At 67.6% G+C, this 56517-nt stretch carries 51 protein-coding genes, 1 pseudogene and 2 riboswitches (1 of these 54 only partly in view); of the genes and pseudogenes, 25 read left to right on the top strand and 27 right to left on the bottom strand.

The genetic code is table 11. From position 1 onward, the window contains the following. Nucleotides 1–8 precede the first annotated feature (8 nt). Nucleotides 9–635, top strand: a complete 627-nt coding sequence (locus tag SNE35_RS23300) for a MarR family winged helix-turn-helix transcriptional regulator (protein WP_320425422.1) — start codon at nt 9–11, stop codon at nt 633–635. On the opposite strand, the gene SNE35_RS23305 is transcribed toward SNE35_RS23300, so the two are convergent. From SNE35_RS23305 to SNE35_RS23325, 5 genes are all read right to left on the bottom strand, one after another. After that, nucleotides 550–1176 (bottom strand): ATPase, encoded by a 627-nt coding sequence (locus SNE35_RS23305; protein WP_320425423.1) that lies wholly within the window; start codon nt 1174–1176, stop codon nt 550–552. The two genes, SNE35_RS23300 and SNE35_RS23305, sit on opposite strands and share 86 nt — an antisense overlap. Before the next feature lie 34 nt (nt 1177–1210). Beyond that, nucleotides 1211–1561 (bottom strand): type II toxin-antitoxin system prevent-host-death family antitoxin, encoded by a 351-nt coding sequence (locus SNE35_RS23310; RefSeq protein ID WP_320425424.1) that lies wholly within the window; start codon nt 1559–1561, stop codon nt 1211–1213. Nucleotides 1562–1782: 221 nt separating this feature from the next. Then, nucleotides 1783–3303 (bottom strand): DegQ family serine endoprotease, encoded by a 1521-nt coding sequence (locus tag SNE35_RS23315; protein ID WP_320425425.1) that lies wholly within the window; start codon nt 3301–3303, stop codon nt 1783–1785. A 104-nt stretch (nt 3304–3407) separates the two neighbouring features. After that, on the bottom strand, nt 3408–4718 hold the full coding sequence (locus SNE35_RS23320) for an ATP-binding protein (protein ID WP_320425426.1): 1311 nt from the start codon (nt 4716–4718) through the stop codon (nt 3408–3410). Then, a complete protein-coding gene (locus SNE35_RS23325) occupies nt 4715–5374 on the bottom strand; it encodes a response regulator transcription factor (RefSeq protein WP_320425427.1) in 660 nt (219 codons plus the stop codon). The genes SNE35_RS23320 and SNE35_RS23325 overlap by 4 nt, the downstream gene beginning before the upstream one ends. Before the next feature lie 53 nt (nt 5375–5427). After that, nucleotides 5428–5536, top strand: a riboswitch (glycine riboswitch). Between the two features lie 8 nt (nt 5537–5544). Continuing rightward, nucleotides 5545–5655, top strand: a riboswitch (glycine riboswitch). A 26-nt stretch (nt 5656–5681) separates the two neighbouring features. On the opposite strand from SNE35_RS23325, the gene gcvT reads away from it, so the two are divergent. The 16 genes from gcvT to SNE35_RS23405 all read left to right on the top strand — a co-directional run bounded on the left by gcvT (nt 5682) and on the right by SNE35_RS23405 (nt 23103). Next, nucleotides 5682–6800 carry a glycine cleavage system aminomethyltransferase GcvT gene (gcvT, locus tag SNE35_RS23330; protein WP_320425428.1) on the top strand — a complete coding sequence of 373 codons (1119 nt, stop codon included), beginning with the start codon at nt 5682–5684 and terminating at the stop codon, nt 6798–6800. 33 nt (nt 6801–6833) lie between these two features. Further along, a complete protein-coding gene (gene gcvH / locus SNE35_RS23335; RefSeq protein WP_320425429.1) occupies nt 6834–7211 on the top strand; it encodes a glycine cleavage system protein GcvH in 378 nt (125 codons plus the stop codon). A gap of 18 nt (nt 7212–7229) precedes the next feature. Next, nucleotides 7230–10103: an aminomethyl-transferring glycine dehydrogenase gene (gcvP, locus tag SNE35_RS23340; protein WP_320425430.1), complete on the top strand. Its 2874-nt coding sequence runs from the start codon at nt 7230–7232 to the stop codon at nt 10101–10103. A 7-nt stretch (nt 10104–10110) separates the two neighbouring features. Next, entirely contained in the window at nt 10111–11499 is a 1389-nt protein-coding gene (locus SNE35_RS23345; RefSeq protein ID WP_320425431.1) for an L-serine ammonia-lyase, read from the top strand. Nucleotides 11500–11551: 52 nt separating this feature from the next. Further along, on the top strand, nt 11552–12025 hold the full coding sequence (locus SNE35_RS23350; protein ID WP_320425432.1) for a helix-turn-helix domain-containing protein: 474 nt from the start codon (nt 11552–11554) through the stop codon (nt 12023–12025). Then, nucleotides 12018–12728 (top strand): nucleotidyl transferase AbiEii/AbiGii toxin family protein, encoded by a 711-nt coding sequence (locus tag SNE35_RS23355; RefSeq protein WP_320425433.1) that lies wholly within the window; start codon nt 12018–12020, stop codon nt 12726–12728. The genes SNE35_RS23350 and SNE35_RS23355 overlap by 8 nt, the downstream gene beginning before the upstream one ends. A 50-nt stretch (nt 12729–12778) precedes the next feature. Beyond that, entirely contained in the window at nt 12779–13642 is an 864-nt protein-coding gene (locus tag SNE35_RS23360; protein ID WP_320425434.1) for an alpha/beta hydrolase, read from the top strand. A gap of 25 nt (nt 13643–13667) precedes the next feature. Beyond that, nucleotides 13668–13862, top strand: a complete 195-nt coding sequence (locus tag SNE35_RS23365; RefSeq protein WP_320425435.1) for a YqaE/Pmp3 family membrane protein — start codon at nt 13668–13670, stop codon at nt 13860–13862. 169 nt (nt 13863–14031) lie between these two features. Next, complete coding sequence (locus tag SNE35_RS23370) at nt 14032–15306, top strand: ABC transporter substrate-binding protein (RefSeq protein ID WP_320425745.1); 1275 nt, start codon at nt 14032–14034, stop codon at nt 15304–15306. A gap of 7 nt (nt 15307–15313) precedes the next feature. Then, complete coding sequence (locus SNE35_RS23375; protein ID WP_320425436.1) at nt 15314–16231, top strand: carbohydrate ABC transporter permease; 918 nt, start codon at nt 15314–15316, stop codon at nt 16229–16231. Then, on the top strand, nt 16228–17067 hold the full coding sequence (locus tag SNE35_RS23380) for a carbohydrate ABC transporter permease (protein ID WP_320425437.1): 840 nt from the start codon (nt 16228–16230) through the stop codon (nt 17065–17067). Before SNE35_RS23375 ends, SNE35_RS23380 begins: the two co-directional genes overlap by 4 nt. Continuing rightward, complete coding sequence (locus SNE35_RS23385) at nt 17067–18086, top strand: ABC transporter ATP-binding protein (protein WP_320425438.1); 1020 nt, start codon at nt 17067–17069, stop codon at nt 18084–18086. Before SNE35_RS23380 ends, SNE35_RS23385 begins: the two co-directional genes overlap by 1 nt. 57 nt (nt 18087–18143) lie before the next feature. Beyond that, nucleotides 18144–18668, top strand: coding sequence for an ECF-type sigma factor (locus SNE35_RS23390; RefSeq protein ID WP_320425439.1), 525 nt, complete (start codon nt 18144–18146; stop codon nt 18666–18668). Next, nucleotides 18665–21325, top strand: coding sequence for a serine/threonine-protein kinase (locus tag SNE35_RS23395; protein ID WP_320425440.1), 2661 nt, complete (start codon nt 18665–18667; stop codon nt 21323–21325). The genes SNE35_RS23390 and SNE35_RS23395 overlap by 4 nt, the downstream gene beginning before the upstream one ends. Nucleotides 21326–21449: 124 nt before the next feature. Continuing rightward, nucleotides 21450–22130: a hypothetical protein gene (locus SNE35_RS23400; RefSeq protein WP_320425441.1), complete on the top strand. Its 681-nt coding sequence runs from the start codon at nt 21450–21452 to the stop codon at nt 22128–22130. Nucleotide 22131: 1 nt separating this feature from the next. Beyond that, entirely contained in the window at nt 22132–23103 is a 972-nt protein-coding gene (locus SNE35_RS23405) for a hypothetical protein (RefSeq protein ID WP_320425442.1), read from the top strand. A gap of 10 nt (nt 23104–23113) precedes the next feature. On the opposite strand, the gene SNE35_RS23410 is transcribed toward SNE35_RS23405, so the two are convergent. The 5 genes from SNE35_RS23410 to SNE35_RS23430 form a co-directional block, all read right to left on the bottom strand. Then, nucleotides 23114–24055: an exopolyphosphatase gene (locus tag SNE35_RS23410; RefSeq protein ID WP_320425443.1), complete on the bottom strand. Its 942-nt coding sequence runs from the start codon at nt 24053–24055 to the stop codon at nt 23114–23116. 133 nt (nt 24056–24188) lie between these two features. Beyond that, nucleotides 24189–27647, bottom strand: a complete 3459-nt coding sequence (locus SNE35_RS23415) for an efflux RND transporter permease subunit (protein ID WP_320425444.1) — start codon at nt 27645–27647, stop codon at nt 24189–24191. A gap of 22 nt (nt 27648–27669) precedes the next feature. Next, nucleotides 27670–28848 carry an efflux RND transporter periplasmic adaptor subunit gene (locus SNE35_RS23420; RefSeq protein WP_320425445.1) on the bottom strand — a complete coding sequence of 393 codons (1179 nt, stop codon included), beginning with the start codon at nt 28846–28848 and terminating at the stop codon, nt 27670–27672. A 174-nt stretch (nt 28849–29022) separates the two neighbouring features. After that, a complete protein-coding gene (aroC, locus tag SNE35_RS23425) occupies nt 29023–30126 on the bottom strand; it encodes a chorismate synthase (protein ID WP_320425446.1) in 1104 nt (367 codons plus the stop codon). 63 nt (nt 30127–30189) lie between these two features. Then, a complete protein-coding gene (locus SNE35_RS23430) occupies nt 30190–30651 on the bottom strand; it encodes a CBS domain-containing protein (protein WP_320425447.1) in 462 nt (153 codons plus the stop codon). An 83-nt stretch (nt 30652–30734) separates the two neighbouring features. Between SNE35_RS23430 and SNE35_RS23435 the strand changes: the two genes are divergently transcribed. The 3 genes from SNE35_RS23435 to SNE35_RS23445 are packed head-to-tail and all read left to right on the top strand — an operon-like array spanning nt 30735 to nt 33175. Further along, nucleotides 30735–32039 (top strand): O-acetylhomoserine aminocarboxypropyltransferase, encoded by a 1305-nt coding sequence (locus tag SNE35_RS23435; protein ID WP_320425448.1) that lies wholly within the window; start codon nt 30735–30737, stop codon nt 32037–32039. After that, nucleotides 32036–32836: an alpha/beta fold hydrolase gene (locus SNE35_RS23440; protein ID WP_320425449.1), complete on the top strand. Its 801-nt coding sequence runs from the start codon at nt 32036–32038 to the stop codon at nt 32834–32836. Before SNE35_RS23435 ends, SNE35_RS23440 begins: the two co-directional genes overlap by 4 nt. Nucleotides 32837–32845: 9 nt before the next feature. Further along, the gene (locus tag SNE35_RS23445; protein ID WP_320425450.1) at nt 32846–33175 is read left to right on the top strand and encodes an Mpo1-like protein; all 330 of its coding nucleotides are present in this window, start codon (nt 32846–32848) and stop codon (nt 33173–33175) included. Between the two features lie 3 nt (nt 33176–33178). Here the strand turns inward: SNE35_RS23445 and SNE35_RS23450 are convergent, their stop codons facing one another. Then, nucleotides 33179–33994, bottom strand: a complete 816-nt coding sequence (locus SNE35_RS23450) for a MipA/OmpV family protein (RefSeq protein ID WP_320425451.1) — start codon at nt 33992–33994, stop codon at nt 33179–33181. Nucleotides 33995–34076: 82 nt separating this feature from the next. Here SNE35_RS23450 and SNE35_RS23455 point away from each other — a divergent pair, with 82 nt between their 5' ends. Together SNE35_RS23455 and SNE35_RS23460 are read left to right on the top strand one after the other, a co-directional pair. Next, a complete protein-coding gene (locus SNE35_RS23455) occupies nt 34077–34814 on the top strand; it encodes an AzlC family ABC transporter permease (protein ID WP_320425452.1) in 738 nt (245 codons plus the stop codon). Then, complete coding sequence (locus SNE35_RS23460; protein ID WP_320425453.1) at nt 34811–35140, top strand: AzlD domain-containing protein; 330 nt, start codon at nt 34811–34813, stop codon at nt 35138–35140. Before SNE35_RS23455 ends, SNE35_RS23460 begins: the two co-directional genes overlap by 4 nt. Here the strand turns inward: SNE35_RS23460 and SNE35_RS23465 are convergent. Both SNE35_RS23465 and kbl read right to left on the bottom strand, forming a co-directional pair. Continuing rightward, nucleotides 35106–36095: an NAD-dependent epimerase/dehydratase family protein gene (locus SNE35_RS23465; RefSeq protein ID WP_320425454.1), complete on the bottom strand. Its 990-nt coding sequence runs from the start codon at nt 36093–36095 to the stop codon at nt 35106–35108. The two genes, SNE35_RS23460 and SNE35_RS23465, sit on opposite strands and share 35 nt — an antisense overlap. Further along, a complete protein-coding gene (gene kbl / locus SNE35_RS23470) occupies nt 36092–37306 on the bottom strand; it encodes a glycine C-acetyltransferase (RefSeq protein ID WP_320425455.1) in 1215 nt (404 codons plus the stop codon). The genes SNE35_RS23465 and kbl overlap by 4 nt, the downstream gene beginning before the upstream one ends. 93 nt (nt 37307–37399) lie before the next feature. On the opposite strand from kbl, the gene SNE35_RS23475 reads away from it, so the two are divergent. Further along, on the top strand, nt 37400–37978 hold the full coding sequence (locus SNE35_RS23475; RefSeq protein ID WP_320425456.1) for a helix-turn-helix domain-containing protein: 579 nt from the start codon (nt 37400–37402) through the stop codon (nt 37976–37978). On the opposite strand, the gene SNE35_RS23480 is transcribed toward SNE35_RS23475, so the two are convergent. Next, nucleotides 37955–39214, bottom strand: coding sequence for a YihY family inner membrane protein (locus SNE35_RS23480; protein WP_320425457.1), 1260 nt, complete (start codon nt 39212–39214; stop codon nt 37955–37957). The genes SNE35_RS23475 and SNE35_RS23480 overlap by 24 nt on opposite strands. A 17-nt stretch (nt 39215–39231) precedes the next feature. Between SNE35_RS23480 and SNE35_RS23485 the strand changes: the two genes are divergently transcribed. Together SNE35_RS23485 and SNE35_RS23490 are read left to right on the top strand one after the other, a co-directional pair. Beyond that, complete coding sequence (locus SNE35_RS23485; protein ID WP_320425458.1) at nt 39232–39636, top strand: DUF2069 domain-containing protein; 405 nt, start codon at nt 39232–39234, stop codon at nt 39634–39636. Next, a complete protein-coding gene (locus SNE35_RS23490) occupies nt 39633–41033 on the top strand; it encodes an FAD-binding oxidoreductase (protein WP_320425459.1) in 1401 nt (466 codons plus the stop codon). Before SNE35_RS23485 ends, SNE35_RS23490 begins: the two co-directional genes overlap by 4 nt. Before the next feature lie 13 nt (nt 41034–41046). Here the strand turns inward: SNE35_RS23490 and SNE35_RS23495 are convergent, their stop codons facing one another. The 13 genes and pseudogenes from SNE35_RS23495 to nuoG all read right to left on the bottom strand — a co-directional run. Next, nucleotides 41047–44301, bottom strand: coding sequence for an efflux RND transporter permease subunit (locus SNE35_RS23495; protein ID WP_320425460.1), 3255 nt, complete (start codon nt 44299–44301; stop codon nt 41047–41049). A gap of 1 nt (nt 44302) precedes the next feature. Next, the gene (locus SNE35_RS23500; protein ID WP_320425461.1) at nt 44303–45484 is read right to left on the bottom strand and encodes an efflux RND transporter periplasmic adaptor subunit; all 1182 of its coding nucleotides are present in this window, start codon (nt 45482–45484) and stop codon (nt 44303–44305) included. 140 nt (nt 45485–45624) lie between these two features. Further along, nucleotides 45625–46059 (bottom strand): DUF1178 family protein, encoded by a 435-nt coding sequence (locus SNE35_RS23505; protein ID WP_320425462.1) that lies wholly within the window; start codon nt 46057–46059, stop codon nt 45625–45627. A gap of 28 nt (nt 46060–46087) precedes the next feature. After that, nucleotides 46088–46669 carry an NUDIX hydrolase gene (locus SNE35_RS23510; RefSeq protein ID WP_320425463.1) on the bottom strand — a complete coding sequence of 194 codons (582 nt, stop codon included), beginning with the start codon at nt 46667–46669 and terminating at the stop codon, nt 46088–46090. Further along, nucleotides 46659–46964 (bottom strand): DUF2818 family protein, encoded by a 306-nt coding sequence (locus SNE35_RS23515; RefSeq protein ID WP_320425464.1) that lies wholly within the window; start codon nt 46962–46964, stop codon nt 46659–46661. The genes SNE35_RS23510 and SNE35_RS23515 overlap by 11 nt, the downstream gene beginning before the upstream one ends. Beyond that, a complete protein-coding gene (gene nuoN, locus SNE35_RS23520; RefSeq protein ID WP_320425465.1) occupies nt 46964–48454 on the bottom strand; it encodes an NADH-quinone oxidoreductase subunit NuoN in 1491 nt (496 codons plus the stop codon). The genes SNE35_RS23515 and nuoN overlap by 1 nt, the downstream gene beginning before the upstream one ends. A 107-nt stretch (nt 48455–48561) precedes the next feature. After that, nucleotides 48562–50031: pseudogene (locus SNE35_RS23525) on the bottom strand (NADH-quinone oxidoreductase subunit M); the annotation flags it as partial. A 21-nt stretch (nt 50032–50052) separates the two neighbouring features. Beyond that, nucleotides 50053–52110 carry an NADH-quinone oxidoreductase subunit L gene (gene nuoL / locus SNE35_RS23530; RefSeq protein ID WP_320425466.1) on the bottom strand — a complete coding sequence of 686 codons (2058 nt, stop codon included), beginning with the start codon at nt 52108–52110 and terminating at the stop codon, nt 50053–50055. 7 nt (nt 52111–52117) lie between these two features. Then, nucleotides 52118–52432 (bottom strand): NADH-quinone oxidoreductase subunit NuoK, encoded by a 315-nt coding sequence (gene nuoK / locus SNE35_RS23535; RefSeq protein ID WP_320425746.1) that lies wholly within the window; start codon nt 52430–52432, stop codon nt 52118–52120. Further along, on the bottom strand, nt 52432–53082 hold the full coding sequence (locus tag SNE35_RS23540; protein ID WP_320425467.1) for an NADH-quinone oxidoreductase subunit J: 651 nt from the start codon (nt 53080–53082) through the stop codon (nt 52432–52434). Before SNE35_RS23540 ends, nuoK begins: the two co-directional genes overlap by 1 nt. Nucleotides 53083–53151: 69 nt before the next feature. Further along, nucleotides 53152–53649 (bottom strand): NADH-quinone oxidoreductase subunit NuoI, encoded by a 498-nt coding sequence (gene nuoI / locus SNE35_RS23545; protein ID WP_320425468.1) that lies wholly within the window; start codon nt 53647–53649, stop codon nt 53152–53154. 16 nt (nt 53650–53665) lie between these two features. Then, on the bottom strand, nt 53666–54724 hold the full coding sequence (nuoH, locus tag SNE35_RS23550) for an NADH-quinone oxidoreductase subunit NuoH (RefSeq protein WP_320425469.1): 1059 nt from the start codon (nt 54722–54724) through the stop codon (nt 53666–53668). A 13-nt stretch (nt 54725–54737) separates the two neighbouring features. Next, nucleotides 54738–56517, bottom strand: the 3' portion of a protein-coding gene (gene nuoG / locus SNE35_RS23555; RefSeq protein ID WP_320425470.1) for an NADH-quinone oxidoreductase subunit NuoG. Its footprint extends 554 nt past the window's final position; the window shows 1780 of its 2334 coding nt (coding positions 555–2334); its start codon lies off the right edge, out of view; its stop codon occupies nt 54738–54740.

Here is a 56517-nt window from a genome sequence, read left to right on the forward strand (position 1 = left end):
TCCGCCGCATGAAGAGGACGACCGCCCAGGCCATCGCCGCCGACGCCCAGCTGGAAGAGGACGCACGCGCCGTGCGGGTGCTGCTGCAGTTCCGCCAGATCTTCAATGCCGTGAAGACGCATTTCCAGCATGTCGAATCCAGCGTGGGCCTGGGCGGCGCGCAGCTGTGGGCCCTGGGCGTGATCCGCGATACGCCGGGCATCGGCACCAGCGGCGTGGCGGAGCGGCTGAACATCCATCAGTCGACCGCCAGCAACCTGCTGGGCGCGCTGGTCGAGCGCAAGCTGGTCGTGGGCAAGAAGGACGACGGCGACAAGCGCGCCGTGCGCTGGCGCCTGCTGCCGGCCGGCACGGCCGTGCTCAAGCAGAGCCCCGGACCGTTCACCGGCGTGCTGCCGCAGGCTTTGGGCGAGCTGGACGAGAAGGTGCTCGAACGGCTGGAGAAGGATCTGAAGCAGTTGCTGAAGGCGCTCGGCGGCGCGGATGCGCGGGCCGCGAAGACGCCGCTGTCAGGCATGCTGTCCGCGGCGCAGCCCGCGACAAGGGCCGCTACTTTCGCTTCATCAGCCGCAAGGCCTGCATCACCACCGGCTTCGCCCAGGCCGGCACGTCAGCCGGTGCGATCATCTCGGTGATCTCGTAGCCCTTGCGCATGCGCAGCACCAGGCGCGGCCGCGGGGCCAGGCCGCGCTGTGGATCGCTCTCGACGCTGTTGTCGAACACGGCCAGGGTCCACAGGTGGGGCATCAGTTCCACCAGGTTCTGCAGGCTGGACAGGTAGCGCTGCCGGATCTTGGCCTCCGCCACCTGCTGGCCGCCGCTGCGAACGCGCTCCAGGTGCAGCTCCGGCGTCGCCAGCCCGGCGAACCAGACGTTGATTTCGGCCCCGGCCCGGGCGCCGCTCATCAGCAGCGAGGCCAGCGTGTGGGCGGCTAGCGTGGTCTCGAAGAAGAACTGCTCACCGCTTGAAAGCGCCCGCTCCAGCCCGCGGCGCCCCAGTTCACCGGCCTGCGCGCCAGCCTCCTCGTGGCTCAGATCGGGATTGCCCGCCTGCAGCTCGCGGGCCTGCTCATCGGGGTCGTAGAAGCTCACGCCATGCTGCAGCAGGCTGGCGCCGCCGATGCTGCTCTTGCCGGCACCATCGACACCACTCAACACGAAGATGCGGGCAGGCACGGCAGCGGTCTCGATGAGGGCGCCGAGCGGGCGCTCAGGCCTTGGGCCGGCTTTTCTGCGCCGCGAGCTGGGCATTACGGCCCAGCGCCTCGCCGTCCAGGGCGAAGACCGACGAGACGCCGTCCAGCGGCTCACTGCCCTGCATCGCGCGGTACAGCTGCTCGAACTCCTGGCTCAGCCGGCCCAGGCTCGGCCGGCTGGCCTCCTGCAGATGCAGGTAGCGCTCCAGCGTCATCAGCACCATCTCGGGCTTGTTGTGCGAGGTGATGACCACCTCGCCCTGCGCCGCCACCGCACGGCTCACGCGCGGCAGCTCGCTCGCCAGTTCCGTGCGCGTGAACGGCAGCAGACGAGCACTGCGGTGCTCGTCCAGCGCCAGATCCATTGAAGACATCTCCAGGGCCATAAGCCGCTACCCCCGCTGCTGCCGCGGCTTCGCGCCACGATCTCCCTTTCGGATATTAGGCGATCCACATGACGGCAAGGGGTTCGGCGCCAGGCGCGGCGAGAGGTGCGTCCCTGCGGGTGAGGATAAAAAAGGGGCCGGTTTCCCGGCCCCAGGTCACGTCATCGTGAAGAGGAAACATCAATCCATCGGAACCGGCATCAGCCCAGGCGCACCGGCAGGAAGATCTTGTCGCGGCCGCGCAGCACCAGCAGTGCCACCGACTTATCGGCACCGGCGACGACCTTCTGCACCTGCTCGACCGAGTTGACCGGCGTGCCGTTGACGGCCAGCAGCACGTCGCCCGGCTGCACGCCGGCGCGCGCCGCGGCGCCGGCCACGTCCTCGATCACCAGGCCTTCCTTCAGGCCGCTGGCACTCTTCTCCTGGCTCTGCAGTGGGCGCAGCGCCAGGCCCAGCTTGCCGCCGGACGGGCCGCTCTCGTTGCTGGCGACGACGGCCGCCTTGTCGTTGGCATCACCCAGCTTGGCGGTCACCGTCTCGCGCTTGCCCTGGCGCCAGATCTCCAGCGTCGCCTTGTCGCCGGGGGCCGCCTGGCCCAGCAGGGCCGGCAGGTCGGTGGAGGCGACGATCGGTGTGCCGTTGTACTTCAGCACCACGTCGCCGGACTTCAGGCCCGCCTTCGCGGCCGGGCTGCCGTCTTCCACGCTCGCCACCAGCGCGCCGGCCGGGGAATCGAGCTTGAACGAGTCGGCGAAGCTCTGGTTCACGTCCTGGATGGTCACGCCGAGCCGCGCATGCTGCACCTTGCCGGTGGCCACGATCTGGTTCTTGACGCGTTGCGCCAGGTCGATCGGGATCGCGAACGAGATGCCCTGGTAGCCGCCGGTCTGGCTGAAGATCTGCGAGTTGATGCCCACGACCTCGCCGCGTGCATTGAACAGCGGACCACCGGAGTTGCCGGGGTTCACCGCCACGTCGGTCTGGATGAAGGGCACGAAGTTCTCGCCCGGCAGCGGGCGGCCCTTGGCGCTGACGACGCCGGCCGTCACGCTGTTCTCGAAGCCGAAGGGCGAGCCGATCGCCAGCACCCATTCGCCGACGCGCAGGTCCTTGGTGTCTCCGAGCTTGACGACCGGCAGGTTCTTCGCCTCGATCTTGATGACGGCGACGTCGGTCTGCGGATCGGAGCCCAGCACCTTGGCCTTGAACTCGCGGCGGTCGGTCAGCTTGACGATCACCTCAGACGAATCGCGCACCACGTGGGCGTTGGTCAGAATCACGCCGTCGGCGCTGACGATGAAGCCGGAGCCCTGGCCGTGCGTCGGCTGCTGCGAGCCGTCCTGGCCCCCCGGCATGCCCGGCACGCCGCCGAAGCGGCGGAAGAACTGGTAGAACGGATCGTCGGGGTCGACCTGCGGCATGGCCTGCGTGCGGCGCGAGGTCTTGACGTTTCCGGTGACGCTGATGTTGACGACGGCCGGGCCGTACTGCGCGGTCAGCGAGGCGAAGTCGGGCATCGCCACGGTGCCGATCGGCGCGGCCGGGGCCGGGGCGGCGGCGATGACCGCAGGCGTGGCGGCCGGCACCGTGGTGGCCGTGGCTGCAGCGGTCTTGGTCAGCGTGGCCGCGGCAATCGCGCCGCCACCAACGCCGATGGCGCCCGCGGCCGCCAGGGCCCAGACGAGGCGCTTGGCGGGAATCATTGTTTCGATAGCCATCTTGGTCGCTCCTTGCGTTGAATCTGTGGGTTACGGCAACCCGTGAGCCAACTATGGAAGTCGAGACTTAGACCGCTCTTAACGACGACTTAGCGTCGGCTTAATCAGGCCAGCGGCAGCCGCACGTCGACGCGCAGGCCGCCCAGGGTCTGCGAGCGGTCGAGCGTCAAGGTCGCGCCATGCCGGTCGGCGATGGACTTGACGATGGCCAGCCCCAGGCCGCTGCCGGTGACGGCCGTGCCCTGCGTGCTGGCGCTGCGGTAGAAGCGATCGAACACGCGGGCGCGCTCGTCCTCGCGGATGCCGGGCCCGCTGTCCTCGACGACCAGCCGCGCTGCGCCGCCTTCGGCCCGCAGGCTCACGTCGACCCGGCCGCCCGATGGCGTGTACTTGATCGCGTTGTCGAGCAGGTTGCGCACCAGCACGCGCAGCGCATCGGCGCGGCCGCGCACCTGCAGCTCGTCCGCATGCACGAGGCCGATGTCGATCTCGCGCGCCTGCGCCGTGGCGGCCTGCTCGCCCATCACCTGCCGCACCAGCGCCTGCAGGTCGAGCGCCTGCGGCTCGGTGAGCGCGGCCTCCTGGCGCGCCAGCAGCAGCAGCTGCTCGACCAGATGCGTCGCCCGCTCGATGCCGGCGGCCAGCCGCCCCTGCACCAGCGCGCGGGTCGGCTCGTCGGCGGCGCGCTGCAGCGCCTGCACCTGCAGCTTCAGCGCGGTCAGCGGCGAGCGCAACTCGTGGGCCGCATCGGCGACGAAGTTGCGCTGCAGCTCGAAGGACTGCTGGACGCGCCCGAGCAGCGAATTGAGTTCGTGGACCATCGGCCGGATCTCGGCCGGCAGGTCGTCTTCGCCGACCGGCGCCAGGTCGGCCGCCGCGCGGCGCGAGAGCTGCCGCCGCACCCGCTCGACCGGCGCCAGCGAGCGGCTGACCACCCAGCCGATGACCAGCATCAGCACCGGCAGCATCAGCGCGATCGGCGTCACCGTGCGCCAGGCCAGCCGGCTCGCCAGGCGCTGGCGCACCGCCAGGTCCTGCGCCACCTGCAACACCTCGCGCCCGCTCTGCACCGAGAGCACGCGGTACTCGGTGCCGTTGGCCCGCACATTGGTGAAGCCGAGCACCGCCCGCTGCGGCAGCGGCGTGCCTGAGTGGAAGAGCTGGATGCCTTCGCTCGTCCAGGCCTGGATGATCAGCTCCAGCTCGCGCGGCATCACGACCTGGCGGCCCTGGTCGCCCGTCAGCGACAGCGCCATCTGCTGCATCTGGTAGTCGAAGATCTGGTCCGCCTCCTCCAGCGCCGTGCGGTAGGCGCTGATGCCTTGCAGCAGGCCGGCCAGGCAGATCGCGCCGATCAGCAGCAGCATCAGGCGCCGCCGCAGCGAGGGCGCCTGCGCCCAGCGCGCCAGGCTCATTGCTTCGGGACCATATAGCCCAGGCCGCGCACGTTCTGGATCAGCGCCGCGCCGAGCTTCTTGCGCAGGCCGTGCACATAGACCTCCACCGCGTTGGAGCTGATCTCATCCTTCCAGCCGTAGAGCTTCTCTTCCAGTTGCTGGCGCGACAGCACCAGGCCCGGCCGGGCGATCAGCGGCTCCAGCACCGCCCACTCGCGCGCCGACAGGTTGACCGGCTGGCCGTTCACCGTGGCCTCGTGCGTGGCGGGGTTGATGGTGACGCCCATGTGCTCGTAGACCGGCTCGGCGCGGCCCTGGGCGCGGCGCAGCAGCGCGCGGATGCGGGCCAGCAGTTCGTCCAGCTCGAAGGGCTTGAGCACGTAGTCGTCCGCACCGGCGTCCAGGCCCATGACGCGCTGCTCCAGCGCATCGCGCGCGGTGGCGATCAGCACCGGCATGCGCTGCTTGCGGGCGCGCAGCGCCTTGAGCACGGCCATGCCGTCGAGCCGGGGCAGGCCCAGGTCCAGCAGCACGAGGTCGTAGTTCTGGCCCTGCAGCGCGGTGTCGGCCATCTCGCCGTCACGCACCCAGTCGACCGCGTAGCCCTCGGCGCGCAGCAGGTCGAGCAATTGCTCGCCGATCATCGGGTCATCTTCGACGAGGAGGATTCTCATGAGGGAAATTCTGTTCGGAGGGTCTTAGTTTGACCTTAAAAGGCTGGCTACAATCCGCGCCGTCAGGAGAGAGTGTCCCCCAGGGACGCCGCCGAAGGCGCAGTGGATGGGTCGTCGAAAACCCGCCCATGAACGCTCAGGCAAAAGGACTGGCAAGACGCCGGAACACGGCGTTCCTCACTGGAGAGAGGCGGGCCCCGGAGCCCGTCCACCGAAGGGGCAAGCTGCCGGCCTGATCGCCGATGGCCAATCTCTCAGGTAAAGCGGACAGTGGGGGCATCCAAACACGCACACTTGGAGCCCCGTCATGTCCGCCGAAATCCTCCTCAAGACCCCGCTGCACGCACTGCACCTCGAACTCGGCGCCAAGATGGTTCCGTTCGCCGGCTACGACATGCCGGTGCAGTACCCGGCCGGCGTGATGGCCGAACACAAGCACACCCGCGCCGCCGCCGGCCTGTTCGATGTCTCGCACATGGGCCAGGTGCGCCTGGTGGGCGACGCCGCTGCCGCCGCGCTGGAGACGATGGTGCCGGTCGACGTGATCGACCTGGGCGTGTTCAAGCAGCGCTACGCGCTGTTCCTGGACGACAAGGGCGGCATCCTGGATGACCTGATGATCTGCCGCCGGCCGGACGACCTGTTCGTCGTCGTCAACGCCGGTTGCAAGGACCAGGACATCGCGCTGATGCAGAGCAGGATCGGCGACAAGTGCACCGTCCAGCCGCTGCCCGAGCGCGCGCTGCTGGCGCTGCAGGGCCCGCAGGCCGTCACCGCTCTCGCCCGCCTGAATCCCGAAGTCGCCAAGCTGACCTTCATGACCGGCGGCTTCTTCAATCTCGACGGCATCGACGTCTTCCTGACCCGCTCCGGCTACACCGGCGAGGACGGCTACGAGATCTCGGTCCATGCCGACCAGTCCATCGAGCTCGCCCGCAAGCTGCTGGCGCAACCCGAAGTCAAGCCGATCGGCCTGGGCGCGCGCGACTCGCTGCGCCTGGAAGCCGGCCTGTGCCTGTACGGCCATGACATCGACACCGGCACCACGCCGGTCGAGGCCTCGCTGACATGGGCGATCCAGAAGGTGCGCCGCGCCGGTGGTGCGCGGGCCGGTGGCTACCCGGGCGCGGCGGTCGTCGACCAGCAGCTGGCCGAAGGCGCGGCGAAGAAGCGCGTCGGCCTCGTCGGCAGCGAGCGCATGCCGGTGCGCGAAGGCGCGAAGCTGGTCGACGAGAACGGCACCGAGCTGGGTGTCGTCACCAGCGGTACCCTCGGCCCCACCGTCAACAAGCCGGTGGCACTCGCCTACCTGGCCAAGAGCCATGCGGCGGTCGGCACCCAGGTCTGGGCGGTCGTGCGGGACAAGCGCACGCCGATGACCGTCAGCAGCACCCCTTTCACCCCCAACGGCTATTTCCGCGGCTGAGCGGCTAACCCTCAACATCAACGGAGCGACACCATGAGCAACATCAAATACACCGCCGACCACGAATGGGTCCGCATCGAAGGCGACGGCACCGCCACCGTCGGCATCACCGTGCACGCGCAGGACGCGCTGGGCGACGTGGTTTTCGTCGACCTGCCCGAAGTCGGCAAGTCATTTGCCGAGAAGGAAGTGGCCGGTGTCGTCGAATCGGTGAAGGCCGCGGCCGACGTCTACATGCCGGTGGACGGCGAGATCACCGAAGTGAACGAAGCGCTGCGCGACGACCCCTCGCTCGCCAACAGCGACCCGCTGGCCAGCGGCTGGTTCTTCAAGGTCAAGCTGAGCAATGCCGGCCAGCTGGACGCGCTGATGGACGCCACCGCCTACGACGAGCTGGTCAAGAACAGCTGATTTGCCCGGAAGAAGACCATGCTGATGTCTGCCCTGAAGCCGCTCGGCGAGCTTGAGAACGCCGCTGAATTCCACGCCCGCCACATCGGCCCCGATGCCGCCGATGAAGCCGGCATGCTGTCCGTGATCGGCCAGGCCTCGCGCCGCGCGCTGATCGAGGCCATCGTGCCCGCGAGCATCAAGCGCAGCGTCGGCATGACACTGCCCGCTGCCTGCACCGAGGCCGAGGCGCTGGCCGAGTTGCGCGCCGTCGCCGCCGGTAACAAGGTGCTGAAGAGCTGGATCGGCCAGGGCTATCACGGCACGCTGACACCCGGCGTGATCCTGCGCAACATCCTCGAGAACCCCGCCTGGTACACCGCCTACACGCCCTACCAGGCCGAGATCTCGCAGGGCCGCATGGAGGCACTGGTCAACTTCCAGACCATGGTGACCGACCTGACCGGCATGGCCATCGCCAATGCCTCGATGCTGGACGAAGCCACCGCCGCCGCCGAGGCGATGACCTTGGCCCGGCGCGTGGGCAAGAGCAAGTCCAAGGTCTTCTACGTGGCTGACGACGTGCTGCCGCAGACGCTGGAAGTGGTGCGCACCCGCGCCGAGCCGCTGGGCTTGAGCGTGGTCGTCGGCCCCGCCGCCGATGCCGGCAAGAGCGAATGCTTCGCCGCGCTGCTGCAGTACCCCGGCGTCACCGGCGTCGTGCGCGGCCTGAAGGCAATTGCCGATGCCGTCCACGCCCAAGGCGGCCTGCTGGTCGCAGCGGCCGACCTGCTGGCGCTGACCCTGATCCAGTCCCCTGGTGAGCAAGGTGCTGACATCTGCGTGGGCAACACCCAGCGCTTCGGCATGCCGATGGGCGCCGGCGGCCCGCATGCCGCCTACATGGCCTGCAAGGACGAGTACAAACGCAGCCTGCCGGGCCGCCTGGTGGGCGTCAGCGTGGACGTGCACGGCAACCCGGCCTACCGCCTCGCGCTGCAGACGCGCGAGCAGCACATCCGCCGCGAGAAGGCCACGTCGAACATCTGCACGGCGCAGGTGCTGCCGGCCGTGGTCGCCAGCATGTACGCGGTCTATCACGGCCCGCATGGCCTGAAGCGGATCGCGCAGCGCGTGGCCAGCTACACCGCCCTGCTGGCCCAGGCCCTGGGCGACACGCGTGCCAACAGCTTCGACACGCTGGAGGTGCAGACCGGCGACAAGACCGACGCGACGCTGGCCGCCGCCGTGGCCGCCGGCATGAACTTCCGCCGCGCCTCGGCGCAGAGCGTCTCGATCTCGCTGGACGAGACGACGACCCGCGCCGACCTGGCCGCCATCGCTGCGGTGTTCGGCAAGAGCGTCGATTTTGCCGCGGCCGGTAAGGGCATCGCTTCGCTGATCCCGGCCGAGCTGGTTCGCACCTCCGCGTACCTGACGCACCCGGTCTTCAATACGCACCACTCGGAAACCGAGATGCTGCGCTACATCCGCTCGCTGTCGGACAAGGACCTGGCGCTGGACCGCAGCATGATCCCGCTGGGCTCCTGCACGATGAAGCTCAACGCGACCAGCGAGATGATCCCTATCACCTGGCCCGAGTTCGCCGGCGTGCACCCGTTCGCGCCGCAGGATCAGCTGGCCGGCTACACGCTGCTGAACGAACAGCTCACCGCATGGCTGTGCCAGGCCACGGGCTATGCCGGCATCAGCCTGCAGCCCAACGCCGGCTCGCAGGGCGAGTACGCGGGCCTGCTCGCCATCAAGGCCTGGCATGAGTCCCGCGGCGAAGCCCATCGCAAGATCTGCCTGATCCCGGAATCGGCCCACGGCACGAACCCGGCCTCGGCCCAGATGGTGGGCATGAGCGTCGTCGTCACCAAGTGCGACAAGGAAGGCAATATCGACCTCGCCGACCTGGAAGCCAAGTGCAAGCAGCACGCCGCTAACCTGGCCGCCATCATGATCACCTACCCCTCCACCTACGGCGTGTTCGACACGCAGGTGAAGGAGATCTGCGCGATGGTCAAGGCCCACGGCGGCCGCGTCTACGTGGACGGCGCGAACATGAACGCGCTGGTCGGCGTGGCCGCGCCGGGCGAGTTCGGCGGCGACGTGAGCCACCTGAACCTGCACAAGACCTTCTGCATCCCGCACGGCGGTGGCGGCCCGGGCGTCGGCCCGGTCTGCGTGGTGGAGGACCTCGTGCCCTTCCTGCCGGCGCACCGCTCGGCGGGCCTGGGTGCCAAGACGAACATCGGCGCCGTTTCGGCCGCGCCGCTGGGCAATGCGGCCGTGTTGCCGATCAGCTGGATGTACGTCCGCATGATGGGCGCGGACGGCCTGACCGCCGCGACCGAGACCGCGATCCTGTCGGCCAACTACGTGGCCGCGCGCCTGTCGGACGCCTACGACATCCACTTCAGCGGCAACATCGAAGGCGTCAAGGGCGGCGGCGTGGCCCATGAGTGCATCCTGGACCTGCGTCCGCTGAAGGACAGCTCCGGCGTCTCCGCCGAAGACGTCGCCAAGCGCCTGATCGACTACGGCTTCCATGCGCCGACCCTGTCCTTCCCGGTGGCCGGCACCTTGATGGTGGAGCCGACCGAGAGCGAGTCCAAGTACGAGCTGGACCGCTTCTGCGACGCGATGCTGCAGATCCGCGAGGAGATCGCCAAGGTCGAGAGCGGCGAGTGGAGCCGCGAAGACAACCCGCTGCTGAACGCGCCGCACACGGCCGAGTCGCTGCTGAAGACCGAGTGGACCCATGGCTACTCGCGCGAGGATGCTGCCTACCCAGTGGCCTCGCTGCGCCGCGCCAAGTACTGGAGCCCGGTCGGCCGCGTAGACAACGTCTACGGCGATCGCAACCTGTTCTGTTCTTGTGTGCCCCTGAGCGACTACGCGGAGTAACAAGCTCATGGCCGTCTCTGTCTTCGACCTCTTCAAGATCGGCATCGGTCCGTCCAGCTCGCACACCGTCGGGCCGATGCGGGCGGCGCGGCTGTTCGTCCAGAAGCTGAAGCACGACGGCCTGCTGGAAGGGACGACCCGCGTCGTCTCCCAGCTCTACGGCTCACTCGGCGCCACCGGCAAGGGCCACGGCAGCGACAAGGCGGTGCTGCTGGGCCTGGCCGGCCACGAGCCGGACACGGTGGACGTCGAGCAGATCAAGGCCTACCTCGGCGCCATCCGCGCCGGCAAGCTGAGCCTGCTCGGCGAGCACCCGATCGAGTTCAGCGAAGCGAAGGACCTCACCTTCTTCCGCCGCCAGAGCCTGCCGCTGCATGCCAACGGCATGAAGTTCATCGCCTACGACGCAGCCGGCGAGGTGCTGTCCGACAAGACCTTCTACTCGGTGGGAGGCGGCTTCGTCGTCAGCGAGGAAGTGCTGGCCGATGGCTCCAAGCAGAAGGTGATCGCGCCAGATGCGACGGTGCTGCCCTACCCCTTCAAGAGCGGCGACGAACTGCTGGCCCTGACGCAGCGCTACGGCATCAGCATCGCCGAGGTGATGCGCCGCAACGAGGGTCACTGGCGGCCCGATGTCGAGACGCGTGCGGGCCTGCTGAAAATCTGGCGGGTGATGCAGGACTGCGTCGTCCGCGGCTGCGGGACCGAAGGCATCCTGCCCGGCGGCTTCAAGGTCAAGCGCCGCGCACCGCAGTTGCATCGCGACCTGACGGCCAACCCCGAGGCCGCGCTGCGCGATCCGCTGCAGGTGATGGACTGGGTGAACCTCTACGCGCTGGCCGTCAACGAAGAGAACGCCGCCGGCGGCCGCGTCGTCACCGCGCCAACCAACGGCGCCGCCGGCATCATCCCGGCCGTGCTGCACTACTACACCCGCTTCGTGCACGGCTCGAACGAAGACGGCGTGATCGACTTCCTGCTCACCGCCGCCGCCATCGGCATCCTCTACAAGGAAAACGCCAGCATCAGCGGCGCCGAGGTCGGCTGCCAGGGCGAAGTCGGCGTCGCCTGCTCGATGGCCGCCGCCGCGCTGTGCCAGGTGATGGGCGGCTCACCCGCCCAGGTCGAGAACGCCGCCGAGATCGGCATGGAACACCACCTGGGCCTCACCTGCGACCCGGTCGGCGGCCTCGTGCAGATCCCCTGCATCGAGCGCAACGCCATCGCCTCCGTGAAGGCCATCAACGCCGCCCGCATGGCACTGCGCGGCGACGGCACCCACTTCGTCAGCCTCGACAAAGTCATCAAGACGATGCGCGACACCGGCGCGGACATGATGACCAAGTACAAGGAAACGGCGCGCGGGGGCTTGGCCGTCAACATCGTCGAGTGCTGAATTCGTAGCTCATTTTGCGCATTCAACGCCGAATGCCTAGAATGAGCTACATATGCCAGCCCAAGCCCCTCCCCTCGGCGATGCTCTGCTGAAAGCGCTTCAAGCGCTCGGCGCCGAGTTGCGCCTGCGGCGCGAGCGCCTGGGCATCACCGCGATGGCGGCGGCGGAGTCCGCCGGCATGTCCCGCTGGAGCTGGGCGCGGATCGAGGCTGGCGAGCCCTCCGTGACGATGGGCGCCTACCTGGGCGCGGCGCAGGCCTTGGGGCTCGAGTTGCACTGGCTCGATCCGAATGCAGCGGCCCCACAGCCGGTGCCAGAGATCGCCTCGGTGCGGATCGATCGCTATCCGCAGTTGCAGCGCCTGGCGTGGCAACAAGCCGGCACGACGGAGCTGACGGCACAAGAGGCTTTGGCCGTCTACGAACGCAACTGGCGGCACATCGACCAGGCCAAGCTGGAGCCGCGCGAGCGCGAACTGATCGACACGCTGACGAAGGCCGTCGGCGGAGGGCGGCCTCTTGTTTGAACGCCCCCACCATCGCCGCATCGCCAGCGTGCTCGAGCGGCTTGACGGGCAACTGCTGACCGACAGCGAATGCTGGTTCGGCGGCGGCACGGCGATGGCGCTGCGTTACGGCGAATACCGCGAATCGGTGGACATCGATTTCCTGGTCTCGAAGCTTGAAGGCTACCGTCAACTGCGCCAGAGACTGACCGGGCCCGGCGGCATCGCAGCGATCTGCCGCAACGGCGTGCCGGCACTCGAACAGGCCCGCGAGATCCGGGCCGACCAGTACGGCATCCGCACGATGCTGCGCGTCGACGAGGTCAACATCAAGTTCGAGATCGTGCTGGAGGGCCGCATCGAGTTCGAGCCGTCGCAATCCAGCGATGCGATCTGCGGTGTTTCCACGCTGACGCCGCTCGACATGCTCGCCAGCAAGCTGCTCGCCAACTCCGATCGCTGGCTCGACGACGCCGTGCAGAGCCGCGACCTGATCGACATGGCGATGATGGCGCCGGCAAAGCCGTTGCTGCTGCACGCGCTGGCCAAGGCCGAGACCGCCTACGGCGCCAGCGCGAAAGTCGACCTCGGCCGCGCAGTCCAGATGCTGAAAGACCGCCCGCAACGCCTGGACCAATGCATGACGGCGCTGTCGATGGATCGCACGCCGAAGGCATTGCTCTGGTCCCGCATCCGCGACCTGGCCAAGCGCGGCGGGCTCTGATGCGGCGGCGCTGGCCCAGGCTTCTTGCACCCGCAGCACTGGCGCTTGCAGTGCTACTTCTCACTGCGTTGTGGCTGATCGGCAGTCAACTCAGCGCACCGGCTCGCAACACCATCGGGGAAGCACCCGCAGCGCTGCATGCCGAGTCGATCGTGATCCAGACCGACGCTGGCGACGCCGTGCGCGGCTGGTTCAGCGCGGGTCGCGCCGGCCAAGGTGGCGTGCTTCTGCTGCATGGCGTCCGTGGCAATCGACGCGAGATGCTGGGCCGGGCGCTGTGGCTGCACGAAGGCGGCTATGCGGTGATGCTGATCGATCTGCCAGCCCACGGCGAGAGCGGTGGCGAGCAGATCACCTATGGCCTGAACGAAGGGGCCGCCGTGCGCGCCGCACTGGCCGAACTGCGCAGGCGCGCGCCGGGTGAGCGGGTCGGCGTGATCGGTGTGTCGCTCGGCGCCGCTGCGCTGGTACTGGGTCATCCGCAGCCGGCGCCCGACGCTGCGGTGCTCGAATCGATGTTCCCAACGATCGAGGACGCCGTCGCTGATCGCCTGGCCCTGCACGTCGGCGAGTGGGCGCGGCCGGCGGCGCCTGCACTGCTGCTGCAATTGCCCTTGCGACTGCATGTCGAGCCCTCGCAGTTGCGCCCGATCGAACACATCGCGGCGTTGCACTGCCCCTTGCTGCTGATCGCCGGTGATCAGGACCAACACACGCGGCTGGTCGAATCGCAGAAGCTGTTCGCCACCGCCGTGGAGCCGAAGCAGTTGTGGATCGTGCCCGGTGCCGCGCACATCAACCTGCACGACTTCGACACGGCCGGCTATCAAGCAGGCGTGGGCGCCTTCCTCGCGGCGCATCTCCACCGCGCTAGCATCACACCGTCCGGCGCTGCCTCGGCGCCTTCACGATGATGCGCCACACCTGGAGACCGATCCCATGCGCCTGCTGATTGCCCTGATCCTCCCCTGGCTCACCTTCTTCACGATCGGCCGCCCGATCGCCGGTATCGTCTGCCTGGTCCTGCAGATCACCTTGATCGGATGGCTGCCGGCGACGATCTGGGCGGTTTATGCGCTGAGCCAGTACAACACCGACCGCAAGATCGAACAGGCACTGGGGCGCAAGGGCTGAAACGAGGGCTGAAACAAGAGCCCCGGGCCATCGAAGAGTTACCACCGAGTTACCGCCGAGATAACTCGTTATCCCCATGTCGTACGCCGCGGAGGCGGTGTTAACTTGCGCCGGCACGCTGGCGCGGGCTCACTGAATTCTCAGGAGCGCCGGCATGGGAGACAAGCACATGCAGCAGCACAAAAAGAAGCCGATCGTCGCCGTCTTGGCCGCCGTCCTCGCCGGCGCCGCCCTCACTTCGCTCGCCCCGCTCGCCTCGGCCGGCACACTGACAATCGAAAGCTGGCGCACCGACGACAAGGCCCTGTGGGAGGAGGTGCTGATCCCGGCCTTCGCCAAGAGCCACCCCGGCATCACGGTGAAGTTCTCGCCGACCGCGCCGCCCGAATACGACTCCGCGCTCAGCTCGCGGCTGATTGCAGGCACCGCAGGTGATCTCGTCACCTGCCGGCCCTTCGATGTCTCGCTAGACCTGTACAAGAAGGGCCGGCTCGAGAAGCTCAACGACCTGCCCGGCCTGCAGAAGAACTTCAGCGACGCCGCCAAGGTGGCCTGGCAAACCGACGACGGCAAGGACAGCTACTGCGTGCCGATGGCTTCGGTCATCCACGGCTTCTTCTACAACAAGAAGATCTTCGCCGAGCTGGGCCTGAAGCCGCCCAAGACCGAAGCCGAGTTCTTCGGCGCGCTGGACAAGATCAAGGCCGCCGGTAAGGTCGCGCCGCTGGCGCTGGGCACGGCCGACCAGTGGGAAAGCCACCAGATCGTGTTCACCAGCATCGGTGCGAACTACTGGCACGGCGAGGAAGGCCGCAAGGCGCTGATCGCCGGCACGAAGAAGTTCACCGATCCGGAGTTCGTCGACACCTGGGCGACGATGGCCAAGTGGGCGCCTTACCTGCCCAAGGGCTACCAGGCCGAGACCTACGGCGATTCGCAGAACCTGTTCGCCAGCGGCAAGGCGGCGATCTATCCGACGGGCTCGTGGGATATCAGCTACTTCCAGGCCAACGGAGCCGGCCTCGATTTCGGCGCCTTCCCGCCGCCGGTGCGCAAGGCCGGTGACGCCTGCTACATCTCCGACCACACCGACATCGGCATGGGCATCAACGCCGCGAGCAAGAACAAGGCGGATGCCAAGGTCTTCCTCGAATGGCTGGCCTCGCCGGAGTTCGCCGAGCTCTACACCAACAAGGTCACCGGCTTCTTCTCGCTGTCCAACAGCAAGCCCAAGGTGCAGAACGCGGTGGCGGCGGAGATGCTCTCCTGGCGGAACCAGTGCAAGTCCACGATCCGGCTGAACGCGCAGATCATGAACCGCGGCAAGCCGCCGATGGAGAACGAGATGTGGACCGTCGACTCCCAGGTGCTCAACGGCAAGATGACGCCGAAGGACGCTGCGGAGCGGATCCAGAGCGGCTTCGCCAAGTGGTACAAGAAGTAAACGCCCGGTGAAAACGCGCGCTGCCGGCTGGCAGCTTTTCGTCTTCCTCGCGCCGGCCGTGCTGATCTACGGCGCGTTCAGTGCCTGGCCGCTGATCGACACGCTGCGGCTGGGCCTCTACACCGCCGACGAGGCCGGCCACACCAGCTTCGCCGGCCTGGCCAACTTCCGCGCGCTGCTGACCGATCCGCAGTTGTCGGAGGCGTTCCGCAACGCCTTCGGCAACAACCTGCGCTTCTTCGTCATCCACATGCTGGTGCAGAACCCGGTAGCGCTGCTGCTGGCCGCGCTGCTGTCGCTGAAAGGCGTGCGCGGCGCGGCGGTCTATCGCACGGTGTTCTTCCTGCCGACGCTGCTGTCGGTGGTCATCATCGGCTTCAGCTGGCAGTTGATCCTCTCGCCGCTGTGGGGCGTGGCCGAGCGCGCGCTGGATCTCGTCGGGCTGAAGGACTCCTTCCAGCCCTGGCTGGGCCTGGAGGAGACGGCGCTGACGACACTGGCGCTGGTCTCGGTCTGGCAGTTCGTGGGCATCCCGCTGATGCTGATCTATGCCGCGCTGATCGCCATCCCGGAGGAAATCGTGGAGGCCGCCACGGTCGAGGGCGCGGGCCCCTGGCGGATCTTCTTCGAGCTGAAGCTGCCGCTGATCCTGCCGACCCTGGGCCTGGTGACGATCCTGACCTTCATCGGCAACTTCAATGCCTTCGACCTGATCTACGCGGTCAAGGGCGGCCTGGCCGGCCCCAACTACAGCACCGACATCCTCGGCACACTGTTCTACCGCACCTTCTTCGGCTACTACGTGCAGCCAGGCAACCCGCCGCTGGGCGCGGCGCTGGCGACCCTGATGTTCTTCGTGATCCTGGCCGGCGTCGGCGTCTACCTGTTCGCGGTGCAGCGGCGGCTGCGGCGGTTCGCGCTATGAAGCCGGCACTGCGCAAGGCGCCCGGCGCGCTGTTCATCCATCTGGTGCTGGGCGGCTACACGCTGCTGGTCATCAGCCCGATCCTGCTGGTGCTCGTCAACTCGCTGAAGAAGCGCGCCGCGATCTTCGATGATCCGCTGGCGCTGCCGAGCGCCGCAACGCTGAGCCTGGCCGGCTACACGAAGGTGCTGGGCAGCGCCTCGGTCTCGACCATGTTCTTCAACAGCCTGATCGTCACCGGCGTCTCGCTGCTGGCGATCCTGCTGTTCGCCTCAATGGCCGCCTGGGCGCTCACCGAGTACCGCTTCCCCGGCAACCGGCTGCTGGGCCTGTTCCTGGCCTTCGGCATCATGGTGCCGATCCGCCTGGGCTCGGTCTCGATCATGCAGACGATGGTGAGCCTGGGCCTGATCAACACGCTGACCGCGCTGGTGCTGGTCTACATCGCGCAGGGCCTGCCGCTGGCCGTGATGATCCTGTCGGAGTTCATGCACCAGGTTCCGGGCGAGCTGAAGGATGCGGCGCGCTGCGACGGCATCGGCGAGTTCAGCATCTTCTTCTTCGTCGTGCTGCCGCTGCTGCGGCCGGCGGTGGCCACCGTCGCCGTGTTCACGATGGTGCCGATCTGGAACGACCTCTGGTTCCCGCTGATCCTCGCGCCCGGCGAGAAGACACAGACGATCACGCTGGGCATCCAGCAGTTCATCGGCCAGTTCGCTACCGATTGGAACGCAGTGCTGGCGGCGCTGTCGCTGGCCGTGCTGCCGGTGCTGGTGGTCTACGCCCTCTTCTCCCGTCAGCTGATCCGCGGCGTCACTTCAGGCGCCCTCAAGTAATGGCCACCGTCCAACTGAAGAACGTCTCCAAGCGCTACGGCGCCACCGAGGTGCTGCGCGGCATCGACCTCGACATCGCCGATGGCGAGCTCGTCGTGCTGGTCGGCCCCAGCGGCTGCGGCAAGTCCACCTTGCTGCGCATGCTGTGCGGGCTGGAGGAGATCAGCGGCGGCGAGATCATCGTCGACGGCACGGTGGTCAACGACACGCCGCCGGCCGGGCGCGGCATCGCGATGGTGTTCCAGAGCTACGCGCTCTATCCGCACATGAGCGTGTTCCGCAACATGGCCTTCGGCCTGAAGATCCACGGCGCCGGGCGCGCGGAGCGTAAGCAGCGGGTGCATGAAGCCGCGAAGGCGCTGCAGATCGAGCACCTGCTGGACCGCCTGCCGCGCGAGCTCTCCGGCGGCCAGCGCCAGCGCGTGGCGATCGGCCGCGCGATCGTGCGCCAGCCCAAGCTGTTCCTGTTCGACGAGCCGCTGTCCAACCTCGACGCGGCACTGCGCGTGAAGACCCGCATCGAGCTGTCGCGCCTGCACCGCGAACTGGGCGCGACGATGGTCTACGTGACGCACGACCAGGTCGAGGCCATGACGCTGGGCGACAAGATCGTCGTGATGCACGAAGGCCGCATCCAGCAGGCCGGCACGCCGCTGGAGCTGTACCAACGACCGGCGAACCGCTTCGTGGCCAGCTTCATCGGCTCGCCGACGATCAACCTCTTACCCGGCACGCTGCTGCCCGACAGCGGCGCACACGAGATCGGCATCCGGCCGGAGCACCTGCAGCTCGCGGAGCCAGGCCGCGCGCCACCGGGCGGCCTGCACCTGCGCGGCGAGATCACACTGGTCGAGCAACTCGGCGAATCGCATCTCGTCTACCTGCGCAGCGAGCAGGGGCTGGAGCTGGTGATGCGCGGCACGGCCCAGACGGCGCTGCGCCCCGGCGAGGCGATCGAGGTCGTTGCGGCCGCTGATTCGCTGAGCTTCTTCGACACGGCGGGCCAGGCGCTTCGCTGAGGAAGACGCCAGCGAAACTCGGGCATGATCTGACCCCGCAAGGGGGATGACAGGGACATGTCGACAATGGAAGAGCAGCGATCTGCTGCCCCGCTGAGCGAAGAGCTCTACCGCGAACTGAAGCAACTGGCCCGCCAGCGCATCCGCCGCAGCGGCCCGCTGACGCTGCTGGACACCACCGCGCTGGTGCACGAGAGCTGGTTCCGCCTCTCGCGCCGCGACGACTGGGCCGGCATGGGCCGCGCGCACTTCATGGGCTACGCCGCATCGGCGATGCGCTCGATCGTGGTGGACTACGCGCGCGCCCGTTTGGCCGCGCAGCGCGGCGGTGGCGCCACACATCTGGAGTTCGACGAGTTGCCGACGCTGGCCCAGCGCGAGGACGAATACCTGGCCGTGCACGAGGCGCTGAATGCGCTGGAGCAGAGCGATGCGCGGCTAGCCCGGCTGGTGGAACTGCGCTACTTCGTCGGCCTGGAAGAGACCGAGTGCGCCGAGCTGCTGGGCGTCGCGCGTCGCACGGTGCAGCGCGACTGGCAGAAGGCCCGCGCGCTGCTGTGGTCGATGCTGGGGCAGTCATGAGCGAAGTTCTGAAGGACTGGGCGGCCATCGAGCCGCTGCTGGACGAACTACTGGCCTTGCCGCCGCAGGAGCGCGACGAACGTCTGCAGGCGCTGCCCCCGGAACAGCAGCCGCTGCGCCCTGCGCTCGAAAGCCTGCTGCGCTCAGCCGCTGCGGCGGAGGCTGCCGCCTTTCTCGAACGCGCCGCCAGTCTCCCGGCGAGTGAAGCCACCGAACGCCAGCCCGGCCAGCGCATCGGCCCCTGGGAGCTGATCCGCGAACTGGGCCGCGGCGGCATGGCCAGCGTCTGGCTGGCGCGACCGGCGGAAGGCGAGTTCCAGCGCGAGGTGGCGCTGAAGCTGCCGCACAGCAGCCATTCGCCGCAGCTGGCCGAACGCTTCCGCCGCGAGCGCGAGGTGTTGGCCCGGCTGAGCCACCCCGGCATCGCCCGGCTGTTCGACGCCGGCATCTCCGCCGACGGCACGCCCTGGCTGGCGATGGAGCGGGTGGACGGGCAGGACCTGCTGGCCTGGTGCGCCGCGCAGCGCACGACGCTCAGGCAAGACCTGGCCCTCCTGCTGCAGATCTGCGACGCGCTGCAATACGCACACGGCCGGCTGGTGATCCACCGCGACATCAAGCCCGCCAATGTGCTGGTGCAAGCCGACGGTCAGATCCGCCTGCTGGACTTCGGCATCGCCCGGTTGCTGGACGACCCGCACGATGCCGCGGCGACCACGCTGACCCAACAGGGCCAGCGCCCGATGACGCCGCAGTACGCCTCGCCTGAGCAGGTGCGCGGCGAGGAGCCCGGCGTGGCTTCGGACGTCTATTCGCTGGGCGTGCTGGCGTATCGCCTGCTCAGTGGAAGCGATCCCTACGCCGACGCGTACGCGCCTCATCGCGCGGCTCTGGAGCAGGCAATCCTGGAGCACGAGCCGCCGTCACCCTCGCGGCAAGCCGCGGATCAGACACGCCGCCAAGCCCTGCGAGGAGACCTGGACACCATCGTGCTGAAGGCCCTGCGCAAAGACGCCTCGCAGCGTTACGCCACCGTGGATGCGCTGGCCGAGGACCTGCGCCGCCACCTCGACGGCCGGCCGGTGCTCGCCCACGCACCCTCATGGCGCTATGTCGCCGGGCGCTTCGTCGGCCGACATCGCTGGGGCGTCGGCGCCTCGGCGCTGGCGGTCGCGGCGCTGATCGGCACCACGGCCTGGGCCTGGCATGCCGCGGTGCAGGCGCGAGAGGAGGCGCAGCGCTCCCAGGCGATGTACGACTTCGTCGTCGGCCTGTTCAACCCGCGCCGCCTGCCGCAGCCGGACACGCGGGACCGCGACATGCCGGCCAGCCAGTTGATCGAACGTGGTGCCGAGCGCGTGCTGGACAGCCTGACCGAGCAGCCCGCGGTGCGCGAGCGCCTGCTGGGCGACCTGGGTACGCTGACCCAGCAACTTGGCCTGGCCCCAACCGCGAAACGGCTCGCCGAGGAGCGTGTGACGGTGGCGCGGCAACTGCACGGCGAGCACAGCGTCGCCTATGCCGATGCGCTGCTGGGCCAGCGCGATGTCTGGGAAGCCAGCGCCCAGTACGCGCAAGGCTTCGAGCAGGCGAAGCAGGCTCTGGCGATCTACGAGGCCCATGGCGAGCGCGATCCCTTGCGCCTGGCTCGTGCCGAGATGACGCTGGGCGGCTTCGGTGCCCGCCTGCATCCGGCCGACGAGGTCGACCTGGCGCACCTGAAGAAGGCTGCCGCGCTGCTGGAAACAGTTCCTGGCCCGACCCCGCTGGGCACGGTCTACGAGCAGTTGCTGGTGGTGCAACTGAGCCGCGGCGACACCGAGGCCGCCTTCCAGGCGTCCAAGGCGGGCGTGCAAGCCAACCAGCGCCTGTGGGGTGTCGACGACTGGAAGACCGCCGCCTCGGAGGACCAGACCGCGGCACTTGCCGCCTGGACACTACGCCCTGCCGAGGCGGAGTCTCTGTTCCGTGACGCGCTCCCCAAACTGCGCAAGGCGATGGGGCCGGACGTCGTGCTGCTGGCCCGCGGTGAGGCCAATCTCGCGCAACTGCTCTTCGGCGGCGCGCAGCGTGACGAGGCCGCCGCCCATATGCGCGAGGCCCGGCGCCTGGTCGAGCTACCGGCGAATCGCGGTCAACTCGCCTTCACGCTGATCGTCGAAGCCACGGGGCTGGAACTGGCACAGCGCGGCAATGACTGGCTTGCGCTGCGCCAGGGCTGCGAACACTGGGGAGCCGACGTGCAAGCGCCGCAGCCGGCGCTGCGTCTGCGCATCCAGCAGGCTTGCGCCGCCAGCGCCGTCCACGAGGGCGATCTCGAACGCGCCGCCCGCCTGCTGGCGCAAGGCCGCGAGGTGGCCGCGAAGTCCTTCGCGAAGATCCCGGCGCGTGCGGCGGTGCTGAGCCTTCGAGAAGGCGAACTGGCCGCTGCACGAGGCGATGCCGCTGCGGCCGCTGCCGCCTGGCGCGAGTGCCTGCGGCTCGGCGACGCCAGCACCCTCGCCTGGAATGCCCAGGCCTGGGCACATCTGCTGCAGCAGCACGCGACGCTCTCGGCCGACGAGCAGGCCCGGCTGCAGCGTCTGCGCCAGCAACTGCTGGACGCCGGCGGCGAGCGCTACTACGCCGAGTTCCTCGCATTGCTGCGGCCGGCGTAGCGCTTCGGGCGCATAGCGCCCGGACGTTGCACGGCTGGTGGCGCTCCGCGCTTGCGGATTGCGTGAGCAGGGAATGAGGGCCGCATGGCCCCTTCCTCTTTCCTCACACATCCAGGAGCTCGACATGACCCCGCTCACCTGCCCGTCCTGCCAATCCCGCAACGTCCGCGGCTTCCGCGAGATCTGGTCTGGCGGCACCAGTTTTTCATCCGGCAGCGGCTACGGCATCGGCAGCAACGGCCAGACCGTGGCCGTCACCACTTCGGGCCAGTCGCAGACGGTGGAAGCCGCCCGCTGCGCGCCGCCCACCAAATGGAGCCGCGCCAAGCTGATCATGGCGGCCCTGCTGCTGGTGCCCCTGCTCGGCATGTGGGCCTTTGTGATGAGCCGAGGGATGAGCATCTTTTCCCTCCCTCTCAACGACCTGGGTTGGGTGCCCTATGTGGTGCTGGTGCTCGTCGGCTACCTGGTCTGGCAGGGCCCGCCCGTCTACGTGCAACGCACCGTGGTGCACCCCGAGCTGATGCGGCACTGGAACGCGCAGGTGAAGTGCCTGGACTGCTCGCGGGAGTTCTATCGCGACGGCACGATGGACTTCGCCTTCAACCCCAAGGTGCAGGACTTCTCCTGGCGGCGCGTGATGGAGCGCGTGCCGGCATTCCGGATCGTGCTGAAGCTGGCGATGTGGGCGCTGATGGCGATCCTGGCCCTGTGCCTGCTGCTGTCGCATTCGCTGCTGTTCCTGGGCGGGCTGGCGCTGGTCGGCGCGGGCTACTACGGCCTGTTCATGCGCAAGGGGGCTTGAGATGAACGTCCGCGTCTTCCCGATCCTTGGCCTCTTGACGGCGGCACTGCTCAGCGCCTGCGGTGGCGGTGGTGGCAGCGATTCGTCGAGCGGCACTGCCACGGCCTTCATCGTCGATCCCGCCACGATCACACCGGCCTCCGCCACCAGCAGCCAGCCCTTCCTCGACCGCACGGTGCCCGAGTTCTACGCCTACGGCAGCACCTGCAGCTCGGCAACCGCTGCCCAGTCAGTGCTGGTAACCGACAACACCGTCACCTACAACGACGGCACGGCCAGCGCCGCGCAGATGAAGCGCGTGGCCCAGTACGCCGAGGCGGCCGTGCGCACGCTGCGCGACAAGTTCGGCATCGCCCCGGCGAACGGCATCGGCTTCGATGGCCAGAAGCTGCGCGTCTGCGCCGCCATCAGCGGCAGCGATGCGCAGACCAACGGCTCCGCCGGCATCCGCACCTTGCACATCGGCGCGCCTGACGGATACGGCGGCCTCGGCACCCTGATCCTGCACGAGAGCACCCACGTCGTGCAGGCCCAGGCGCTGAACTGCCAGACGCAGCAGTACGGCTGGGAGCGCTGGCTCACCGAAGGCATGGCGCTGCACGTAGCGAGCCGGGATCTGCCCGGTGCCGGCGCGCTCGACAGCCTGCAGGCCAACTTCGCCGGCATCGACGGAAACCTGCCCTTCGGCGACATGGACCAGCGCGCCGCCGCGCGCAGCGACCGTTATCCAGGCTATGTGCTGGCGGTGGCGACGCTGCTGGGCGAGACCGGCAAGACCGATGTCGACATCTACCGCTTCATGAAGAGCGTGGGCGAGACCAGCGGCTGCCCGGGTGACAAGGTGCCCTATGTACCGGGCCAGCCGGTGGCCGGCTGGAAGGCAGCCTTCGATGCCAGCTTCGGCACCGATCTGCGCGGCACCGGCGTGGCGGGCAGCGGCTTCTGGGCGCTGGCGAAGAAGTACGCCAAGTAAACAGCGAAGATCAACCGTCCTGGTTGATCTTCGTGATCAGTTCCCGCAGCACTTCCTCGGCCTTGTAGTTCGCCACCTGGCAGGTGCCGGCCGCATGGTGGCCGCCGCCGCCGTGCTGCAGCATCAGGGCGCCGATGTCGGTCTTGCTGTCGCGGTTCAGGATGGACTTGCCGCAGGCGAGCACGGTGTTCTGCTTCTGCACGCCCCACATCACATGGATGGAGATGTTGGCGGCCGGGAACAGCGCGTAGATCATGAAGCGGTTGGTGGCCCAGATGGTTTCCTCGCCGCGCAGGTCCAGCACGACGAGGTTGCCGTGGTACTTGCCGCAGCGCAGGATCTGCTCGCGGGCCTTGGGGCCGTGATCGAAGTACAGGTCCACCCGCTCCTTGACGTCGGGCAGGTTCAGGATCTCGTCGATGTCGTATTCGAGGCAGTGGTCGATCAGGTCCATCATCAGCTGGTAGTTGCTGATGCGGAATTCGCGGAAGCGGCCCAGACCCGTGCGCGAGTCCATCAGGTAGTTCAGCAGCGGCCAGCCGTTGGCGTCGAGGATCTCGTCGCGGCTGAACTGCGCGGAGTCGGCCTTGTCGACCGCCTCCATCATCTCGTCGGAGATGCGGGGGAAAGCGTCGCGTCCGCCGTAGTGCTTGTAGACGACACGCGCCGCCGAAGGCGCATCGGCATCGATGACGTGGTTGGACCGCACGCCGGTGTTGCGGATCAGCTCGGATGCGTGGTGGTCGAAGGACAGATGCGCGCCGGGCACGTAGGGCAGGTTCGTCGTGATGTCGCGATCGGTGATGGCGATCTTGCCGTCCTGCATGTCCTTCGGGTGGACGAAGAGGATGTCGTCGATCAGATCCAATTCCTTCAGCAGCACGGCGCAGACCAGGCCGTCGAAATCGCTGCGGGTGACCAGACGGAACTTGTTCTTCGCTTCGGCATTCATCGGCGCACCTACCGGTTCGTTGGGGTGAATCGATGATAAGCAGGCTGCGCTGAGATCACCACGTATTTCAGCGCAGCCGGGGCGGCAGGATTTCACCGCCTGAGCTTGGGGAAACCCTGCCCCATCTGAACCGTTACTTGGCAGGGATCAGTCCCTCGTCCGCCGCGCTGGCAGGTGCCGGTTCCGGCGGCGCCCGCAGCAGGAAGCAGCCCAGCAGGAAGCCCGGCATCCCCAGCAGGCCCAGCAGCGCCCAGCCGGCAGGCCGGCCGCGCTCGTGCGCGAAGCAGAAGCACAGCCAGATGCACAGCAGGAAGCCCGCAACCGCCATCACCACCGTGGCGCCGGTCGGCGCGCCCGCGCCGAGCATCACCAGCGTGGCGAGGCTCACGCCCACCGTGCCGTAGAAGGCGCCGCGAGTGCGGTCATGCAGGCTCTTGACGAAGGCGGCGAACTGTTCGAGGTAGGAGTAGATCACCGGCACGACCAGCAAGGTCAGCAGGGTAGAGGTGATCACCCCGCCGATGATCGCGCGGCCCATCGGCGCCTGGATCTCGCCGCCGTCGTTCAGCGCGATGGCCATCGGCAGCATGCCGAAGATCATCGCGGCCGTGGTCATGATGATCGGGCGCATCCGGATCAGGCCGGCCTCGCGCACCGCATCCGACAGGCTGGCGCCGGCCTTGCGGGCATGGTTGGCGAAGTCCACCAGAAGAATGGCGTTCTTCGTCACCAGGCCCATCAGCATCACCAGGCCAATCATCGAGAACACGTTCAAGGTGGAGCCCGTCACCAGCAGCGCCAGCATCACGCCGATCAGCGACAGGGGCAGCGAGGCCATGATCGCGAAGGGCTGGGTGAAGCTGCCGAACTGGCTGGCCAGCACGATGTAGATGAAGATCACCGCCAGCGCCATTGCGCCGACCAGCCCGTTCATTGCCTCGGCCTGGTCCTTGCCGGCGCCGTCCACCTTGAAGCTGACACCCGGCGGCAACTGCACCGTCTTGATCATCTTCTGCACGTCGTCATTGACGTCGCCCGACGCGCGGCCCTGCGTGCCGGCGAAGACGGCCTCACGGCGCTGCAGGTTCTCGCGGCGGATCACCTCGGGGTTGAACACCGGCTCCACAGTGGCGACCTGGTCCAGGGTGATCGGCGAGCCGTCCTTGGCGAAGGCCACCGGCAGCTTGTACATCTGCTCGACGTTGCGGCGCTCGTCCTTGGGCAGGCGCACCAGCACCTGCACCTGGTTGCCGTCCGGCGCGGTCCAGTAGCTGGCGATCTCGCCGTTGACGTAGGCGCGCAGCGAGGCCGCCAGTTGCGGCGTGGTCAGCCCCAGCTCGCGCATCGCCGAATCCTTGACGCGCACCGCATAGGCCGGCAGGCCGGGCTTGACGGTGGTGTCCACGTCGACCGCGCCGGGGATCTTTTTGATGCGGGCGACGAGGTCGGCGGCGGCGGCGTTCAGCGCGTCCGAGTCGTTGCCGAGGATGGTGATCCAGACCGGCTTGTTGAAACCGACCGAGAGTTCCACGCCGGGGATCTTGGCGATCTCCTCGCGCATCGCGTCCTCGATCTGCTTCTGGCTGCGCTTGCGGTCCTTGCGGTCGCTCAGCGTGATGTTCAGCTGCGCGTTGTTGCGGCCGGTGGCCAGGCCGTCGCCGGTGGCGCCGACCACGGTCGAGACGGTCTTGATCTCCGGATAGTGCTTCAGGATCTCCTCGACCTGGGCGACCTTGTCGCTGCTGCGGTCCAGGCTGGTGCCGACCGGCAGGCGCAGGGCCAACTGGGTGAAGCCCTGGTCGGTCTCGGGGATGAACTCGGTGCCGACGGCACCGGCCAGGAAGATGGCGGCGACGAAGCTCGCCACGCCACTCCAGGTGACGATGCCGCGCGGCGTCAGCGTGACCGAGCGCAGCCGGCGCTTGGCCGTCAGGTCGCGGGTGCCGTCGGCCTTGAACGGGCGGCCCCAAGCGGGCAGCACGAAGAGGCGGTAGCGGCGGCCGCTGAAGGTCCAGTTGATCGTCTTCTCGTAGACGGCGTGCAGCACGTCCATGCACCAGTCGGTACCGCGCAGCAGGTGGCCGATGACGGGCACGCGGCGCAGGTAGGTGGCCGGCGGGTCGGCCCAGACGCTGGACAGCATCGGGTCGAGCGTGAACGAGACGAACAGCGACACCAGCACCGCCACCGCCACCGTGATGCCGAAGGGGTAGAAGAACTTGCCGATGATGCCGCCCATGAAGGCGACCGGGGTGAACACAGCGCAGATCGCGAAGGTGGTGGCCATCACGGCCAGGCCGATCTCGTTGGTGCCGTCGAAGGAGGCCTTCAGGTGGTCCTTGCCCATGCCGACATGGCGGACGATGTTCTCGCGCACGACGATCGCGTCGTCGATCAGCAAGCCGATGCACAGCGAGAGCGCCATCATCGTCATGAAGTTCAGCGTGAAGCCGAAGGCGTGGACGGCGATGAAGCTGGAGATCACCGAGATCGGCAGGGTCAGACCGGTGATGATCGTCGAGCGCCAGCTGTGCAGGAACAGGAAGACGATGGCCACCGTGAGCAGCGCGCCTTCGATCAGGGTGTGGCGCAGGCCGTCCAGCGAGCCCTTGACCCAGTCGCTGCTGGCGTAGATCAGCCGCAGCTCCATGTCCTTGGGCAGGGTCTTGCGCAGTTCCTCCATCGTTTCCTTGACGGCCTGGCCGGTGGAAACGATGTTGGCGTCCTGCTGCTTGAAGACGTTGAAGGTGATGGCGGTCTGGCCGTCGATGCGGGCGATGTTGTCCAGTTCCTGCTCACGCTCGACCAGCGTGCCGAGGTCGCGCAAGGTGAGCACCAGGTCGCCGCGCTTGGCGACGACGATGTCGCCGAATCGCTTCGGGTCCTTCACCTGGCCTTCGACGCGCAGCATCGCATCGGTGTACTGGTCGGACAGCACGCCGACCGGCTCATCCTGGTTGGCCGTGGCGATCGCCGCCGAGATCTCGGCCGGCGTGATGCCGTAGGCGCGCAGGCGCATCGGATCGAGGTCGATGCGCACCTCGCGCAGCGCCATGCCGCCCACCGACACCTGGGCCACGCCGGGCACGCGGCCCAGGCGCTTGGAGATCGTCTGGTCGGACAGCATCGACAGCTCGCGCAGCGAGCGGGTGCCCGAGATCAGCGCCATCACGACGACCGGCTGGGCGTTGTCGCCCTGGAAGCGGCTGACGTTGGGCGGTTTCACCTCCTGCGGAAACTGGGCCTGCGCCATGGCCAGGCGATCGCGCAGGTCCTGCATCGCGCGGTTCATGTCGGTGTCGAGCGTGAACTCGACGCTGGCCTGCACGCGGCCTTCGAAGCTGCGCGACTGGATGCGGTTGACGCCGGCGATCGAGTTCAGCGACTCCTCGAGCGGCTTGGCGACCTGGCGCTCGACGGCCGCCGGCGAGGCGCCGGGGTAGCGGATGTCGATCCAGGCGCCGGGCAAGGTGATGTCGGGCATCTGCTCGACGCCCAGCTTCGAATATGAGAACAGGCCCAGCACGCACAGGGCCACCATCACCATAGTCGCGAAGACCGGGTTCTGGATGGAGACGCGGGTGATCCACATGGTCGGTTTCCTCCGCGGGGGCTCAGTCGCGCGCCGGGGCGGACGCGGTGGAAGCGGCGGCGTCGGCCACCGTCGAGCGCTTGGTGACGATCGACGCCTTGCCGCCTTCGCGCAGGTTGTCGAAGCGGGTCGCCAGCACCTGGGCCTTGCCGTCCAGGCCCTTGACCACCTCGACGCGACCCTTCTTCTCGTCGTGCCGGCCGGTGGTGACGACGCGGCGCACCAGCGAGCCCTGGTCGATCAGCCAGACCTGCTCCTGGCCGGCGGCGCCGGTGATCGCGGTCTCGGGCACCGTCAGGCGCTGCTGCTCGTCCGCCAGTTCTACCCGAGCAACGCCGTACTGGCCCGCGCGGAACTCTTCCTTCGGGTTGTCCAGGGACAGCACGACGCCGATCGAGCGGGTGCCGGGTTCCGCCGCCGGGGCGATGCGGTTGATCTTGGCCTCGACCGAGCGGTCCACGCCCTCGACCTTCACCTGAACCGCCATGCCGGGCTTCAGCCGGCTGACCTCGTGCGTGCCGACCAGACCGGCCAGTTCCAGCTTGGAGAGGTCGACGATGGTCAGGATCTGCTGTTCCGGCGCCAGCTTCTCGCCCGGCAGCGCCAGGCGCTTGGCGACGATGCCGCTGATCGGCGCGACCAGCGCCGCCTGGTGCATCGTCACGTTGCTCGTGTCCAACTGCGCCTTGGCCGCCAGGTACTGGGCGCGGGCGGTTTCCATCGCGGCGCGCGAGGCGTCCAGCGCAGTGGTGGCGATGAAGTTGTTGGCGGCCAGGCCCTGGTCGGCCTTGTACTTGCGCTCGACCTGCTCGTACTGCGCCTTGGCGGACTCGACCGTGGCGTTCTTCTCGGCGATCCGGTAGCGCAGCTCCTCCAGGTCCATCTGGCCCAGCACCTGGCCAGCATGCACGCGGCTGCCTTCGCCGACGTTCAGCGTCACCAGGGTGCCCGTGGCCTTGGCGCGGACCATGACCGTGCCCGGGGCGACGAGGGGGCCGGAGAACTCGATCTGCGCGGGCATGGCGGCCAGCGTCGGCTGGGTGATCTCGTTGGCGAGGAATTCGAGCGCGACGACCTTCTCGTCACCCTTCTTGTCGTTCTTCTTGGCCGCGTCGCCGCCCTTGCTGGCGAAGACCGCAACCCCGGCTCCGCCGGCCAGCACCAGGGCGGCGATGCCGCCAATCAGCCACTGCTTGCGCATGGTCTCTTTCCCTCTTCTCAAAAAGTGCGCGGAGTGTAGGAGCGCACCCTGGCGGTGCAAGAGCCGCTGCGACGGAATGCAGATTCCGCGTGACGATCTGCAATACGCCCCGATCGGGCGAGCCTGACCGCGACGAACTGCATGGGAGCGGTTATAGACCGCGGCGGATGGAGATCAAGCGCCTGCTGTACCGGGAATCGGCGGAATGGGGAGGACCACGTCGCCGCACTGGGCGCGGTGGCGCAGCGCATGGTCCATCAAGACCAGGGCCAGCATGGCTTCGGCGATGGGCGTCGCGCGGATGCCGACGCAGGGGTCGTGCCGGCCGAAGGTCTCGACGGTGGCCGGCTCGCCGGCGCGGTTGATCGAGCCCTTGGGCGTGCGGATCGAGCTGGTCGGCTTGATCGCGATCGAGGCGACGATGTCCTGCCCGGTCGAGATACCGCCGAGCACGCCGCCGGCGTTGTTGGAGGCGAAGCCCTGCGGCGTAAGTTCGTCGCCATGGCGGCTGCCGCGCTGCGAGACCACGCCGAAGCCTTCGCCGATCTCCACGCCCTTGACGGCGTTGATGCCCATCAGCGCGTAGGCGATGTCGGCGTCGAGCTTGTCGAACAGCGGCTCGCCCAGGCCCACTGGCACGCCGGTGGCTTCCACGCGGATGCGCGCGCCGACCGAGTCGCCGGACTTGCGCAGCGCGTCCATGTAGTCCTCCAGCTCGGCAATCTTGCTGGCGTTGGCGGCGAAGAAGGGGTTGTTGCCGACATGCTCCCAGCCTTCGAACGGGATCTCGATCTCGCCCAGCTGCGTCATGCAGCCACGGAACTGGGTGCCGAAATGCTCCTTCAGCCATTTGCGGGCCACGGCACCGGCGCCGACCATTGGCGCGGTCAGCCGGGCCGATGAGCGGCCGCCGCCGCGCGGGTCGCGCAGGCCGTACTTGCGCCAGTAGGTGTAGTCGGCGTGGCCCGGGCGGAAGGTGTCGAGGATGTTGCCGTAGTCCTTGCTGCGCTGGTCGGTGTTCTTGATCAGCAGGCAGATCGGCGTACCGGTGGTCTGGCCCTCGTAGACGCCGGAGAGGATCTCGACGGCATCGGGCTCGTTGCGCTGGGTCACATGGCGCGAGGTGCCGGGGCGGCGGCGGTCCAGCTCGGGCTGGATGTCCGCCTCGGTCAACGCCAGCCCGGGCGGGCAGCCGTCGATCACGCAACCGATGGCGGGCCCGTGGCTCTCGCCGAAGTTGGTGACGCGGAACAGTTCGCCGAAGGTGCTGCCTGACATGCCGGGTGCTTCTCTCTCTACGGGGGAACCCGCGAGTTTATCCGGGTGGCAGGCGGCCCTTCTTCAGGCCTTGGGTTCTTCGGCGCCCTCTTCGACCGGCCAGTCGCGGATGTAGGCCTTCAGCATGCGGTTCTCGAAGTCCTGGCCGTCGACGACGGCCTTGGCCACGTCGTAGAAGGAGATCACGCCCATCAGCGTGCGGCCGTTCAGCACCGGCATGTAGCGCGCATGGCGGCCCAGCATCATGCGGCGCACTTCGTCGATCTCGGTCTCGGGCGTGCAGGTCAGCGGGTGGTCGTCCATCACGCTGCGCACCTGCGTCGTGCCGACGCTGCCACCGTTCTTCACGATCGCCTGGATCACCTCGCGGAAGGTCAGCATGCCGACCAGGTCGCCATGGTCCATCACGACCAGTGAGCCGATGTCCCGGCCGCCCATCGTCTCGACCGCCACGCGCAGCGGCTCGTCCGGAGTGACGGTGAACAGGGTGCCACCCTTGACGCGGAGGATATCGACGACTTTCATGATTGTTCTGCTCCAGTGAGAGGGCCGGGATGTTGGCTTCAACATAGCACACAATCCGCCCGATCAACACCTCGAAAGACACCATGCCCGGTCATTCCGACCCCGGTTTCGACACCCTGGCGCTGCATGCCGGCGCGGCACCCGACCCGAGCACCGGCGCGCGCGTGACGCCTCTTCATCTCTCGACCTCCTTCGTGTTCGAAAGCGCCGAGCATGCGGCCGGGCTGTTCAATATGGAGCGCGCCGGCCACGTCTACTCGCGCCTGTCCAACCCGACGACCGCGGTGTTCGAGGAACGGATGGCGGCGCTGGAAGGCGGCGTCGGCGCGATCGCCACTTCCAGCGGCCAGGCGGCGCTGCACCTGGCCATCGCCACGCTGGCCGGCGCCGGCTCGCACATCGTCTCCTCCGGCGCGCTGTACGGCGGCTCGCACAACCTGTTGCACTACACCTTGAAGCGCTTCGGCATCGAGACGACCTTCGTCAAGCCAGGCAACATTGACGGCTGGCGCGCCGCGATCCGGCCGAACACGAAGCTGCTGTTCGGCGAGACGCTGGGCAACCCCGGCCTGGACGTGCTGGACATCCCGACCATCTCCGCCATCGCCCACGACGCCGGCCTCCCACTGCTGGTCGACTCGACCTTGACGACGCCCTGGCTGATGAAGCCCTTCGACCATGGCGCCGACTTGGTCTACCACTCGGCGACGAAGTTCCTCAGTGGCCACGGCACCGTCGTCGGCGGCGTGCTGGTGGACAGCGGTGCCTTCGATTGGGAAGCCGCGCATGCGAAGCACCGCCTCTTCCCCGAGCTGTGCGAGCCCTACGCAGGCTTCCACGACATGGTGTTCACCGAAGAGAGCACCGTCGGCGCCTTCCTCTTACGCGCCCGCCGCGAAGGCCTGCGCGACTTCGGTGCCTGCATCAGCCCGCACACCGCCTGGCTGATCCTGCAGGGCATCGAGACCCTGCCGCTGCGGATGGAGCGGCACGTGCGCAATGCGCAGAAGGTGGCCGAATTCCTGGCCGGGCAGGCGGCTGTAGAGTCCGTCGGCTATCCGGGCCTCACAACGCACCGCGACCATGCGCTGGCGCAGAAGCTGCTGCCGCGCGGCTGCGGCTCGGTGTTCAGCTTCAACCTGAAGGGCTCGCGCGAGCAGGGACGCGTCTTCATCGAGACGCTGAAGATCTTCTCGCACTTGGCCAACGTCGGAGATTGCCGCTCGCTGGTGATCCACCCGGCGTCGACGACGCACAGCCGCATGGACGACGCAGCGCTCGCCTTCGCCGGCATCGGGCCGGGGACGATCCGGCTGTCGATTGGCCTGGAAGACGCCGATGACCTGATCGACGACCTGAAGCGCGCACTGAAGGCGGCCAGCAAATGAAGCTCAACGTCAACGACAAGACGGCCTACGCCTACACCGGCGGCCGGGCCTTCGACTCAGCCCTGCCCTCGCTGGTGCTGATCCACGGCGCGCTGAACGACCACAGCGTCTGGACCTTGCTGGCACGTTCGTTCGCACACCACGGCTGGAACGTGTTCGCGGTCGACCTGCCCGGCCACGGTCGCAGCAAAGGCCCGGCGCTCGCCAGCGTCGAGGCCTACGCCGACTGGGTCTGGGCGCTGCTGGACGCTGCCGGCGTCGGGCAGGCGGCACTCGCCGGCCACAGCATGGGCTCGCTGATCGCGCTGGAGGCGGCATCGCGCCAGCCGCAGCGCTGTACGCGGCTCGCGATGATCGGCACCGCCTATCCGATGAAGGTCTCCGAGGCGCTGCTGGCGATCGCACGCGACACGCCGCTGAAGGCCATCGACATGGTCAACGCCTTCTCGCACTCCGGCTGGGCGGCCAAGCCCTCCTATCCCGGCCCCGGTGCCTGGCTGCACGGCGGCAGCCGCGCGCTGATGCGCCGCACCCTGGCCGGCCATCCGGAGGCCAATCTGTTCGAGCATGATTTCCGCGTCTGCGACCGCTATGCCAACGGCCTGGAGGCCGCGGCCAAGGTCACCTGCCCGGCCAGCCTGCTGATCGGCGAGCGCGACCAGATGACCTCGCCCAAGCAGACCGCCGCGCTGACCGAGGCGCTGAAGGCCAAGGTCAGCCGGCTGCCGGCCGGCCATGCGCTGATGGCCGAGGCCCCCGAGCAAATGCTTAGCGCCTTGCGGACGGCCTTGCAGTAGTCTTTGCCAATGGAAACCGCAGACACCGCCGACACCGTCAAGAGCTTCCACAGCTTCGCCGAGTTCTACCCGTTCTATCTCGGCGAACACAGCAATCGCACGTGCCGGCGGCTCCATTTCGTCGGCTCCTCGCTGGGCCTCGTGTGCCTGGCCGCCGCGCTGTGGACCGGCCAGCTCTCGCTGATCCTGCTGGGCCTGCTGTTCGGCTACGCCTTCGCCTGGATCGGCCACTTCGGCTTCGAGAAGAACAAGCCGGCCTCGTTCAAGCGCCCGCTCTACAGCTTCATGGGCGACTGGGCGATGTACCGGGACATCTGGCTGGGCCGCATCCCGTTCTGAACCTCAGTTCCGGTACGCCAGCCCCACCGCCAGCGAGCCGCCGAAGCGGCGCTGCGTCAGCGGGCTGTCGGCCGCCGGCCCCATCTGCTGCGCGACGCCGGCCGAGCCGAAGGCGATCCAGCGCGGGCTCAGTTGCCAGGTCCAGCCTGTGCCGGCATGGGCATCGCGCAGGCCGGCAGACGGCGTGTAGACCGGCAACCCCGTGGCCGTCGAGCCCTCAGGCGTCACGCCGAAATAGCTTCTCATGTTGGTGGCGTCGCCGGCGCTGATGCCGCCGCCGGCCGTCCATTCGAAGTCGGCGGTCCGCTTCAGGCGCCAGCTCAGGTCCAGTCCCGCGGTCAGCCCTCCGTGGCGGCCCAACAGATCCTGCGAGAGCGAGCCCGAGAGCTGCCAGTCCGGCGTCAGCGCATAGCCGGCATAGACGCGCCCGCGCAGCGTGCGGCGCACGTCCGGCAGGCCGGCTGTCGTGGAGGCATCGCCGCTGCTGCGCCCGCTGTCCACCCGGAACGAGAGCCCGAGCTTCAGCCGGTCGCTGCGAACCAGCTCCGTGCTGGCGCCATCGCCCCGAACTTCGCCGCCGAAACCGAGCAGACCGTTGCCGCCCGAGGTGCTGATGCGCCAGCGCCCCCATTGCAGCGCCCAGACCGGCCGGAGCTTGAACTCATAGCGCTGCGCGCCGGCGTATTCAGGCTGGTACTGCAGGCGTGCCGCGGCGAGGTAGCGGAACTTCGGGGCGGGTTCCTGCTCATCCTCCGCCATGGCCGGCGAAGACATCAGCGAGAGAACGGAAGTGGCGGCGAGGCAGGCGGTGGAGCGCATGTCGCCACCTTAATGCGGCAAGCCTTCGAATTGCTGTCATTCTGTCGGCCACGCACAACAGGCGATGGGGACAATGACGTCCATGGCAGCAAGCAGATTTCTCGACGAGGTGCGGGCCCAGCGGCGCCACCCCGAATTCCGCCGCGGCGCGCGCGACATGGCCGGCATCACGCTGGGCATTTCCGCCTGGGGCCTCGTGACGGGCGTGGCGATGATCAAGAGCGGGCTGTCGGTCGGGCTCGCGCTGCTGATGACGCTGATCGTGTTCGCCGGCAGTTCACAGCTCGCCTCGCTGCCCCTGATCGCCTCCGGCGCGCCGATGTGGGTGCTGTGGGCCACGGCCTTCTGCGTGAACCTGCGCTTCGTGATCTTCAGCGCCCAGTGGCACCTGTATTTCGGCAACCTGCCGCGCGTGCGGCGGCTGATGATCGGCTACTTCGCGGCCGACCTGAACTACGTCGCCTTCCTGAACCGCTTCCCGCAGGCAAGACCTGACCCTCGGCAGGAGCCGTACTTCTGGGGCGGCGTGGCGGCGAACTGGCCGGCCTGGCAGATCCCGTCGGTCATCGGCATCCTGCTCGCCGACCGGATCCCGACCGAATGGGGCCTGGGCTTCGCCGGCGTGCTGGCGCTGCTGGGGCTGAGCTATTCGTTGCTGAAGGACCGCAACAGCTGGGTCGCTGCCGGCGTGGCCGGTTGTGCGGCGGTGGCGGCCTACGCGTTGCCGCTGCGGCTCAATATCGTCGTGGCGATCGCTGCGGCGGTGGCGGCCGGGCTGCTGCTGGAGAAATGGCTGCCAGAGAAGGAGGTGGCGGCATGAGCGAGTGGGAAACGGCGCTGGCCATTGTTGGCATGGCGCTGGTCACCTTGATCACGCGCGGCTTCTTCCTCTATCCGGAGCGCGAGGTGCCGTTGCCCGCCTGGCTGAAGCAAGGCCTGCGCTATGCGCCGCTGGCCGCGCTGGCGGCGGTGATCGTGCCGGAGGTGGTGATGAGCCAGGGCCAGGTGCTCGGCACCTGGCAGGACGCGCGGCTGTTCGCCACCGCCGCAGCCACCGTCTACTACTTCAGCCGGCGCGGCATCCTCGGCACCATCGTCACCGGCACGGTGGTCATGCTGGCGCTGCGGATCGGTCTGGGCTGGTGACCAAGGGGCGCAGCTCCTTCAGCATGTCGGCGACCATCGCCTTCAGGTCGTACTGCAGCTTCCAGCCCCAGTCGCGGCGGGCGATGCTGTCGTCGATGCGCTGCGGCCAGCTGGCGGCGATCTGCTGGCGGAAGTCCGGCGCGTAGCTGATCTCGAAGCCGGAGATCTGCTCGCGGATCGCGGCGGCGATCTCGGCCGGCGTGAAGCTGACGCCGGCGAGGTTGTACGAGCCGCGCTGGGTGATCGTCTCGGCCGGGGCTTCCATCAGCTCGATGGTCGCGCGCAGCGCGTCGGGCATGTACATCATCGGCAGGGCCTGGCCGGCTTCGAGGAAGCAGCTGTAGCGGCCGTGCTTCAGCGCCTCGTGGAAGATCTCGACGGCGTAGTCGGTCGTGCCGCCGCCGGGCGGCGTCTTCCAGGAGATCAGGCCGGGGTAGCGCAGGCTGCGCACGTCCACACCGTGCTTCTCGTGGTACCAGCGGCACCAGCCCTCGCCGGCCAGCTTGGAAATGCCGTAGATCGTGGTCGGGTCCATCACGGTGGCCTGCGGCGTATCCACGGCCGGGGTGCTGGGACCGAAGGCGGCGATCGAGCTGGGCCAGAACACGCGCTCCAGCTTCTGCGTGCGGGCCAGTTCCAGCACGTTCAGCAGGCCCTTCATGTTCAGGTCCCAGGCCCACATCGGGTGCTTCTCGCCGGTGGCGGAGAGCGCGGCGGCGAGGTGGTAGATCTGCGTGATCTCGTGGCGCTTGACGACGGCGGCGAGCGCGGCGGCGTCGGTCACGTCCAGCATCTCGTGGCGCAGCGCGGGCACGCGACCCTCGGGCGCGATGTCGCTGGTGATGACGGCATGGTTGCCGTGCTTCCTCGCCAGCTCGGTGGCCAGCTCGGTGCCGATCTGGCCGTTGGCGCCGATGATGAGGATCTTCGTGGCGGTGGTCGTGGTGGTGGTCATTTGATCAGTCCCAGCTCTTTGCCGGCTTGCGCGAAGGCGGCGACAGCCTTCTCCAGGTGTTCGCGTTCATGGCCGGCCGAGACCTGCACGCGGATGCGCGCCTGGCCCTTGGGCACGACGGGGAAGAAGAAGCCGACGGCGTAGATGCCCAGTTCCAGGATGCGGGCGCTGAGCTTCTGCGCCGTCACCGCGTCGTAGACCATGATGGGCACGATCGGATGCGTGCCCGGCTTGATCTCGAAACCGGCCGCCTGGATGGCCTCGCGGAAGTAGGCGGTGTTGGCCTCCAGCTTGTCGCGCAGCGCCGTCGAGCCTTCGAGCAGGTCCAGCACGGCGATGCTCGCGCCGACGATGCTCGGCGCCACCGTGTTCGAGAACAGGTAGGGCCGCGAGCGCTGGCGCAGCAGCTCGATCACCTCGCGGCGGCCGGTCGTGAAACCGCCGGACGCGCCGCCCAAGGCCTTGCCCAGGGTGCCGGTGATGATGTCCACCTTGCCGAACACACCGCGGTACTCGTGCGTGCCGCGGCCGGTCTTGCCGAGGAAGCCGCTGGCATGGCACTCGTCGATGCCCAGCAGCGCGCCGTAGCGGTCGGTGATCTCGCGGATCTTGTCGAGCTGGGCGATCGTGCCGTCCATCGAGAACACGCCGTCGGTGAACACGAGCGTGAAGCGCGCACCGGCGGCCTGGGCCTCCTGCAGGCAGCGCTCCAGGTCGGCCATGTCGTTGTGCTTGTAGCGGAAGCGCTTGGCCTTGCACAGGCGGATGCCGTCGATGATGGAGGCGTGGTTCAGCTCGTCGCTGATGATCGCGTCCTGCTCGCCCAGCAGCGGCTCGAACAGGCCGCCGTTGGCGTCGAAGGCGGCGGCGTAGAGGATCGTGTCCTCGGTGCCGAGGAAGTTGGCCAGGCGCTGCTCCAGCGTCTTGTGCAGATCCTGCGTGCCGCAGATGAAGCGCACCGACGAGAGGCCGTAGCCGTGCGTGCGCAGCGCCTCGTGCGCCGCCTCGATCACCTGCGGGTGCGAGGACAGGCCCAGGTAGTTGTTGGCGCAGAGGTTGATCACCTCGCGGCCGTCGTTCGTCTGCACGACAGCGCCCTGGGCACTGGTAATGATGCGCTCGCTCTTGTAGAGCCCGGCTTCGCGCACGCCCTGGAGTTCGGCCCGCAGGTGGTCGTAGAAGGCTTCGCTGCCGGCGCTGGGCTTGGTCATATCAAACTCCTCGTGCACAATCCACTAAAGAAAACAAAGTTCGATATATCGAACATTCGTCCAGTATCAGGGAATCGTTCGACAAGGTCAAGCATGTCTGCATCGCATATCGACACACTGGAGCCACCCAAGGTCGGCGCCACGCTCCAGGCGCTGCGGCAAACGCAGGGCCTGTCGCTGGACGAACTGTCCCGCCGCGCCGGCGTGTCGAAGTCGATGCTCTCGCAGATCGAACGCAACCAGGCCAACCCGACGGTGGCCGTGGTCTGGCGGCTGGCGAACGCACTGCGCGTGGAGCTCTCGGAACTGCTCGGCGGCGAGAAGACGGCCGCACCGGCGATCGAGACCGTGCTCGCGCACCAGACGCCCTCGATGAGCAGTCCGGACAGCCTGTGCCAGTTGCGCATCCTCGGGCCGATCGACCTGGCCGGCCAGTTCGAGTGGTATCAGCTGACGATCCAGCCCGGCGGCGCACTGGAATCAGCCGCGCATGAGCCGGGCTCCCGCGAGCATCTGAGTGTGCTGAGCGGCCAGATGGAGGTCCGCGCGGCCGGCAGCGTGCAATCGCTGAAGGCCGGTGAGACGGGCCGCTATGCGGTCGATGGGCCGCATGCGATCCGCAACAGCGGCAGCGAGCCGGCGGTGGGCCTACTGGTCGTACTGCATCCCTAGCAGTTCGCCCAGGCTCACGCGATCCCAGCCGCTGCGCTGCCACAGCGGCAGCAGGCCATCCTTGCGTTCGACCAGCAGCGCACGCAACAGCGGCGCTGCTGGTGTCTGCGCCGGATCGCACAGCAGCACCAGCCGCTGCACGCCCGATTCGTCGAGCCGGCCCAGCCAGTCCAGCGACAGCAGCCGGTCGATCACCGGTTCCAGCTGCAGCGGGTCGGTGCGCAGGCGCTGGGCCAGGGCGAGATTGCCGAGGCCGCCCTCCCCATTCGCCTTGCCGCGCATCAGTTCGCTGATGACTTCCAGCGCCAGTTCCAACTGCAGGCCCGGCGTGTCCGGCCGGTGGACGATGCCGCGGCTCATGCTCGGTGCGTTGGCCGCCAGCACGGCGCCCAGCAGCACGACGACCCAGCCGAGGTACATCCAGATCAGGAAGATCGGCACGGTGGCGAAAGCGCCGTACAAGGTCGAATAGGTCGGCACGTGTTTCACGTACCAGGCGAGGCCCGCCTTGGCCGCGCTGAGCCCCACGGCGACGAAGGCGCCGCCCAGCAAGGCATGGCGCCAGCGCACGTGCGTGTTGGGCACGTAGTGGAACAGGCCGGCGATGCCCAGGCTCATCAGCACCAGTTCGGTCAGGCGCAGCAGGAAGGCGATGTTGTCGGAGAAGCCCTTGACCAGGCCCTCGCCGGCCGAGACCGCATAGCTGGTTAGCGCCAGGCTGCCACCCAGCAGCAGCGGGCCCAAGGTCAGCGCGGCCCAGTACACGAGCACGCGCTGGGCAATCGGCCGTGGCCGCTGCACGCGCCAGATCGCGTTGAGCGTGCGGTCGATCGTCAGCATCAGCGCGAGCGCCGTGCCGCCCAGCGCCACCAGGCCCACCGCGCCAAGTCGGTTCGCCTTGGCGGCGAACTGCGTCAGTGCACCCAGCACCGGGCGGGCAATCGTGTCGGGGATCAGGCTGGCGAGGAAGTACTTCTGCAGCGCCGCCTGGAAGGACGAGAAGATCGGGAAGGCGGTGAACAGGGCCAGCATCACCGTCAGCAGCGGCACCAGCGAGATCAGCGTCGTGAAGGTGAGGCTGCCGGCGGTGAGGCCCAGCCGGTCTTCGCGAAAACGCTGGCGGAAGCTGAGCAAGGTCAGGCGCCAGGGCCAGACCTTGAGGGCGCTGACGATGTCCGCCAGCAGTGGATGGACGGCGGTCTTGGCGAGCTTCGTCTCAGAGGGGGAAGGGAGCATGCTGGCTATGATGCCGCATGTCTTCTGCCGTCGATCCTCAAGCACCGCTGCGCACGCAGGCGAGCGGTGCCGAAATCTTCTCCCGCACCCTGGCCTTCGTCTCGCTTGTCGCCCTGATCATCCTCTGCCTGGCCTGGGAGTTGTGGCTGGCGCCGACCGGCCGCGGCACGCTGGCGATCAAGGCGCTGCCGCTGTTCCTGCCGCTCGTCGGCCTGTGGCGCTACCGGCTCTACACCTTCCGCTGGCTGAGCCTGATGATCTGGATCTACTTCGCCGAGGGCGCGATCCGCGCGACCAGCGAGCGCGGCGCGGGCATCTGGCTCGGCAGCGCCGAGGTTATGTTGAGCACCCTGATTTTCATTGCCTGCGCGATGCAGGTGAGGCTGCGGCTCGCGGCGGCCAAGGCAATATCGACCCCATGAGTTTCCTGAACGAATTGCAGCAACTGCTCGGCGATGCCGGGCTGGTCCGTGGCGACGACCTGTCGGCCTTCGAGACCGATTGGAGAAAGCGTTATGTCGGCCGCGCGCTGGCCGTGGCGCGGCCGGCCGACACGGCGCAGGTGGCGGCCGTGGTCAGGCTGTGTGCGGCATATGGCGTGACGATCGTGCCGCAGGGCGGCAACACCGGCCTGGTCGGCGGCTCGACCCCGGACGACTCGGGCGAGCAACTGGTGCTGAGCCTCACGCGGATGAACCGCATCCGCGCCATCGACGAAGCCAACCTGACGATGACCGTCGAGGCCGGCTGCGTGCTGCAGGCGCTGCAGGAGGCCGCCGAGGCGCGCCGCCTGCTGCTCCCGCTGAGCCTGGCGGCCGAAGGCTCCTGCATGATCGGCGGCAACCTCGCCACCAACGCCGGCGGCACGCAGGTACTACGCTACGGCAATGCACGCGAACTGTGCCTGGGGCTGGAGGTGGTCACCGCGCAGGGTGAGGTCTGGAACGGCCTGAGCGGCCTGCGCAAGGACAACACCGGCTACGACCTGCGCGACCTGTTCGTCGGCAGCGAGGGGACGCTGGGCATCATCACCGCCGCGACCTTGAAGCTCTACCCGGAGCCGCGCGCACGGATGACGGCGCTGGCCTCGGTGCCGACGCTGGAAGCCGCCGTTGAACTGCTGGGCCTCGCGCGCCAGCGCGCCGGCTCCGGCCTGACCGGCTTCGAGGTGATGAACGCCTTCTCGCTGGGTCTCGTGCGCAAGCACTACCCGCAGCAACGCCAGCCGCTGGAAGCGTCGCCGTGGACGGTGCTACTGGAGCTGTCCGACAGCGAGGACGAGCAGCATGCGCGAACGGTGTTCGAAGGCCTGCTCGAAGCCGCACTGGAAGCCGGCCTCGTCACCGACGCGGCCGTGGCCGAGAGCCAGGCGCAATCGAACGCGCTGTGGCACCTGCGCGAGTCGATCCCGCTGGCGCAGAGCGAGGAAGGCCTCAACATCAAGCACGACATCGCCCTGCCCGTCTCGGCAATTCCGGCCTTCGTGGCCGAAACGGACGCACTGCTGGAAGCCGGATTCCCCGGCATGCGCCTCGTCGATTTCGGCCATCTCGGGGACGGCAACCTGCACTACAACGTGCAGGCGCCGGAGGGCGTCCCGGCCGCCGAGTTCCTGGCCAAGAACGAGCCCGCGATCAACAGCATCGTCTACGACCAGGTCGCGAAGTACGCCGGCTCGATCTCGGCCGAGCACGGCATCGGCCGGCTCAAGCGCGAGGAACTGGCGCAGCGCAAGGATCCGGTTGCACTGGGCCTGATGCAGGCGATCAAGAAAGCCCTGGATCCGCAGGGCCTGATGAATCCGAATCGGGTGATCTAGCGTCGCTTCTGCGTCAGATCACGCCGCTGCTTGCGGCAGCCTTGAAGGCTGATGCCAAGTTCCGCTTAGTGCGTCGCTTGAACACGCCCTCGATCACCCACCACACGAAGATCGTCAGCGTCAGGAACGCGGCGAAGGTCAGCAGCACTTCACCCGCGGTCAGCGCGATTGCGCCGGCCATGGTCCAGCGCCGGCGGCGCGGTGTGAAGCGGGCCGTCAGCTGCTCGATCCACAGCTCGATGCTGTCGTAGAAGCTGGGCACCATCAGCAAGGTCAGGAAGGTCGAGGTGATCGTGCCGCCGATGATGGTCACCGCCATCGGGCGGTAGAACTCCGCGCCTTCGCCGATGCCGATGGCCACCGGCATCATGCCGGCGATCAGCGCGAAGGTGGTCATCAGGATCGGGCGGAAGCGTTTGCGGCCGGCGTGCATCAGTGCTTCCTCGCGGTCGATGCCGTTGGCCTCTTCGGCCCGCGCGGCGTCCAGCAGCAGGATCGCGTTCTTCGCCACCAGGCCCATCAGCATGATCACGCCGATCAGGCTCATCAGGTTCAGCGTGCCGCCGGTCAGCCACAGCGCGACGACCACGCCGAACAGCGACAGCGGCTGCGACAGCATCACGCCCCAGGGCACGGTGAAGGAGCCGAACTGCATGACCAGGATCAGGTACATCAGCCCGATGCCGGAGATCAGCGCGATGCCCATCGCGCCGAACACTTCCTGCTGATTCTTCGCGTCGCCGGCCAGGTCGATGCCGTAGCCGGGCGGGAAGTTGATCTTCTTTGCCAATGCGACCGCATCAAGCGTCACCTCGCCGGGCGAGCGGCCTTGCACGTTGGCCGAGACGGCCATCATCCGCTTGCCGTCGGCGTGCTGAATCTTGGCCGGCGCCTTGCCCATCGTCACCTGGGCGATCTGCTCCAGCGGCACCAGCAGGCCGGTGCCGGTGACGGCGATCGGCAGGCGCTCGATGTTGCTGGCGTCGACGCGGTCCTCCGGCGCCAGGCGCACGGCCACGTCGCGCGTCTCGCCGCTCGGGTCGACCCAGTCACCGACCTCGATGCCGGCGAAGGCCACGCGCAGCGCGTTCGCCGCATCGCCGACCGAGATGCCCATCTGGTTGGCCAGGCCCCGGTCCAGGTCGATCTGCAGTTCGTCCTGCGGATCCTGCTCGGACAGGCCGACGTCCACCGCGCCCTTCACCTGGCGCAGCTGGTCCATGTAGCTGTTCGTGATCTCCAGCAGCTTGCGCGAATCGGTGCCGTGGAAGCGGATCTGCACCGGCTTCTGCGCGCCGTTGTTCAGGTCGGAGAGCACCGTGTACTCGGCGCCGACGAGCCGGCTGACGCGCTGGCGCAGGTCCTTGGCGATCTCCTCGGCGCTGCGCTTGCGCGTCTTGGCCTTGCCGAGGTCGACGTAGATGCGGCCACCGCTGACGTTGACGTAGCTGTTGGTCGCCTGTGTCTCCGGCATCTGGCGGGCCAGCACCGCGGCCTCTTCCATCTTCAGCTTGGAGTACAGCAGGCTGGCGCTGGCCGGCGTGCGCACCTCGACGGCGATCGTGCCGTAGTCGCTGCTGGGCAGGAAGCTGGCGCCGACCATCTGCAGGGCCAGCATCGCCATGGCCACCGCCATGCTCAGCACGGCGAAGAAGGCCATCCAGCGCCTGTGATGCAGCGCCCAGGCGATCACGTTGCCGTAGCGGTCGGCCTGGTGGTCGAACCAGTGATTGAACTTCTGCAGCAGCTTGGAGATGCCCTTCTTCGGCGCCTCGTGGTAGCCCGGCGGGTCGCCCCAGAAGGCCGACAGCATCGGGTCCAGCGTGAACGAGATGAACAGGCTCACCAGCACCGAGGCGACGACGGTCAGGCCGAAGGGCCGGAACCACTCACCCGAGACGCCGGGCATGAAGCCGACCGGGATGAACACGGCGACGATCGAGAAGGTCGTGGCCGCCACGGCCAGGCCGATCTCGGCCGTACCGTTGAGCGCCGCGGTGCGGCGGTCGGCACCGGCTTCCATGTGGCGCACGATGTTCTCGCGCACGACGATCGCATCGTCGATCAGCACGCCGATCGCCAGCGAAAGGCCCAAGAGGCTCATGAAGTTCAGCGTGAAGCCGCACAGCCAGACGGCGATGAAGGCGGCTATCACCGAGGTGGGCAGCGAGGTCGCGGTGATCAGCGTCGAGCGCCAGGAATTCAGGAACACGTAGACGACCAGGATGGTCAGGCCGGCACCGAAGATCAGCGCATCGACGACGTTGTTCAGGCTGTCCTGCGCGTCCTTGCCGCCGTCCTGCGTGACGACCAGCTCCGTGCCTTTAGGCAGGGTCTTGCCGATCTCCTCGACCAGCTTGCGCGTCTCGTTCGCGACGCTGACGGTCGACGCATCGCGCGAACGTGTGACCGAGATGCCGACATTGGGCACGCCGCTGCGCATCGACAGCGTCGTCTGCTCGGCGAAGCCGTCCTGGACGGTGGCGACCTGGCCCAGGCGCACGATCTGATCGCTGCTGCCGTTGCCGCGCTTGACGACGACCTGTTCGAAGTCCGCCGGCCGTCCGATCCGCCCGACCAGCCGGATGCTCTGGTCCTCGAGCCGGCCGCGCACCTTGCCGACCGGCGCCGTCGTGTTCTGCATCTTCAGCGCATTGACGACCTCGGTCACCGACACATTGAACTCGCGCAGCTTCTGCGCATGCAGCAGCACCGAGAGCTCGCGGTTCAACGAACCGTCCACCGTCACCGTGGCCACACCGTGGATGGCGCGGAACTTGTCGGCCAGTTGGTCTTCCGCCAGGCGCGAGATCTCGGCGTGGCTCTGGCTCGTGGACGACAACGCCAGCTGCATGATCGGCTGGGCGGACGGATCGATCCGCTGCAGCACCGGCTCGCGCATCTCGACCGGCAGCTTGTAGCGCACCGTGCCGATCGCGTTGCGGACCTCGTCGGCCGCCTCGATCATGTTCTTGTTGAACTCGTAGATCAGCAGGATCTGCGCGTTGCCCTCGCTGGCCGTCGAGCGCACCTCGGTGACACCGGTGATGCTCTGCAGCGACTTCTCGACCCGGTTGATGATCTCCCGCTCCACCGTCGATGGCGAGGCGCCCGGGTACGGGATGTTGACCACCAGCATCGGCTCTTCGACGTCGGGGATCTGATTGACGCGCAGCTTGTTGAGCGCCATCAGGCCCAGCGCCATCAGCGCGATGATGATGACGATCGTCGCGATCGGCTTCTTGACGCTGAAGTTGGACAGGAACATGTCAGCCTCCCGAAGCGGCGGACGCGGCGGGCGCCGCCGAAGCCGCCGCGGGCTTGCTCATCTCGAAATGGCGGCCATCGCTGAGCGAACTGCCGGGCCGGCGCAGGATGCGGTCGCCCGCCTTCAGGCCTTCCAGCACCTGGTACTGCGCCAGCCGATCATCGCGCTGGCCCAGCTTCAGCGCTACCTTGGCGAGCTTGCCGTCGCCGCCCAGCACCCAGGCGAAGGCCTTGTCGCCTTCGCGCTGGATCGCGGCCTCCGCCAGCATCAGCGCGCTGATGCTCTGCGTCTGCACACGGCCTTCGGCGTAGAGGCCGGCCACCGTCGGCGCTTTCTCGCCGACGAAGTCGACCAGCACGGCCACCTGGCGCGTCGTCGGGTTGGCCGAGGCGTCGATGCGGCGCACGCGGCCCTGGAAGTCGCCGCTCTCGACGCCGTTGACCTTGAAGTACACGGTCTCGCCCAGTTTCAGCTCGGCCATTGCGTCGGCCGACACCAGGCCTTCGAAGCGCATCGTCGCCGGGTCGATCACCTTGACCAGTTCCTTGCCGACCTGGGCGGTGTCGCCAGCCGAGACCTTGCGTTCGCTGACCAGGCCGTCGAAGGGCGCGCGCGCCTCGGTGCGCTGCAGCTGCTGGCGCGCGCTGGCGGCCCGTGCCTTCGCCGCGACCAGATCGCTCTGGGTGTTGTTGCGCCGGATCTCGGCGTCTTCCATCGCCTGCAGCGACACCATGCCCTGCCCTTGCAGCGTCTTCATCCGCTGGAACTGACGTTCGGCCTGGTCGAAGCTCTGGTCGCTCGCGCGCACCGATTCATCGGCGGAAGTGAGGCTGTCGCGGATCGCCGTGTCGTCCAGGCGCACCAGCAGCTCGCCCTTCTTCACCCGCTCGCCGTTTTCCTTGAGCACCTGCAGGACCACGGCCTGCACCTCGGCACGCAGGTCCGCGCGCTTCTCGGGCTGGATCGAACCGGTGATCACCGGGCCGGTGGCGAAGTCGGAGTTGCCCATCGTCTGCACGTCCTCCGGCGAGACCAGCAGCGCCTGCTGGGCGGCGGCGTCCGCGTTGGCCGGCGGCGCCTTCTTGCAGCCGACCAGCGCGCCGGCGGACACCGCGACGGCTGCAGCCAGGGTCGCCTGGGCGATCACGGAAGGGAAGAACTTCGAGGCGTGACGACGCGTCATCAGACAAACTCCGGGAAACTCGGTGAGCCTAGTTCGGCAAAGCGCGCGAGCTTAACGCGAGCGGCTGCACGAGCCGATCGTCATGCGCACAGACCCAGGGTTTTCCCCGGTGACCGTGCCCTATCAGTTGGGGACTGACCTTACTGTAGGGTGGGCTCGACGGGCAGCGCCATCACGGCGATGCCCTCGTCGGCCAGCGCAGCGGCATCGGCCGGCGTGGCCTTGCCGCGGATGCCGCGCTGCTCGGCCTCGCCGTAGTGGATGCGACGGGCTTCGTCGGGAAAGCGCTCGCCGACGTCTTCGGTACGCGCGATCACTTCGCGGGCTATCTCACGCAGCGCCTGCTGCATCTGCTGCTTCATCTCGATCGGCAGCGCATTGGCCGATTCGGCGCTCTCACCGCGGGGATGCGCAACGTTCAGCCGCGGCGCGCTCGGGCGGCGCTCGATGCTCGTCAGACCGCAGCTCGGGCAGGCGACGAGGCCGCGAGCGAGCTGCGATTCGAAATCGTCGGCGGAGCCGAACCAGCCTTCGAAGCGGTGGTCCAGCGCACAGGCGAGATTCAGGACGAGCATGGATGAAGAAGAGGATGGAACGAAAGGGTCAGGACTTGCGCCACTCGAGCGCCCATTCGCCATCCTGCCAGCGCGTGAGCCACAACAGCGCGATCAGGGTCTTTGCGTCGGTCAGCTCACCCTCGGCGGCCATCGCGTCGAGCTCGGTCGCGCTGTGCGTGACGAGCTCCAGGAACTCGCCCTCGTCCAGCTTCTGCGCGCCGGCGACCAGGCCGCGGGCGAAGAAGATTTCGATGCGCTCGTCCGAGTAGGCAATCGCGTTGTGCAGCACGCCGGCATGGGCCCACTCGCGGGCGGTGTAGCCGGTCTCTTCCAGCAGTTCGCGCTTGGCGCAGGCCAGGATGTCCTCGCCCGGGTCGATCTTGCCGGCCGGGAACTCCAGCATCACGCGGCCCATCGGGTAGCGGTACTGACGCTCCAGCAGCAACTGGCCCTTGTCGAGGATCGGCACGATCATCACCGCACCCGGGTGGACGATGTATTCGCGCGCCGATTCGGCGCCGTCCGGCAGGCGCACGGTGTCGCGCCGTACGTCGAGGAAGTGGCCCTGGTAGACCTGCTTCGATTCGATCTTCTCTTCGCGCAGGTGTTTGTCGCCGTCAGTCGCCACGGTGCCGCCTGAGATAGGCCCAGACGAAGCCGGGGAAGCCGAGGACCAGGAACAGGCAGATGCTGGCGGCGTAGAACTCCCAGCCCTGCGGCTGACGCTGGCCGATGCTCGACTCCAACCCGAAGCCGAGCATCAGCACGGCCACGGCCAGCAGTGCCAGTTCGAGGATGCGCCACCAGGGCGACTTGTGCGCCGGCCGCGGGCCGACCAGCAGCACCCGTTTGCTGAAGTAAGGCGCGTTGGCCGCCACCACGGCGGCCAGGAGCACCAGCCAGGTGGCCGAGCCCTGATCCATCAGGTGGCCAGGGCCTTGACGACGGCCGTGGCGCACATGTGCATCAGGCCGCCCGGCATCACGCCGAAGACCAGCACGGCCAGGCCGTTCAAGGTCATCACGAAGCGGGCATCGGCCGGAGCCGCCAGCGGCGTGGTGTCGGTCGCTTCGTCGAAGAACATGACCTTGATGACGCGCAGGTAGTAGAAGGCGCCGACCAGCGAGGCGATCACCGCGAACACGGCCAGCCCGATGTACAGCGGCGAGTCGGTCGTCACCATCGCCTGCAGCACGGCCAGCTTGCCGTTGAAGCCTGCGGTCAGCGGGATGCCGGCCAGCGAGAACATGAACACCATCATCACCAGCGCATACCAGGGGCTGCGCTTGGCAAGGCCGGCCAGGTCCTTGATCTCTTCCGACTCATGGCCGGCGCGGGCCAGCAGCATGATCATGCCGAAGGTGCCCAGCGTGGTCATCACGTAGGTGACGATGTTGAACATCGCCGAGCTGTAGGCATTGGCGGCCGACAGCGTGTTGCCGTTGGCCACGCCCGAAGCCAGGCCCAGCAGCACGAAGCCCATCTGCGCGATCGTCGAGTACGCCAGCATCCGCTTCAGGTTGCTTTGCGCGATGGCCGCGAGGTTGCCGATGACCAGCGAGCAGACCGCCAGCACCAGCAGCATCTGCTGCCATTCGATCGCCAGGCCGATCATGCCTTCCACCAGCAGGCGGATGGTGATGGCGAACGCGGCCAGCTTCGGCGCGGCGCCGATCAGCAGCGTGGCGGCCGTCGGGGCGCCCTGGTAGACGTCCGGCACCCACATGTGGAACGGTGCGGCGCCGAGCTTGAAGGCCAGGCCGGCGACGACGAAGACGACACCGAAGATCAGCACCGCGTGGTTGGGCAGCGAGCCCGCACCACCGCTGATCACGTTGAACACCTGCGGGATCGAGAGCGAACCGGTGGCGCCGTACATCATCGACAGGCCGTACAGCAGGAAGCCGCTGGCCAGCGCGCCGAGCACGAAGTACTTCATCGCCGCTTCGGTCGAGAGCACGTGGTCGCGGCGCAGCGCGACCAGCGCGTACAGCGACAGGCTCATCAGCTCCAGGCCCAGGTAGACGACCAGGAAGTTGTTGGCCGACACCATCACGGCGATGCCCAGCAGCGCGAACAGGGTCAGCGTGAACAGCTCGCCCTTGAGCATCTCGCGCGAGGCCGCGTAGGGCCGCGAGTAGACCAGGGTGACGAGGGTCGCCACGCAGGCCAGGAAGGCCAGCAGGTGACCCATCGGGTCGGCGACGACCATGCCCTGCATCGCGTAGACGGTGGCGCCTTCGTTGAAGTAGCACAGGTGCATCACGCCGACGACGGCGATCGTCAGCTGCGTCAGCCAGTAGGTCGGGCGGCGCGCCGGGTCGGTGACGAACAGGTCGACGATGGCGATCAGCAGTGCCATCACCACCAGCACCACTTCGGGATAAACCGCAAGCCAGTTCATAGCATTCATTGTTGGGTGGCCTCAGTCGTGGCGGCGGGTTCGGAAGCAGCGTCCGAGGCTGCCGGCGCGGCAGCTTCGACGACGACCGCGGCAGCGGCCGGCGCGGCGGCGCCCGGGATCTTCGACACGGCGACGTGCTTCAGCAGGCCGTCGACCGAAGCTTCCATCACGTCGGTGAAAGGCTTCGGGTACAGGCCCATGTACAGCGTGGCGATCGCCAGCACGGCCATCATGCCGAACTCGCGGGCGTTGATGTCGGTGAGCTTCTTGACGTTGTCGTTGGTCACCGGGCCGAAGTACACGCGCTTGTACATCCACAGGCTGTAGGCCGCGCCGAAGATCAGCGCCGTCGCAGCGATGGCGCCGAGCCAGAAGCTGTACTTGACCGTGCCCAGGATCACCATCCACTCGCCGACGAAGCCGGCCGTGGCGGGCAGGCCGCAATTGGCCATCGCGAAGAACAGCGCGAAGGCCGCGAACTTGGGCATCGTATTGACGACGCCGCCGTAGGCCGCGATCTCGCGGCTGTGGACGCGGTCGTACAGCACGCCGATGCCGAGGAACATCGCGCCCGACACGAAGCCGTGGGCAATCATCTGCACCAGGCCGCCGGTGACGCCCAGCGGGTTGAAGATGAAGAAGCCCAGGGTGACGAAGCCCATGTGAGCGATGGACGAGTAGGCCACCAGCTTCTTCATGTCCTTCTGCACCAGCGCGACGAGGCCGATGTAGACCACGGCGATCAGCGACATCGCGATGATCAGCCAGGCGTACGCGTGAGCCGCGTCGGGCGCGATCGGCAGCGAGAACCGCAGGAAGCCGTAGCAGCCCAGCTTCAGCATGATCGCGGCCAGCACGACGGAACCGCCGGTGGGCGCTTCCACGTGGGCGTCGGGCAGCCAGGTGTGTACCGGCCACATCGGCACCTTCACCGCGAAGGCGGCCAGGAAGGCGAAGAACAGCAGGGTCTGCTCGTGCAGCGTCAGCGGCAGCTGGTGCCAGGTGGCGATGTCGAAGGAACCGCCGGCCTTGTAGTACAGGTACAGCAACGCGATCAGCGTCAGCAGCGAGCCGGCCAGCGTGTAGAGGAAGAACTTGAAGGCCGCGTAGACCCGGTTCTTGCCGCCCCAGACACCGATGATGATGTACATCGGGATCAGCGTGGCCTCGAAGAACACGTAGAACAGCAGGCCGTCGAGCGCCGAGAACACGCCGATCATCAGACCGGACAGCACCAGGAAGGCGCCCATGTACTGGTTGACGCGGGTGTCGATGACTTCCCAGGCGGCGACCACGACGATGACGGTGATGAAGGCCGTCAGCGGCACGAACCACATCGAGATGCCGTCGACGCCGAGGTGGTAGCTGACGTTGAAGCGCTCGATCCAGGGCAGGTTCTCGACGAACTGCATGGCCGCCGAGGCGTTGTCGAAGCCGCTGATCAGCGGCAGCGTCGCGAGCAGGCTGGCGACGGCGGCGACCAGCGCCATCCAGCGCACGGCATTCGCGTTCTCGTCACGCCCGACCGCCAGCAGCAACAGGCCGCTGACGATGGGCAGGAAGATGGCAAGGCTCAAAATTCCCATGATTCTTTTTCTCCGCCCCGATCAAGCACCGACGAGGGCGCGGAATTGGGGCTCCATATAGGGCCACAGCTGCCAGGTCATCAGGCCGATCACGCCGAGGATCATCACCAGCGCATACCAGTACAGGTGGCCGGTCTGGACGCGGCGCACGAGGCCGGCGATGCCGCCCACCGTCTTGGCCGAGCCATTGATGACGAGGCCGTCGATGATTGCCTGGTCGCCGCCCTTCCACAGGCCGGTGCCGAGGCCCCGGGCCAGGCGGGCCAGCACGTTCTCGTTGAACCAGTCGAAGAAGTACTTGTTCTCCAGGATCACGATGACCGGACGCAGCACGCGGGCGAAGGTCGCCGGGATGACCGGGGCCACCATGTAGCAGACGTAGGCCGAGACCACGCCGGCCAGCGCCAGCCAGAACGGCAGGCTGGTGAGCCCGTGCAGCGCCATTGCGGCGGCACCGTGGAACTCGTTCTTCAACTCTTCCATCGCCGGGTGGGCTTCCAGGTTGATGAAGATGGAGTCCTTGAAGAAGTCGCCGTACAGCATCGGCTGGATCGCAAGGTAGCCGATCACGACCGACGGGATCGCCAGCAGGATCAGCGGCGCGGTCACGACCCAGGGGGACTCGTGCGGCGTGTGAGCGTGGTGGTCGTCGTGGCCGTGCTCGTCGTGCGCGTCATGCTCGCCCGGGAAGGGCTTGTGGTGGAAGTGCTCCTTGCCGTGGAAGACCAGGAAGTACATCCGGAACGAGTAGAAGGCCGTCACGAACACGCCGACGATGACGGCGAAGTAGGCGAACGAGGCACCCGGCAGATGGCTGGCGTGCACCGCCTCGATGATCGAGTCCTTCGAATAGAAGCCCGCGAACAGCGGCGTGCCGATCAGCGCCAGCGAACCCAGCAGCGAGGTGATCCAGGTGATGGGCATGTACTTGCGCAGGCCGCCCATGTTGCGGATGTCCTGGTCGTGGTGCATGCCGATGATCACGGAACCCGCGCCGAGGAACAGCAGCGCCTTGAAGAACGCGTGCGTCATCAGGTGGAACACGGCGACCGAGTAGGCCGAGGCGCCCAGCGCCACCGTCATGTAGCCGAGCTGCGACAGCGTCGAGTACGCGACCACGCGCTTGATGTCGTTCTGGATGATGCCCAGGAAGCCCATGAACAGCGCCGTGATCGCGCCGATCACCAGCACGAAGTTCAGCGCGGTGTCGGACAGCTCGAACAGCGGCGACATGCGCGTCACCATGAAGATGCCGGCCGTCACCATCGTGGCGGCGTGGATCAGCGCGGAGATCGGCGTCGGGCCTTCCATCGAGTCCGGCAGCCAGACATGCAGCGGAAACTGCGCCGACTTGCCCATCGCGCCGATGAACAGGCAGATGCAGGCCACGCTCAGCATCATCCAGTCCGAGCCCCACAGCGGCATCGGGAACTGGATCAGGGCCAGCGCCTCGCGCTTGGCGAACACTTCCGTGTAGTTCAGCGAGCCGCCGTAGGCCACCAGCAGGCCGATGCCCAGGATGAAGCCGAAGTCACCGACCCGGTTGACCAGGAAGGCCTTCATGTTGGCGAAGATCGCCGTCGGCTTCGTGTACCAGAAGCCGATCAGCAGGTACGACACCAGGCCCACCGCCTCCCAGCCGAAGAACAGCTGCAGCATGTTGTTGCTCATCACGAGCATCAGCATCGAGAAGGTGAACAGCGAGATGTAGCTGAAGAAGCGCTGGTAGCCGGGGTCTTCCTCCATGTAGCCGATGGTGTAGATGTGCACCATCAGCGAGACGAAGGTGACGACGCACATCATCATCGCGGTCAGGCCGTCGACCATGAAGCCGACTTCCATCTTCAGGCCGCCGACCTTCATCCATTCGTAGATGGTCTCGTTGAAGCGCGCGCCGTCGACGGCCACGGACTTCAAGGTCATCGCCGAGATGATGAAGGCGATCAGCACGCCCAGGATGGTGACGCTGTGCGCACCGGTGCGGCCGATCTTCTTGCCGAAGAAGCCGGCCAGCACGGCGCCGACCAGCGGCGCCAGCGGCACCGCGAGCAGCATGTTTGCGGAAAGGGTTGCGGACATCTTGTTGTTATCCCTTCAAGGCGTCGAGCTCATCGACGGCAATCGTCGAGCGGTTGCGGAACAGCACGACGAGGATCGCCAGGCCGATCGCCGACTCGGCGGCCGCCACGGTCAGGATGAAGAACACGAAGACCTGGCCGGCCGCATCACCGAGGTAGTGCGAGAAGGCCACGAAGTTCAGGTTCACCGCCAGCAGCATCAGCTCGATCGCCATCAGCAGCACGATCAGGTTCTTGCGGTTCAGGAAGATGCCGATCACCGACAGCGCGAACAGGATCGCGCCCAGCGTCAGGAAATGTCCGAGGGTCAGGCTCGCTGCCATCATGCGGCTCCCTTGTTGTCTTCAGCAGCCGGCGTGGCGGGTACTTCCACGGTCGCGGCCATCTTGACGATCTTGAGGCGGTCCGCCTTCTTGACGCGGACCTGCTGCGAAGCGTCCTGGCTGCGCGAGTCCTTGCGGGCCCGCAGGGTCAGCGCGATCGCGGCGATCACGCCCACCAGCAGCAGCACGGCCGCCACTTCAAGCGGGTACAGGTATTGGGTGTAGATCGCCACGCCCAGCAGCTTGGTGTTGCCGAGCTGCTGCGCGGCCGGGCTCAGCTCCGGCGCGTCGGTCAGGCGGAAGCCGCCCATCAGCACGACCGCCATCTCCAGCGCGATGAAGGCGCCGATGAACAGCGCGATCGGCAGGTGCTTCCAGAAGCCCTCGCGGACGTTGGTGGCCTGGTCGCTGGTGATGTCCAGCATCATCACGACGAACAGGAACAGCACCATCACGGCGCCGATGTAGACCAGCACCAGCGCGATGGCCAGGAACTCGGCCTTCAGCAGCATCCAGATGCAGGACGCGTTGAAGAAGGCCAGGATCAGGAACAGGGCCGAGTGCACGGTGGACTTCGCCGTGATGACACGGAACGAGGCGCCCAGCAGCACGGCCGAGAACACGTAGAACAGAGCGGTTGTGATTTCCATAAGAACTCAGCAAGCAGCGCATGACTGAAGAACCCGGCAGGCCGCGAGGCACTGGGCCGGGTCGATCGGTCAGCGGTACTTTGCGTCCGCCTCCTTTTGGGCTGCGATCTGGGGTTCGTAGCGGTCGCCGACGGCCAGCAGCATGTCCTTCGTGAAGTACAGGTCGCCGCGCTTTTCGCCGTGGTATTCGAAGATCGAGGTCTCGACGATCGAGTCGACCGGGCAGCTCTCTTCGCAGAAGCCGCAGAAGATGCACTTGGTCAGGTCGATGTCGTAGCGGGTCGTGCGGCGCGAACCGTCGTCACGCACGTCGGACTCGATCGTGATCGCCATCGCGGGGCACACGGCCTCGCAGAGCTTGCAGGCGATGCAGCGCTCTTCGCCGTTCTCGTAGCGGCGCAGCGCGTGCAGGCCGCGGAAGCGCGGCGACAGCGGCGTCTTCTCTTCCGGGAACTGGATGGTGATGTTGGGCGACAGGAAGTGCCGCCCGGTCAGGGCCATGCCCTTGAACAGCTCCAGGAGCATGAAGCTCTTGGCGAAGTCCTTGATGGAGGAAAGCGTAGACATGATGGTCGGGGCTTCTTCAGTTCCAGATGTTGAACGGCGACTGGATCCACAGGCCGACGACGACCAGCCAGACCAGCGTCACCGGAATGAAGATCTTCCAGCCCAGACGCATGATCTGGTCGTAGCGGAAGCGCGGGAAAGTGGCACGGACCCAGAGGAAGGTCGTCACGACGACGAACACCTTGATCGCCAGCCAGATCCAGCCAGGGATGAAGTCCAGGAAGGCGAAGGGGCTCAGCCAGCCGCCGAGGAACATGGTTACGGCCAGGATCGAGACCAGGATCATGTTGGCGTACTCGGCGAGGAAGAACATCGCGAAGGCCATGCCCGAGTACTCGATCATGTGGCCGGCGACGATTTCCGATTCGCCTTCCACCACGTCGAACGGGTGGCGGTTCGTCTCGGCGAGACCCGAGATGAAGTACACGATGAAGATCGGGAACAACGGCAGCCAGTTCCAGGAGAACACGGACGCGCCATGCGCCGCACCCCAGCCCTTGCCCTGCCCCATCACGATGTCGCTCATGTTCAGCGAGCCCGAGACCATCAGCACGATCACCAGCGCGAAGCCCATGGCGATTTCGTAGCTGACCATCTGCGCCGAGGCACGCAGCGCACCGAGGAAGGCGTACTTCGAGTTCGAGGCCCAGCCGGCGATGATCACGCCGTAGACCTCGAGCGAGGTGATCGCCATCAGGAACAGCAGGCCGGCGTTGATGTTGGCCAGCGCGACGTCGGGGCCGAAGGGCACGACGACCCAAGCGGCCAGCGCCGGCATGATCGTCATGATCGGGCCGAGGAAGAACAGGCCCTTGTTCGCCTTGGCCGGGACGATGATCTCCTTGAAGATCAGCTTCACCGCGTCGGCGATCGGCGTCAGCAGGCCGAACGGACCCACGCGGTTCGGACCCGGACGGATCTGCGACCAGCCGATGGCCTTGCGCTCCCACAGCGTCAGGTAGGCGACGCAGCCCATCAGCGGCGCGACGACGATGATGATCTTCAGCAGGTTCCAGATCACCGGCCAGACAGCGCCCAGGTGGGCGGCGCCGGCGTTGTAGAGGGTGTCGATCATTGTTCTGTCTTCCTCAGGCCTTGCTGACGTTCAGCGTGCCGAACATCGCACCCAGCGCCGCGGTCTCGACGAGGCCGGCCGGCACGCGCACGACGTTGGCGGGCAGACCGGCTTCCAGCTTCGCGAACAGCTCGGCGGCACCGGCACCGTCCTGCGTGATGCGGACGCGGGCACCCTGCTCTGCCAGGCCCAGCTGGGCCCACAGTGCGCTCGGGATGCCGGCGACGGCGGCGTTCTTCGCGTCGGTCGTCAGCTGCAGCGAGGTGCTGTTGCGGACCAGCGCGTCGGCGGCGTAGATCGGCAGGCTGGCCAGGCGCTCGATGCCCGTCGAGGCAGCAGCACCCTGGATCGCAGCAGTCGTCGTGTTGCTCAGGCGGCCGGCGAAGTCGGAGCCGACGCCCAGGGCCTCGGTCTTCACCTGCTCCGAGCTTTCCTGCTCGAAGCCGGCGACTTCCAGCAGGTTGCCCAGCACGCGCAGGATCTTCCAGCCCGGACGGGTCTCGGCCAGCGGCTTGACGACGCCGACGAAGGTCTGCGCGCGGCCCTCGGCATTGACGAAGGTGCCCGAGGTTTCGGTGAACGGTGCCGTCGGCAGGATCACGTCCGCGTATTCCAGGCCCGACTTGAAGGGGCTCATCACGACGACCATCTCGGCCGCGTTCAAGGCCTTGGCGGCGGCAGCAGCGTTGGCGGCGTCGAGCACCGGATCGGTGTTCAGCAGCACCACGGCCTTCAGCTTGCCCTCGCCGTCCAGCATCTGGCCGGCGTTCAGGCCACCGGCCTTCGGCAGGAAGCCGGTCAGTTGCGCACCGACCGTGTTGGCGGCTTCGGTCAGGTAGCCGACGCTGGCGCCGGTCTGCTGGCCGATCCAGTTGGCGATGGCCAGCAGGCTGGCGGCCTGCGGGTGCTGCGCAGCGGCATTGCCCAGCAGCACAGCCTTGCGGGTGCCGGACAGCAGCGAGGCGGCGATGGCCTTGGCAGCCTCGGTCGCTTCGCCCTGCGCCGGAGCGCTGACGTTGTTGGTCGCGGCGATCGCGGCGGCCACGTCGGCCAGCGATTGCACCCAGGCGCTCGGGGCGGCGGTGACGCGCGCGGCGACGGGCATCAGCCAGTCGTCTTCGCTCGCGCCGACGGCCGTGACCTGTGCACCGCGGCGAGTGGCCTGGCGCAGGCGCTGGGCGAACAGCGGGTGGTCCTTGCGCAGCTGCGAGCCGACCACCAGCGCGCGCTCGATCGTCGACAGCGAGGCGATCGAAGTACCCAGCCAGTGACTTGCACCGTCAGCCGCGACATTGCCGAAATCGGCGTGGCGCAGGCGGTAGTCGAGGTTCTGGCTGCCGATGCCGCGCACCAGCTGGGCCAGCAGGTGCAGCTCTTCGGTCGTGCTGTGGGCCGAGGCCAGCGCGCCGATGGCGTGGGCGCCGTGCTCCTTCTTGACCAGCTTCAGGCCGTTGGCGACGTATTCCAGAGCCGTCGTCCAGTCGACCTGCTTCCAGGCACCGCCCTGCTTGATCATCGGCGCGGTCAGACGCTGGTCGCTGTTCAGCGATTCGTAACTGAAGCGGTCGCGGTCGGCGATCCAGCATTCGTTGACGTCGTCGTTCTCCAGCGGAACGACGCGCATCACCTGCTGGCCCTTGACCTGGACGATCAGGTTGGCGCCGGTGGAATCGTGCGGGCTGACGCTCTTGCGGCGCGACAGCTCCCAGGTGCGAGCGCTGTAGCGGAAGGGCTTGCTGGTGAGCGCGCCGACCGGGCAGATGTCGATCATGTTGCCCGACAGCTCGGAGTCC

The organism is Roseateles agri, from assembly GCF_034043675.1.
Classification (GTDB): Bacteria; Pseudomonadota; Gammaproteobacteria; order Burkholderiales; family Burkholderiaceae_C; genus KK5.

What these genes read in the sequence shown, in the direction of transcription:
- SNE35_RS23300 (WP_320425422.1), top strand. Translation starts at nt 9, where the DNA reads ATGAAGAGGACGACCGCCCAGGCCATCGCCGCCGACGCCCAGCTGGAA.
- SNE35_RS23310 (WP_320425424.1), bottom strand. Translation starts at nt 1,561, where the DNA reads ATGGATCTGGCGCTGGACGAGCACCGCAGTGCTCGTCTGCTGCCGTTC.
- SNE35_RS23315 (WP_320425425.1), bottom strand. Translation starts at nt 3,303, where the DNA reads ATGGCTATCGAAACAATGATTCCCGCCAAGCGCCTCGTCTGGGCCCTG.
- SNE35_RS23320 (WP_320425426.1), bottom strand. Translation starts at nt 4,718, where the DNA reads ATGAGCCTGGCGCGCTGGGCGCAGGCGCCCTCGCTGCGGCGGCGCCTG.
- SNE35_RS23325 (WP_320425427.1), bottom strand. Translation starts at nt 5,374, where the DNA reads ATGAGAATCCTCCTCGTCGAAGATGACCCGATGATCGGCGAGCAATTG.
- gcvT (WP_320425428.1), top strand. Translation starts at nt 5,682, where the DNA reads ATGTCCGCCGAAATCCTCCTCAAGACCCCGCTGCACGCACTGCACCTC.
- gcvH (WP_320425429.1), top strand. Translation starts at nt 6,834, where the DNA reads ATGAGCAACATCAAATACACCGCCGACCACGAATGGGTCCGCATCGAA.
- gcvP (WP_320425430.1), top strand. Translation starts at nt 7,230, where the DNA reads ATGCTGATGTCTGCCCTGAAGCCGCTCGGCGAGCTTGAGAACGCCGCT.
- SNE35_RS23345 (WP_320425431.1), top strand. Translation starts at nt 10,111, where the DNA reads ATGGCCGTCTCTGTCTTCGACCTCTTCAAGATCGGCATCGGTCCGTCC.
- SNE35_RS23350 (WP_320425432.1), top strand. Translation starts at nt 11,552, where the DNA reads ATGCCAGCCCAAGCCCCTCCCCTCGGCGATGCTCTGCTGAAAGCGCTT.
- SNE35_RS23365 (WP_320425435.1), top strand. Translation starts at nt 13,668, where the DNA reads ATGCGCCTGCTGATTGCCCTGATCCTCCCCTGGCTCACCTTCTTCACG.
- SNE35_RS23370 (WP_320425745.1), top strand. Translation starts at nt 14,032, where the DNA reads ATGCAGCAGCACAAAAAGAAGCCGATCGTCGCCGTCTTGGCCGCCGTC.
- SNE35_RS23380 (WP_320425437.1), top strand. Translation starts at nt 16,228, where the DNA reads ATGAAGCCGGCACTGCGCAAGGCGCCCGGCGCGCTGTTCATCCATCTG.
- SNE35_RS23385 (WP_320425438.1), top strand. Translation starts at nt 17,067, where the DNA reads ATGGCCACCGTCCAACTGAAGAACGTCTCCAAGCGCTACGGCGCCACC.
- SNE35_RS23390 (WP_320425439.1), top strand. Translation starts at nt 18,144, where the DNA reads ATGTCGACAATGGAAGAGCAGCGATCTGCTGCCCCGCTGAGCGAAGAG.
- SNE35_RS23395 (WP_320425440.1), top strand. Translation starts at nt 18,665, where the DNA reads ATGAGCGAAGTTCTGAAGGACTGGGCGGCCATCGAGCCGCTGCTGGAC.
- SNE35_RS23400 (WP_320425441.1), top strand. Translation starts at nt 21,450, where the DNA reads ATGACCCCGCTCACCTGCCCGTCCTGCCAATCCCGCAACGTCCGCGGC.
- SNE35_RS23405 (WP_320425442.1), top strand. Translation starts at nt 22,132, where the DNA reads ATGAACGTCCGCGTCTTCCCGATCCTTGGCCTCTTGACGGCGGCACTG.
- SNE35_RS23410 (WP_320425443.1), bottom strand. Translation starts at nt 24,055, where the DNA reads ATGAATGCCGAAGCGAAGAACAAGTTCCGTCTGGTCACCCGCAGCGAT.
- SNE35_RS23415 (WP_320425444.1), bottom strand. Translation starts at nt 27,647, where the DNA reads ATGTGGATCACCCGCGTCTCCATCCAGAACCCGGTCTTCGCGACTATG.
- SNE35_RS23420 (WP_320425445.1), bottom strand. Translation starts at nt 28,848, where the DNA reads ATGCGCAAGCAGTGGCTGATTGGCGGCATCGCCGCCCTGGTGCTGGCC.
- aroC (WP_320425446.1), bottom strand. Translation starts at nt 30,126, where the DNA reads ATGTCAGGCAGCACCTTCGGCGAACTGTTCCGCGTCACCAACTTCGGC.
- SNE35_RS23430 (WP_320425447.1), bottom strand. Translation starts at nt 30,651, where the DNA reads ATGAAAGTCGTCGATATCCTCCGCGTCAAGGGTGGCACCCTGTTCACC.
- SNE35_RS23435 (WP_320425448.1), top strand. Translation starts at nt 30,735, where the DNA reads ATGCCCGGTCATTCCGACCCCGGTTTCGACACCCTGGCGCTGCATGCC.
- SNE35_RS23440 (WP_320425449.1), top strand. Translation starts at nt 32,036, where the DNA reads ATGAAGCTCAACGTCAACGACAAGACGGCCTACGCCTACACCGGCGGC.
- SNE35_RS23445 (WP_320425450.1), top strand. Translation starts at nt 32,846, where the DNA reads ATGGAAACCGCAGACACCGCCGACACCGTCAAGAGCTTCCACAGCTTC.
- SNE35_RS23450 (WP_320425451.1), bottom strand. Translation starts at nt 33,994, where the DNA reads ATGCGCTCCACCGCCTGCCTCGCCGCCACTTCCGTTCTCTCGCTGATG.
- SNE35_RS23455 (WP_320425452.1), top strand. Translation starts at nt 34,077, where the DNA reads ATGGCAGCAAGCAGATTTCTCGACGAGGTGCGGGCCCAGCGGCGCCAC.
- SNE35_RS23460 (WP_320425453.1), top strand. Translation starts at nt 34,811, where the DNA reads ATGAGCGAGTGGGAAACGGCGCTGGCCATTGTTGGCATGGCGCTGGTC.
- SNE35_RS23465 (WP_320425454.1), bottom strand. Translation starts at nt 36,095, where the DNA reads ATGACCACCACCACGACCACCGCCACGAAGATCCTCATCATCGGCGCC.
- kbl (WP_320425455.1), bottom strand. Translation starts at nt 37,306, where the DNA reads ATGACCAAGCCCAGCGCCGGCAGCGAAGCCTTCTACGACCACCTGCGG.
- SNE35_RS23475 (WP_320425456.1), top strand. Translation starts at nt 37,400, where the DNA reads ATGTCTGCATCGCATATCGACACACTGGAGCCACCCAAGGTCGGCGCC.
- SNE35_RS23480 (WP_320425457.1), bottom strand. Translation starts at nt 39,214, where the DNA reads ATGCTCCCTTCCCCCTCTGAGACGAAGCTCGCCAAGACCGCCGTCCAT.
- SNE35_RS23485 (WP_320425458.1), top strand. Translation starts at nt 39,232, where the DNA reads ATGTCTTCTGCCGTCGATCCTCAAGCACCGCTGCGCACGCAGGCGAGC.
- SNE35_RS23490 (WP_320425459.1), top strand. Translation starts at nt 39,633, where the DNA reads ATGAGTTTCCTGAACGAATTGCAGCAACTGCTCGGCGATGCCGGGCTG.
- SNE35_RS23495 (WP_320425460.1), bottom strand. Translation starts at nt 44,301, where the DNA reads ATGTTCCTGTCCAACTTCAGCGTCAAGAAGCCGATCGCGACGATCGTC.
- SNE35_RS23500 (WP_320425461.1), bottom strand. Translation starts at nt 45,484, where the DNA reads ATGACGCGTCGTCACGCCTCGAAGTTCTTCCCTTCCGTGATCGCCCAG.
- SNE35_RS23505 (WP_320425462.1), bottom strand. Translation starts at nt 46,059, where the DNA reads ATGCTCGTCCTGAATCTCGCCTGTGCGCTGGACCACCGCTTCGAAGGC.
- SNE35_RS23515 (WP_320425464.1), bottom strand. Translation starts at nt 46,964, where the DNA reads ATGGATCAGGGCTCGGCCACCTGGCTGGTGCTCCTGGCCGCCGTGGTG.
- nuoN (WP_320425465.1), bottom strand. Translation starts at nt 48,454, where the DNA reads ATGAATGCTATGAACTGGCTTGCGGTTTATCCCGAAGTGGTGCTGGTG.
- nuoL (WP_320425466.1), bottom strand. Translation starts at nt 52,110, where the DNA reads ATGTCCGCAACCCTTTCCGCAAACATGCTGCTCGCGGTGCCGCTGGCG.
- nuoK (WP_320425746.1), bottom strand. Translation starts at nt 52,432, where the DNA reads ATGGCAGCGAGCCTGACCCTCGGACATTTCCTGACGCTGGGCGCGATC.
- SNE35_RS23540 (WP_320425467.1), bottom strand. Translation starts at nt 53,082, where the DNA reads ATGGAAATCACAACCGCTCTGTTCTACGTGTTCTCGGCCGTGCTGCTG.
- nuoI (WP_320425468.1), bottom strand. Translation starts at nt 53,649, where the DNA reads ATGTCTACGCTTTCCTCCATCAAGGACTTCGCCAAGAGCTTCATGCTC.
- nuoH (WP_320425469.1), bottom strand. Translation starts at nt 54,724, where the DNA reads ATGATCGACACCCTCTACAACGCCGGCGCCGCCCACCTGGGCGCTGTC.